This window comes from Pseudomonas sp. FW215-R2 (genome assembly GCF_058789255.1).
Genome location: NZ_JBYTBO010000001.1, coordinates 1 through 57,671 on the forward strand (window position 1 = coordinate 1; position 57,671 = coordinate 57,671).

A 57,671-nucleotide genomic window follows, 5' to 3' on the forward strand; every position below is an offset into this window, starting at 1 on the left:
GCCGCATCCAGCAGCTTCGCCAGATTGGCCACGATCCGCCCGCCCGTCGCAGCAAACGGATGCCCCGCCGCCAGCGAACTACCCTTGACGTTCAAACGGCTGCGATCAATCGACCCCAACGGCGCATCAAGCCCCAGCCGGGATTTGCAGTACTCCGGATCCTCCCAGGCCTTCAGTGTGCATAACACTTGCGCGGCAAATGCTTCGTGGATTTCGTAGTAGTCGAAATCCTGCAAGGTCAGACCATTGCGCGCCAGCAAACGCGGCACCGCATACACCGGGGCCATCAGCAATCCTTCGGCACCATTGACGAAGTCCACCGCCGCCGCTTCGCCGTCCCGCAGGTACGCAAGGATCGGCAGACCACGTTCTTTCGCCCACTCCTCACTGCCCAGCAACACCACCGATGCGCCATCGGTCAGTGGCGTGGAGTTGCCGGCGGTCAGCGTGCCCTTGGCGCTTTTCTCGAAGGCCGGTTTCAGGGTCGCGAGCTTTTCCAGGGTCAGGTCCGGGCGCAGGTTGTTGTCGCGGGTCAGGCCGAGGAACGGCGTCATCAGGTCGTTGTGCCAGCCTTCGCTGTAGGACGCGGCAAGTTTGTGGTGGCTTTCGAGTGCCAGTTGATCCTGCTCTTCGCGAGGAATGCTCCAGGTCTGCGCCATCAATTCGCAGTGTTGGCCCATCGACAGGCCGGTGCGCGGTTCGCCGTTGCGCGGGAATTCGGGGATCAGGTGTTTCGGACGCAATTGCAGGAAGGTCTTGAGCTTGTCGCCAGTGGTCTTGGCGCGATTGGCTTGCAGGAGAATCTTGCGCAGGCCTTCACTGACGCTGATCGGCGCGTCAGACGTGGTGTCGACGCCGCCGGCAATGCCGCAATCGATCTGGCCAAGGGCAATCTTGTTCGCCACCAGCAACGCGGCTTCCAGGCCGGTGCCGCAGGCCTGCTGAATGTCATAGGCAGGCGTTGCCGGCGACAGGCGCGAGCCGAGCACGCATTCGCGGGTCAGGTTCATATCCCGTGACAGTTTCAGCACCGCCCCCGCGACCACTTCGCCCATGCGCTGGCCGTGCAGGTTGTAGCGTTCGATCAGGCCTTCAAGGGCGGCGGTGAGCATCACCTGATTGCTCGCGGTGGCATACGGCCCGTTGGAACGGGCGAATGGGATGCGGTTGCCACCAATGATCGCGACGCGGCGCAGCTGACTCATGAAAAACTCCTTGTGAAATATCCAGTCTGAAAATCGGGCACTGAAAATCCCGCCGGGCCCCAAAAACACCGGGGGCAAACTACTCTGCTGTTCTAGCGTAGGCCTTATTGCGTGGATCGAACGATTGATTGCCCTTCGCAGTCCACACTTTGAACCCCATCTTCTGGAGAGCGTTCCATGTCTGACCGCTATATCGACTTCGCCAACTCGTCCATCGGCCACCGTCTGGTCGGGGCCCTGGGCCTGCCGTCGCCGGTGCGGCTGGAACGCTGGCAGGCCGGGCGCCTGCGGCCGGTGGAGGGTGCGCTGCTGATCGGCGGCGGGCCGCTGGCCGAACGGGTCAGCGCCTTCGCCAACCGGCTGACGGATGCCATTTATCGCTACGGCGATCAGCCAGCGGCCGCCACCCAATGGATTCCCGGCCATGGCCCGAAACTCAAGGCGGTGGTGTTCGACGCCAGTGAATTGCAGCACACCGACCAGCTCAAGCAACTGCGCGAGTTCTTCCAGCCATTGATGAAGAACCTCGACAGCAGCGCGCATCTGGTGATCCTCGGCCGCGCCCCGGAAACCCTGCGCGAACCGTTCGCCGCCAGTGCTCAGCGGGCACTTGAAGGTTTCTCCCGCTCGCTGGCCAAGGAGCTGCGCAGCGGCGGCACCCTGCAATTGATCTACGTGGGCGAAGGTGCCGAGGATCAGCTCGAAGGGCCGCTGCGGTTTTTCCTCTCGCCGAAAAGCGCATTTGTCTCCGGGCAGGTGATTCGTCTGAATCCTTGTGCCACGCCGGTGACCGACTGGACGCGCCCGCTGGCCGGGCGCAAGGCGCTGGTCACCGGCGCGGCGCGGGGTATCGGCGCCTCCATCGCCGAGACGTTGGCCCGTGATGGCGCCGAGGTGATTCTGCTCGACGTGCCGCCGGCCAAGACCGATCTGGAAGCCCTGGCCGCGCGCCTCGGCGGGCGCGCCATCACGCTCGACATCTGCGCCGAGGACGCCGCCGCGCAGCTGATCGAACAGTTGCCGGACGGCCTCGACATTCTGGTGCACAACGCCGGCATCACCCGCGACAAGACCCTGGCCAACATGACGCCCGAGTTCTGGGACGCGGTGCTGGCGGTCAATCTCAATGCCCCGCAAGTGCTGACCAAGGCGCTGCTCGACAGCGGCACCCTGCGCGATAACGCGCGGGTGATTCTGCTCGCCTCGATCAGCGGCATCGCCGGCAACCGCGGGCAAACCAATTACGCGGCGAGCAAGGCCGGGCTGATCGGACTGGCCCAGGCCTGGGCACCGACGCTGCTGGAGCGTGGCATCAGCATCAACGCCGTGGCGCCGGGTTTCATCGAAACCCAGATGACCGCGCACATTCCCTTTGGCCTGCGCGAAGCCGGACGACGCATGAGTTCGCTGGGTCAGGGCGGCCTGCCACAAGACGTCGCCGAAGCCGTGGCCTGGCTGGCGCAACCGGGCACCGGTGCCTTCACCGGACAGGCATTGCGGGTCTGTGGACAAAGTGTTCTGGGGGCTTAGGCATGAGCATCGAATGGCACACGCTGCACCGCGAACCGAGTCTGCCGGGTTTGTATGTCCGGGCCGCGACCCGGCGCAAAATCACCGGCACCCGTTTGCCCGACAGCGGTCTGCGCTGCGGGGTCGACATCGACGGCAAACGTCTGGCGGCTTATCGCAAGGTCTGCGGTTTTGCCGATGACGGTCTGCTGCCGCCAACTTATCCACATGTCCTGGCGTTTGCGTTGCAGATGCAGTTGCTCACGGCCAAAGACTTTCCATTCCCGCTGTTGGGGCTGATTCACCTGAGCAATCGCATCCGCATTCTGCGGCCGATGGGTGGAATCAGCCACGTGCAGGTCAGCGTTCGGGTGCATAACCTGCAACCGCATCCCAAAGGCGCAACGTTCGATCTGCTGACCACCCTCGACGATCAGCTCGGCCCATTATGGGAAGCCGAAAGCCAGATGCTCTGTCGAGGCGTGAAGCTTGAGGGTGAAGCGCTCGAACAGGTGTGGGAGCCCACGCTGCCACTGATGCAGGTGGCGCAATGGAAAGCCCCGGCGGACATCGGCCGGCAGTACGCCAAGGTCTCCGGCGACTACAATCCGATCCACCTGAGCGCCGCCAGTGCCAGACTGTTCGGTTTCCCCACCGCCATTGCCCATGGTCTGTGGAACAAGGCCCGCACGCTGGCCGCGCTGGCGGATCACCTGCCCAGGGCCAACCTGGAGATCGCCGTGCATTTTCGTAAACCGGTGCGCCTGCCGAGCGAGGTATCGCTGTTCGCCAGCGCGGCGGGTTCCAGCGGGGAGTTGCGTCTGATCGGTGCCGGGGACCTGGAGCACATGGTCGGTCACTGGCAACCGATTGCCTGAATCAATAGGCCGCGCCAATCGTTACCGCGCCCCTCGCGGAGTTCGATCACAACAGCGAAACATGATCAATTGTGTGTATATAACTTAAGTTTCTGCCGCCGTTATCCAACCCCCGGCCAAACATCAAGCCTTGATTCTCAAGGCTTTTTTTTGCGCGTTTATATCCTCGGCATTAGTCGTTAAGCAGCAAATCACACGCTTATATAAAGGCGTTAATACCAACTTGAGAATGGTGTGGATCCAACCTTGCGACTGATATGAGCACAACGGACGAAGGCATTGCCGGCAACAGAACCGGCTAGCCGTCGAAGACAACGAACGTTGAGACAGGTGCAAGGAATACCCATCATGAAAACTCAAGTTTGGTGCAAATCAGCAACAGCGCTGGCATTGATCCTCTCCCTCGGTCTGGCCGGTTGCAGCAGTGGCGGTGGCGGTCACCACAGCAGTTCCGGCAGTTCTTCGCCGGACAGTTCCACCGCAGGCACTGGCGGGACATCCGGCAGCGGCGGAACAACAGGAACCGACGGCACCACAGTAACCGGCGGGACAGGTGGTTCGGATCCGAGCAATCCGACGAATCCGACCAATCCAACCGACCCTACCAACCCCACTAACCCAAGCACGCCTCAGCCTCTGATCACCTCAACCCTGGTGCAGGATGTCGGCGGCACCGTTGCCGGTGTCGGCAATGGCGTCGGTCAGGTCGGCGACTCGCTCAGTGGCGTGCCGGTGGTGGGTGGTGTGGTGCAAAGCGCGGCCAGAACCGCCGGCAATGTGGTATCCACACTGGGCGACGGCATCGGCAACGGGATTGGCAAACTGGCAACCACCGATAACGGCCTGGGCGTCACCGCGTCGGCTGTTGGCGGTGTAGTGCAGGATGTCGGCAACGGCGTGTCCGACCTGAGCGGCAAACTGGCGACCGCCACCGGCAGCGTGCCTGTGGTCGGCGGCGTGGTCACCAAAGTGGCGCCGCTGCTCAACGGGGTTGGCGAAAAAGTCACCATGCTCGGTGACACCCTCAGCACCGCCACCACCACCGGCCCGCTCGGCTCGGTGACCAAAGAGGTCGGCAGCAAACTGGTGCCGGTGATCGCCATGGTTGAAAGCACCACGGACAAACTCGGCGGCACCACCGGCCTGGGTGATCCACTGAACGGTGTGCTGCAGAAAGTCGGCAGCGCTGTCGACGGCGTGGGCGACAACGTCACGGGCGCCGGCAATGGCAATGCCCTGACCAACACCGTCGGCGGCGCCCTGAGCAATGTCGGTTCGGCGGTCGGCAAGACCGGCGGGCTGGCGGATAACGGCACCGGTTCCGGAACAGGTGTCGGCGGTGGCCTTGGCAACAATGGTCTGCTGCAAACCGTTGGTGGCGCGGTCGTGAATGTCGGCGCCGGGCTCGGTGCCGGCAACGGCTCACTCGGCTCACCGGGCAATGTCCTGGCCTCGGCCGGCAATACCGTGGCCTCGCTCAATACAGCACTCGGTGGCTCGGGTTCACCGATCACCACGCCCACCACACCCCTGGCAACACTGGGCAACAACATAGGCACCGGCCTTGCACCGGTCACCGCCGCCGTCACCAACCTGACTCAGAACGTCGGCAGCGCTACCGGTCTGGGCGCTCCGCTTGCCGGCCTCACCGGTCAGGCAGGTGGTGCAGTCAGTAACCTTGGCGGCGCCATCGCCGGCACCAACAGCAACCCGGTCGTGACCGCTGTCGGCAATACCGTCGCCACCGTGGGCAACACCGTCACCGCCGTCGGCGGGCTGGTCAACGGCGGCACCGCCGCTGGCACCGGTGGCGGTCTGGGCGGAGTTCTCGGTGGCCTGACTGGCACCTTGGGCGGCAACAAACGCTGAATTGCACCTGGCCGATTCGACGGCCTAACCTACAGCGCCTACGCTTGGTTGAGGGCGGAAGATTCCCACGAGTCTTCCGCTTTTTTCTTAGGAAAAAACCCGCCAAGTGCTGCGGTTTGAACATGGAGTGTCCTATGCGCGTTATGGCATCCCTGCTGTTCCTCAGTCTCAGTTCCGCTGCCCTCGCCGACACCCTTCCCAGCTTTCTCAACAGCAACGAAACCATCCGCAACCTGCCGGTGCCGAATCTGCCCGCCGACGCCTACCGTCCGAGCGCCGCGCCGCTGCAAGTTCCGGAACCCGGTGCCGCGGCTGCCGAGCCGTTGATGATGGGCACGAAGATCAACCTGAAAACCGTGCAGATCGAGGGCGGCACGATCTACCCGCTCAACGAACTGGCAGAGATCTACAAACCCCTGATCGGCCACGAAACCAGCCTCGCCGATCTGATTGAAGCGACACGCAACATCACCCGTCGCTACCAGAACGACGGCTACCTGCTGTCCTACGCCTTCCTGCCGCAGCAGACTTTCGACGACGGTGCCGCGCGGGTGGTGCTGGTGGAAGGTTATGTGCGGGATGTTCAGGTCCAGGGCGATATCGGCCGGGTCAAGGGACTGATCGACAGACTGACGGCGAAGATCCAGGCGGAACGCCCGCTGACCCGCAAGACCTTCGAGCGCTACACCACGCTGATGACCCGCATCCCCGGCGTCACGATCCAGGCCCAGGTGCCACCGCCCGGCACCACCGACGGCGCAACGACCCTGATCGCCCAGGCCAGCCGAAAACCGTTCACCAGCACCCTGAGTACCACCGAAGACAACCGCAACGGCACCCAGGCCTTGCTCGGCGTCAGCAGCAACTCACAGACCTCGATGGGCGAACAGCTGAGCCTCAGCGGCCTGTTTCCACCGGGCGATGACCACGAGCATTACTATCGTCTGGACTACAGCCAGTTCCTCGATGACGAAGGCACGCAACTGAGTCTGTCCGCCTCGCGTTACCGCGCCGACCCCGGCACCAACGTGCTGCTGAACAACGGTCTGGAACTCAAGCCGCACCGCGAAAACGACCGTTACTCCATCGGTTTCAGCATGCCGCTGATTGCCGCCTCCAATGAATTGCTGACGGCCGGCTCGCGCCTGTACGCGGTCAACGACAAGACCCGCTACAACGTCATCGGCTATCCACTCAGCGCCGAAGAACGCACCGACATCCGCGCCCTCGCCTTCGAAAGCGACTGGCGCAAGGCCGATGCCCGGCAACTGCGGATTCTCAGTGGCGGGGTTTATCAAGGCTTCGACAGCATGGGCGCGCACACCAACAACAGCGCCATCGACCTGCATTTCTTCCGTCTGCGACTGTCGGGGGTACAGAGCGACAAGTTCTTCGACAACTGGCAAGGCGTGCTATCAGGGGCGTTGTACTGGAGCGACGACACCCTGCCCGACAGCGAGCGCGCGGTGTTCGGCGGGCAGAATTTCGGCCGTGGCTACCCCGACGATCAAGCGTCCGGCGACAAGGGCTGGGGGGTGGCTTACGAGATCAACTACAGCTTCAACCGCGACGGCAACTGGGTGCGCATCCTGCAACCCTACGTGGTGCTCGATCGCTCGCGCAGCTGGTTCAACCAGTTGCCGATACAGGCCAACAGCCTGTCCTCCGCCGCGGTGGGCCTGAGGTTCGGCGATGCCAAGTACTACAACATTGCGCTGGAGGCGGCCAAACCGATGTCGGATGAAGCGCTGGATACGTTCAATCGCCGGCCACGTTACAGCATCAGTTTCAGCTATCAGTTGTAAGTCGCTGTCGCAGGCCACTCCGGTGGCCTGCGAAGCACGACTACTGCTTCTCGATCTTCCCGCCCGCATCCGGGTCATAGAAATCGGGGATTTCATATTTGTATTTCTTCAGCCAGCGCTGCATCGCCAGTTCTCGCTCGGTGGCCGTGGCCGCTTGCGGGTCAGGGGACGCGGCCTTGTTGCGGCTTTGCAGCAACAGCCAGCCTTCGGTTTCCTGCTGCTGGGCCGATGCCGGGCCGGCGTCGATGGCGAAGGCACCGAGCGGCAGGCTCAGCAGGCTCAGGCAGCACAAGGTCTTGAAGGTATTCATGGCGCCTCCTGGAGGTTCACTTGATCGTCGCCGGTTGCGGGTCAGCCACCACCGCAACCTGATTGCTCGCGGCGGGTTTGGCCGGCACCGGAGCCTTGAGTTTTTCCGCGCGCTCCTGGGCATCGGTGAACTGTTCCGGGGTCAGGTGCGCGCGGCTGACGACTTCGGCGGCTTGTTGCCAGTTGTTCTGGTAGATCAACAGGGTGACCAGATTCAGCGTCGCCAGTTGATTGTTCTGCTTCAACTCGATGGCCGTCAGAAACTCGAACCGGGCGTCCTGGAGTCGCAGCTGATTGAGGTACACCACGCCCAGATCGTTGCGGATATTTTCGTTGGTGGGCGCCAGTCGCACCGCCCGTTGCAAGTGGGCCTGCGCCTGACCGTTGTCGCCACGGGCGGCATACAGCTGGCCCAGGCCATGTTCGGCGTCGGCGCTCAGGCAAGTACCGAGCAGGCCGCGATACAACGGCTCGGCTTCACTGCGTCCCAGCAGGCGGTAGACCCTGGCCTTGCGCAGCCGCACCTCGACAAGGTTGTCGGGCAGGCTTTGCAGGTTGGCCAGGCTGGCGTGCAGCTTGCCGTCGTTGGCCAGGTCATCGACCAGGTTCAGCGACAGCTCCTGCTCGGAGCTCAGCTTGCTGCAACTGGCCGGCGCCAGCATCGTCGTCCACGGCGCCTGACCGTCCGTTGCGCAACCGCCGAGCAACAGCAAACTTGCCACGACCATCAGTGCTTTCATCAAATGCTCTCCATCGCCAGTGTCAGGACGCAAACGCCCGGGTGATTGCGGTAAATCCGGGGCCCGCCAGTACGATCAGCAAGGCCGGAAACAGGAACAACATCATGACCACCGACATCTTCGCCGACATCTTCGAGATGTATTCCTGCAAGCGCGTCAGGCGGCGGTCATCCAGCAGTTGCTTGAGCGCCAGCAGCGATTTCATTGCCCCGCCGCCCTGCTGAATCAGCTGTTGCAGGATCACGCTGGTGTCGGTGAACTCATCCACTGCCAGCATCGCCGCAGCCTTGTTCAGTTCCTGGCCGAGTTCCAGACCCGAGTCGACACGCGCCAGAATCAGGCGCAGTTCGCTGGTCAGTTCCGGCAGCAGCTTTTGCCCCTCGATGCTGAGCACGCGCAAGGCCTGCTCGACGGCCATGCCGGACTCGAACAGGATCCGCAGCAGAGGAATGAACGTCGACACTTCCACCGAAATGATTTTCTGCCGACGGCCAGCGGCATACGCCAGCAGACGTTTGGGCAGCAGATAGCCGGCGCCGGTAGCGATCATCGGCACCAGCCAGCCGTTGGGGGCCTGGGGGAAAAACACTTCCTGCAAGAACAGCCCCAGGCCCAGCGTCAGTAACGGCGTGCCGATCTGGCAGGCGGCAAACAGCGAGCGTTCACTGGCCCGACGCCAGCCGAGGCGGCTGAGCAGGGTCTGGGTTTCACTGTCGATGCTGACCGAGCGCTGGCCGAAGCGGCTGTTGCCCAGCGCCCGCAACCAGTTGCCGAAACGGTTCCCGCGCACCAGATGCCCCTGCAGACGCTGGTTGACCTGACGCACCCGGCGGCGCTCGGTCAACAGGTGGTTGCCGACCAGCAACAGGGCGCCGAGCAACAGCATGAGACTGGCCAGCATCACCATGTCAGACACTCCTCAACATGCGCCACAGCGCCAGGCAACCGAGCACCTGCAGCACCACCGCGATAATCAGCATCGTCTGGCCCCCGGAGTCGTTCCACATGCCGAGCATGTAGCCGGGATTGGTCAGCATGAAATAGCTCACCAGGATCAAGGGCAGCGATCCGAGCACCCACGCAGTCATGCGGGTTTCGCCGGTCATGGCACGCAACTGACGTGCCCCCTGGTCGCGCTCGCGAATCAGTTTGATCAGGTTCTCCAGCAATTCGCTGGCGTTGCCGCCGTAGCGATGATTGACCTTCAGGCCCAGGGCGAACATGCGCAGTTCATCCTGCTCGTAGAGTTCGGCGAAATCGCTCACCGCGTCCGGCAGGTTGACCCCCAGCTGCACGTTGCGCTGCACCCGGCCCATCGCCGACTTCAACGGATCGTCACTGGTTTCGATGCCGCCCATCACCGCGTCGCTCAGGGTCCGGCCGGACTTGAGGCTGCGCACGGTGTGGTCCAGCAACTGCGGCAATTGTTCGATCATGCGGTTGAGCCGGCGCCGGTACAGCCAGGCGATGTACAACCGCAGAATCAGGGGCGGCGCCAGCATCAGGATCAACAGGCCGATCCATTCGGCCATCAGGTAACCCAGCATCATGGCCAGGACCCACAACGCCAGCCATAACCCGAAGTGCTCGCTCGGCCGGCCGAGACCCGCCCGCAGAAACATCCGCTCCAGTCCGCTCCACGAGGTTTTTTCTGCCGCTGTTTGCGGTTGCCCGGCGGCCAGACGTGTCAGCACCCGTTCGTTGGCAGTCTTGCGCACGCCATGCAGGAACAGGCGAATCGACAGCCCCAGCATCAGCAGGCAAATGACGATCAGGATCACCGGTCCGATCATGACGAAGGCTCCATGCGCTCAGCCCAGACTCGACTCGTGCCGCAACTTGTCGCCGGCCGGGTTGACCGCTTCACGCAGGAAGCCGAAACCGGTGCGTCGATCAAGACGGAACAGCGTGTTGGTGACATAAACGTCTTCGCGCACGCCGACCACTTCCACCACTTCGCTGACACAGCGGCGACCATCGGGCATGCGGGTCAGCTGGATGATCACGTCGAGCGCCGCGCAGATCATCTGGCGCAGGGTGCGTTCGGCCACAGTGCGCCCGGTCAGACCGACCAGAGTTTCCAGACGCAGCAACGCATCCTGGGCATTGTTGGCGTGCACCGTGCTCATCGAGCCGTCGTGGCCGGTGTTCATTGCGGTGAGCACGTCGAGCACTTCGACACCACGGATCTCGCCGAGAATGATCCGGTCCGGGCGCATCCGCAGGGCGTTGCGGATCAGGTCGCTGGCCTTGACCTCGCCATGACCCTCGGCGTTCGGCGGCCGGGTTTCCAGACGCACCACGTGCGGGTGGCCGAGCTGCAATTCGGCGACGTCTTCGATGGTCACCAGCCGTTCGTGGGGGTTGATCAATTGGCTGAGGATGTTCAGCAATGTGGTCTTGCCGGTGCCGGTGCCGCCGCTGATCAGGATGTTGCAGCGCTTGCCCACGGCGTCCTGGAAACAATCGAAAATCGCCAGATCGATGGTCTGCATGGCGATCAGGTCGCTGCTCTTGAGCATGTCCTTGCGGAATTTGCGAATCGACAGACACGGGCCATCAAGGGCGATCGGCGGAATGATCGCATTGACCCGGCTGCCGTCGGGCAGGCGTGCATCGACCATCGGCGAAGACTCGTCCAGCCGTCGCCCGAGCGGCGCCAGAATGCGCTGCATGACCCGTTCGACGTGATGCGCATCGATAAAGCGCAGATCACTTTGATGCAGTACCCCGTCGCGCTCGACGAATACCCGGTGCGGGCCGTTGACCAGGATTTCGGTCACGGCGGGATCACGCAGCAACACTTCCAGCGGACCGAATCCGGTCAGCTCATCGACGATTTCTTCCGCCAGCCGCTCCATCTCGTAACGTGAAATCGCCAGGTGCAAACGGGCAATGTATTCGGCGACCTTGTCGGTGACGAATTGCGCCAGCAACTGCCGCGAACCTTCCAGCAGGTTTTTCCCGGACTCCTCGATGGCATCGATGATGTAGCGATGCAGGACCAGTTTCAGGCCTTCGTGATCTCCGTTGCCCGACTGGCCTCGCGCGGGGGCGCCGAAGAGTTTTTCCGGACTCATGAGGTGCCTCGCAACCGGTCGAACCAGGTGGACTTGGGTTTGGTCAGGCCTTCTGAACGATTGACCATGTTTTCGGAGCGTTTGGCCAGGCGTTCGCCAAGCGCCCGCAGGCTCTGGGTGAGTTTTTCCCGGGGGGCCAGTTCAAACAGGCTGACGCCCTGGTTCTTGGCGTTCATGCGCAGCTCCGGACTCAAGGCCAGCACCGCGATCACTTCCAGATTGAAGGTCTTGCCCAGGGTGTCCGCATCCGGCGCGACGTTACTCAAATAACGGTCGACCAACAGCCGTCCGTGATCGAGCTTCATGCCTTTTTCCCGCCACAGATTGAACACCGCCAGGTTGCGCCGGCAATCAAGCACATTCTGGTCGGTGTACCACAGCAACTTGTCGCAGTGGCTGACAAAGGTACGCAAGGCTTCGCTGTCGGGCTGGCCGGTGAGGTTCACGACGATGTGCTGGAAGTGCTGGCGCAAGGCGCTGAGCAACATGTACAGCTCGGCGGCGCTGGTGCTTTCCAGTGGCTCGTCATTGTCGGCGTACGCCAGGATCCGCAGCCCCGCTTCAGCGCTGGTGAAGGCACTGTCGATCAGCGTGGCGTCGAGCCTTCGCAGGTGGCGCAAGGCATCACCGAAGTGGAACGAACTCTCCAGTCCTAGCAGTGCAAGGCTGTCGCCACGGGGCAGGCCGAGATCCAGCAACAGCGTCTGCTGTCCGCTTTTTTGCACCACCAGCGCCATATGGTTGGCCAGTAACGCGCCGTCGGAACTGCTCTGCACGCCGTACAAAACGGTCAGGCCACCCAACTGGGCATTGTTGGCCACCGGTGGCAGGCGCTTGCTCAAGCGTCGTACCAACCCGGCCACTTCGCTGGAGCGCGAACCATAGGCGACAAAGTCTCGCGCTCCGGCGCGCATGGCGTTGAGCACCAGCTGGTTGTCCATGCCGTCGCCGAGGGCAACGATTGCCAGCATCGGCTTGGCCTCCAGAGCGCCTTCGATCAGCGCGCTTTGGGCCACCACGTGTTCGCGATCGAGGCCGACGAACACCAGGCTGGCGAAGGTGACATCCACCAGTGCGAGCAATTCATCGAGGCTGCCGGCACCGGCGCTGACCACTTGGCCCAAGGGCGCGAGGGCGCTTTGCAGCCACTCCAGATCGGTGCTGTTGCGGGTGATGGCGAGAAAGGTCTGACTCAGGTTCTGGCTCATTGGGACAACCCGCTGCGCTTGTCGAAGTTGCCGTTTTCCAGGAAGAACATGCGGTAGAAATTCGGGTCGTAGTTGCGCAGTTTTTCGCCCGGCAACGACGGCAGTTGCGCGTCTGCCGACAACGGCCGCACCAGATGCGGGGTGACGATCATCAGCAGTTCACGCTCTTCGCGCTTGATCTGCGAGCTTTTGAAAAATGCTCCGAGCACCGGGATATCGCCCAGCCCCGGAAACTTGTCGACCTGGGAACTGTTGGTGGTGCTGATCAGACCGCTGATGACAAAACTCTCGCCATCGGCCAGGGAAATACTGGTGTCGGTGCGGCGGATGGTCAGGGCCGGCACCGTGGTGCCGGCGATCTGCACGGAGTTGCTGAAGTCCAGTTCGCTGACTTCCGGCGCGACTTTCAGGGCGATGCGGTCGTGGCTGATGATCGTGGGCGTCAGCGTCAGGCGGATGCCGAATTCCTTGTATTCGATGGACACGCTGTCGCTGCCGGAACTGGGCACTGGAATCGGAATCTGCCCGCCTGCGAGGAAACTTGCGCTCTGCCCGTTCAGCGCTACCAGGCTTGGCCGCGCCAGGGTGTAGGCGAAACCGCTGCCCTCAAGGGCGTTGATGATCGCCATGGTATTGCCGCCGATCCACGAGAAGTTGAACAGCGAGTTGTCCACCGGCAGTCGCGGCTGCGGCACGCCATCGATGGGCGGCAATGTCCCGGGGGAGCCGAACAGGAAATTGCCGCGGGTACCGATCAACTTGGCCGAGGCCTGTTTGAGTTTGGTGCGGCTGACTTCGACAAAACGAATGTCGGTCTGCACTTGCGAGGGCAACAGCGCATCATCCGAAGGCAATGCACCGGTGCTGGTCAGGGCCGAGGTGGCGGCGCCCTTGACGAACACCATGCTCTGACGCGGTTCGCCGGAGCAGCCCGTCCAGACCATCAGGCTGGTGGCGCCCGGCGCCATGCCGGTAAGCAGGAACGAGGAACTGCCGTTGGCATGCACGTCGGCGATTTTCGGATCGCCGATGGCCAGGCGCGTGATCGCCACCGGTGATTGCATGTCCTGTTGCCAACCTTCGTTGATTTCGATCACGGGCGGCAGGCGCCCGAGGGCCGAGCAGTTACTGCTGGCCGCATGAGCCGCGTTAATCGACAGTCCCATCAGCAGCAAGGCCCGGAGCACGGGATTGAAGGTCGGCCAGGAACGACTCTGCATGCACTTGGATCCTTGCTCAGTCATGGATTTTGTTGGTTGATCTGATTGCCGCGAATCACTTCCACCGCAGGCCGTATCGCACCCGCGTGGTCGCCGCTCGGTGGCGCTTTCGGCGCAGTCCCCAGCGCCAGCTGAGTGAACTGGAAGAGTTGGCTGTTGGCGGCAACCAGTTTGTCCGGTGCCTGGCTTTCGCCGGCCCAATACTTGGCCAAGCGCTGTTCTTCGCTGCTGCGCACCGCCAGGCGCAATGTCCCGACCTGGGTGGCGAGCATCATTCGACTCAGCAGTTGTTCGGGCACCGCCAGCACCACGGTGCGCGCGGCGATCCGGCGCAGATCCTGTTTGATCTTGTCGTCGGTACTCAGCGCCGGGGAGGACGGTTGACCGTCATTGGTCAGGCCATACTGCTCGCCGACACCGAGCACGCGCATGGCCGGCACCACAATCTGCGCCGACTGCTGCGGGTTGCTGGCGTCCTGGCGCAGGAACAGCAGCACATCGACGTAATCCCCGGGAACCAGTTGCCCGGCCGCGCCGATGACTTCATCGACCGACACCGCCAGCGCGCGCTCATCGCGGTGGATCATGCGCGCCAGCGTTCCGCCGGCCTCGAAGCTTTCATCGTTGAGCCAGGTCCCGGCACTCAGGTGGCGCCACGGCGTACGGCCCACGACCTGTTCGATGGTGCCGAGGCTGCCGGCAGGCGCACTGCGCAGTTTTTCAACGGCCAGGTCGGCGGCGGTGAGGGGGGTGAACGGCGGGACGTCATGCACCAGGACCACCACTGGCTGGCGGGTCTGGTCTTCGGCGGCAGCGACGGTTTTTTCGACGGTGACCACCGCCGGCACGGGTGCCTCGGCAACCGGAGCAGGTTGCCGGCTGAGCACCAGGCCCCAATACCCGACAACAATGGCCCCCAGTAAAAGCACGGCGGCAAGGCCCATGGTGACACGACTGTTCATGACGGCTCTCCCTATCCTGCTGCACTACCAGCCCGCACTTCCTACCAAGGGAACATCGCAATCAGGCAGCTATGAACATCCAACTATTTCGCTATTTCCAAGCTAGCTGAAACAAGCCAAAACGCCATTACTGGCGGGCAAATAACCTACGAAAGTATGGGTGTTGGCCAAATAGCAGTCGAAATACCGGAAATGACGAAGCGACTAATCCTTTGTGATTAGTTCGTTCTTACAGTTGTTGGGAGGGAGTTTGTTGACAATGCTCAAATGGCACGGTGGAACCTTGCCGCTGTCGCGTGACATCAGCGCCAAAGGCGCGAAGGAGTAGACGTATGTTTCGTATGAGTCTCGACTATCTGGCGGCCAGGGTGCGGCTGTTCCTCAAGAGCGATGAAGGAGCATCGGCTATCGAGTACGCGATTGTGGTAGCCATGGTGGCGGTGGTGGTCGTGGTGTTCGTCTCCCCGATGGGCACCAAGGTCTACAACATCTTCAGCACGATAATGACCTCGCTGAATGGTACGGTTCCGACCAAACCCACCATCCCCTGACCGAGTCCTTCTCTCCATCCATGCCTGCCGGCTGCCGAGAAAAAAGCGCGCAGGCATTGCCCGCCCATTGTCTTTCCGGTGCCCGGCAGCCCCTGGCATGTAAGGAGAACTCTCATGCTCTTTGAATACTTGATGATGCGTGCCCGGTTGCTTCTGACGAGTACCGAAGCCGCGTCGGCTATCGAATACGCGATTGTGGTGGCAATGGTCGCGGTGGTGGTCGTGGTGTTCGTGACGCCGGTTGGTGGCAAGGTGTTCGCGATCTTCAACAACATCCTCGTGGCCCTGGGCGGTTCGTCACAGACTGCGCCGACGCAGTTGCCCTGACTCGATGGTTGGTAAATCTCACACTACACTCGGACCCACCTTCAGTTTCTCAGGGATTGCCCAATGACTGCTTCCTCACTGCCCCGCCAACAGTTGCTTCTGGTTGACGACGAAGAGGACGCGTTGCTGGAGCTGGCGGAGTTGCTGGAGGGTGAGGGCTTCGTCTGTCATACCGCGACCTCGGTGAAACTCGCCCTGCATCACCTGACCCGCCATCCCGATATCGCCCTGGTAATCACCGATCTGCGCATGCCGGAGGAAAGCGGCATGTCGTTGATCAAGCGCTTGCGCGAACACACCTCGCGCCAGCATCTGCCGGTGATCGTGACATCGGGACATGCAGACATGGAGGATGTGAGCGACATGCTGCGGTTGCAGGTGCTGGACCTGTTCCGCAAGCCGATCTATCACGTGCGTTTGCTGGAAACCCTCGACAACCTGTTTCCAAAACCGAAGGTGAATGCCGGGTAGAGCGATTACCCGGCAGTCTGTCTCAGTGTGCGGTCACTCGCTGACGCAAACCGGAGTTACCCGGCGACAACGCCAACGCCAACTGCGTGCGGTTATGCATGTGGGTCAGGCGCAACACCTGCGAAACGTAAAGCTTCACGGTGTTCTCGGTAATGCCCAACTCGCACGCGATCTGATAATTGGTCTGGCCCTTGCCCACCAGGCGCGCCACATCCAGTTGCCGTGGCGACAGCTGATTGAAGATCGCCGGGATCTCCAGTGCATCGGCCTCGCTCGGCACCTCGTTACTGACGGGCGCAGGGCCGCGACGAACCTTGTCCAGATCTTGGTACAGATCATCGATGGACGACGACAGGTCCTGAAGCTTCTGATTCAAGTGCCCCAGTTGCAGGGTTTTCTGCCGTTCCTGCAGCACCACCTCCTGACGCTGCAGACCCTCCAGCAACTCGTCCAGATTGACCGGTTTCTGGTAGTAGTCGGCAATCCCGGCGCGCAACGCCTTGATCACGTCCTGCTTGTCGGCGCGGCCGGTGAGCATGATCGCTTCGAACGCCCGGTGTTTGCCGGCCAGCCGTTGCAGTTCCTGCACCAGCTGAATGCCGTCCATGTCCGGCATGTGCAGGTCGCACAGCACCAGGCCGATCGCGGTGTCGTCAGTAAAACGCTCGATCGCCTCTTTACTGGACTCGCACGGAACACAGCGGTAGCCGCTGCTCTCGAGAAATTCACAGAGTTCTTCGACGATCAGAGGCTGATCATCGACAACGAGGACTTTTACCGCAGATGTAAGCTTGTTCACGTGCCACTCCATGCCCAGGCCAAAACTGACCATTCCTGTACTGTCAGCCGTTGGCCGTATAACCAGTACCTTTGAAAGTAGACGCACTTTCCGACTATGTACATAAGACTAGTGGCGTTTAGCGACTAATGGATCCAGGGTAGTGCAAGTAAAAACCCGATCAGCACGAACGGCGCAAATGGCAGCTTTTTTGACATCGATGGCGCCATATATCGAAGACGATGCCTAAGCCCTTGACTCATATGCAGCCAGACTCTTGGCGCCAGCAGAATCCAGATCAGGCTCGCCGCGCCGGCACCGATAAAAATCCCGAGCAGCGACGTGCCGTCCGTCGCAAGGCCAAGAGCTGTCATTAATTTCACATCGCCGGCGCCCATTCGACCCATGAAATACCCGGGCAACGTGAACGCCAGTGCCACCAGACAAGCCCAACCGCCCTGCCCCGCTTCGGCGCCCATCCAGGTGGTGCCGAAATACACCAGATAAACCAGCGCAAGGGTGCCGACACCCAGGGTCAGGGCATTGGCAATCCGTCGTTGCCGGGCATCCTGTGCCGCGCAGACCGCCAGCCAGATCAGTAGGACAAGACTTTGCATCCGGTAAAAACCGTCCGTTTTTGCTGAATGATTCTATGCTGATACTACGCAGTGACTGTCAGGGTAGACGCACGGATGAAAACCGGCTCTCGGAAGGCGCAAAAAGGTGCGGTGGCGATCGAGTTCGCCCTGGTATTCGTGATCTTTTTTGCGGTGTTTTACGGCCTCGTCAGCTACAGCCTGCCGTTTGTGTTGATGCAGACGTTCAACCAGGTCACGGCCGAAGCGATACGCCGCGCCGTAGCGGTCGATCCTACGATCCCCAACTATTCGACCGTGCTGGTCAGTACCGCCAATGCTGCGTTGACCCAGCAATTGTCGGTGCTGCCGTCGTCACTGAATGTGGTGGTCGGCACTGATACGTCAGCGGTCTATGACCCGACACTTGGCACCCTCACCGTCAGCGTCAATTACCCGGTCAGCAAACTGAATCAGGTCATCCCGTTTCTGGTGTTGCCGGGCGTCGGCACTGTGCCCAGCCTGCCCACCAACCTGACCGCCATCTCGAGCCTGAAATTTTGACCCCGGGTGACAACCTGCTCGGCCGCCTGATGAAGCGGGGCATGCTCGCCAACGATTTGCCGGACGTGCTCGGTTCGCCTTTGACGGGCCTGCATATCCACCTCGACAGCGAAGGCGGCGTGTTGCAAATGGCCGGCCCGCTGCGCCTGCTGCTGGCGCAACAGACGCCTCGTGACAAACCGTTGCCACTGCACGACTACCTGCTGCCTCACAGCACGCTGGCCATCGAGGGCCGGCCGCTGGACTGGCAAGGGCAACTGCTGGATCTGGATTTCCCAGGCCTGAGCGACCAGACCTTGCACCTTCGGGGCTGGGTCCAGCCGCTGGGCAGTGGCTGGCTGCTGCAACTGATGGACATTGCCGACCTGTTGCTCGAGCGCCAGCAATCACGTCAGCGCGAAGCGTGCCATCTGATCGCCGAGCAGATCAGCAAACAGTTGCGCAGCTGCAGCCTGGGACGATTGCCGATGCTTGTCAGCGAACAATTGCAAGTGATCGCCCAGCGCTGGCAGATCCCGTGCCTGGCACTCGCGCTGCTCGATGAACAGGAACAGGGCTGGCTGATCCACCAGCAATTCCACGCCCATGACGCACCGGCGCTGTGGCATGACGGCCAGCGTCTGGGCACGCCGCTCGATAGCCTCAATGGCACCGGCCCGCAGCGCCTGGGTGCGCATTACGGCCAGTATGAACACTCACGGGTCCAGGGCCTGTTCGGCAATGCCGAAGGTTTCGCCGTGCCTTACAGCGATGACCGAGGCGTGATGGCGTGGTTGCTCTGCGGCTTTTATGCGGTGGACAAGACCGCGCCGTATCTGACCGATCGCGACTGGCTGATGCTGGCCGGTGCACTGGCAGGGCCGCTGCTCGGGCGCCTGCGTGAACAGCAGCATCAGCTGCAACTGGAGCGATTGGAATCCTTGCAGACATTGCTCGGCACCGGCTGGTGGGAAATCGGCAATGGCGACCAGATTCATCTGGCTCCGACGCTGGCCGCCCTCCTGCAACAGGACAGGCTGACACTGACGCTGGAAAACTGGCTGATGCTGATCCATCCCGCTGACCGCGAAGAAGTCCGCAGCCGCCTGCAAGCCCTGCAACTGCACGGGGAAATCCTCGACCTGTGCGTGCGTTTGCATCATCCCGACGCCGGTCAGATGCCGGCGTGGTATCGCCTTCAGGGGCAAGTCACCGGCACCGGCGATCACCGCCGGCTGGTGGGTTTCATGCTCGACATCAGCGACATCAAGAACCAGCAGCAACTGGCCGCTGCAGCCCATGCGCGGCTGGACAACCTGATCGCCAGTTCGCCGGCGGTCATTTACGTCCAGCACTACGTCGAAGGGGCCTTGCTGCCAGCGTTCTTCAGCGCCAGTCTGCAACCGTTAATGGGCTGGAGCCTGGAAGACTGCGACGCCAGCGCGCTGGCAGAGCGGATTCATCCGGATGACCGGGCCCTGTATTTCGAACGGACCCGACAACTGCTGCGCGAAGGCTCGGTACGCGCCCGTTATCGGTTGCGCGACAGTCGCGGCGATTATCACTGGCTGCTCGACGAAGCCCGGCTGTTGCGCAATGACCTCGGCCTGCCGGTGGAGGCCGTCGGTTTGTGGCTGGACGTCACCGAAGCGACGCTGGCCGCCGAACAGGTCAGACAGAGTGAAGAACGCTACCGGATTCTGGTGGAAGACTCGCCGGCGATGATCTGCCGCTATCGCCCGGACCTCATTCTGACGTTCGGCAACCGGCCGCTGGCGACGTACTTGGAATGCGCCCCGGAAGCTCTGGCGGGCGTCGATCTGGGCAGCTGGATGTCCGACGTTCAGCGCGCCGCCTTCGTTGAGCGCCTGGCGTTGCTGACCCCGCAATCACCCGTCAGCACCGCGGAAATCAACCTGCAATTGCCGGGGCGCGAACATGCGTGGTGGGTGTGGTCGGATCGCGGGGTGTTCGATGAGCACGGAAAACTGATCGAAGTGCAGGCGGTGGGCCGCGACAACACCGAAGTACGCCGCTCCCAACAACAACTCACGCAAAGCGCGAAAATGGCCACCCTCGGCGAAATGGCCACAGGTCTCGCCCACGAAATCAATCAGCCGCTGAACGTCATGCGCATGGCCATCGTCAACGTGCAGAAGCGCCTGAGCAACGGCGATGTGCAGATCGATTACCTGACCGACAAACTCAACCGCATCGACGCGCAGGTCCAGCGCGCCGCGAAGGTTGTGGACCACATGCGGGTGTTCGGCCGCCGTTCCGAGATCGAGCAGCAACTGTTCAACCCGGCCAGCGCCATCGAAGGCACGCTGTCGCTGCTGGCCGAAGGCATGCGTGGCAAAGGCGTGGATTTGCGCATCAGTGAAACCGCGTTTGAGGTTCAGGTACGCGGTTATGTCGATCAGCTTGAGCAGGTATTGATCAACCTGATGGTCAACGCTCGGGATGCGCTGTTGGGCAAGCGTGAGTCCGACTCAGGGTTCAAACCCTGGATCTCGATCTATGCCGAACGTGACGAGTCGAAGATACGACTGTGGGTCGAGGACAACGGCGGCGGTATCGACCCGCGACTGCTGGAGCGGATTTTCGAACCGTTCTTCACCACCAAACCGGTGGGTGTCGGCACCGGTCTGGGGTTGTCGGTGAGTTACGGGATCATCGACAACATGGGCGGCCACCTCAGTGTGCGCAACTCGGTGGACGGCGCACGGTTCTGCATCGAACTGCCGATCGCCCCCGACGACTAGATCACCAGATACGCCTTGCCGGTCTGGCCGCAGGTCATGTTGGCGCCGACGTCGACATCCATCAGATTGATCCCCAGCCCGCTGAGCAAATTGTTGAGCAGCGGGTCGAGCAGCGGACTCACGAGGTTGGTAATGAGCGGCTGCAGGATCGCCGTGACGCTGCTGATGAGACCCGCCACGCCAGCGACAACGGCGCCAAGGGGATTGCTGCCGACCGGTTGGTAGACGATCAGATTGATCCCGGCGAGGGTGCTCGCCAGGCTGTTGACGATGTTGCTGGAGGGCGCAGCGGAAATCACGCTCGGCGGCAGTTTCAGGTTTGGCGGCGTGGGGAACGGCGTGCCGCTGGAAAACACCAGATCCTGAGTATTCTGCACCACGCTGGTGTTGACCATGATCGCAATGCCGCCGGCGGCGTATTGAACGTGGGTACTCGGATCGCAGCCACCAATGCCCAAAATCGTATGGCAGGTCACAATGCCCAGGTCCACCAGAGGCAACGGGGTGACCGTGGGTTCGGCAGAGGAGGAAAACGCGTTGGTCGGGTCGATCTTGCCCAGTTTGAGGTCGGCAACCGAAGTGATGGTGTGGGCCGTCAGGCTTTTGGTGCCCGTGTTGTCGGTCGGGCAACTGTAATCGGTGACGTAGCTGATGGCGCCGCCGGCATCCAGACTGATGTCGATTGTCGGTGACTGCAACAACAACGGGTCCATTCGTTGGCAACTGAGGCAAAGGAGTGAGTTAGCCAACGAGACCAGATTAAGGGTCAACAGCTGATTGACGGTCGTGCTCAGAGTGCCGACTAAACCCAATACCGCGTTGCTCAGCCCGGTCACCCCGGCCAACACCGGCAGATTCACTGAGAGCATCGTGCGAATCTGCGCGGTACGCACATAAATCCGGTTCGGTCCCAAGGGGTTGGCCTTCGCCAGCGCCGGATCACCAATCGCCGAGAACTGCGGCGGCTCGATGACCTTGACCCTAACCGTGACATTCGCCAGCCCCAGCACACTGATCGGCAAGGTCGCGGCCACCGCACTTTTGCTGTTGGCCAACTGAATCACCCCCTGAACCAGTTGCAGCAATTGCAGATTGGCGTCGAGTCCGGCCGCCGTGGTGCCGGTCTGCAGTTGCAGGATGTCACCGAGCTTTACCGGCGCGGCATTGGTTGCCGCCACTTGCAGCTGGCCCAACGCAGTGATCACGTCGGCTGTCGCGCCATTGAGTTGCACCACCGAGACAGCGGCCTGAATCAGTTGCGTCACCGTGGCCTGGGTATTGAGCAACTGGGTGTAGTTGCCAGCAGCCACGTTGAGGTTGATCGCCAGTTGATTCAGGTAGCTGAGCAGGTTGATGTCGGTGTTGAGCAAGCCGTTCCAGCCCAGGGCCGTCAGGTTGACGTTGCCACCGAGCAACCCGGAAAACAGCGGGTTGAGGATGTTCGACTGGGCGGTGTTGATGCTGGCCAGGTTACTGCGGATATTCAGTTGGGCGACGGTCGGCTTTGGCAGGGCGGCCACCGCCGAGGCGTAGAGCACAGTGTTGAGACTGACCGGCGTGCTACTGAACAGCGCCTGCACGCCCCCGGCAAAACTGGTGGTCACGGTGTGGTTGACCGCGACCTTGACCGCCGCCGATTGCGTGGCATCCACTGTAAACGTACGCAGGCCGCTGGCGGCGGTCACCAGGGTGCCGCAATCGACCACGATGACGTTGTTGGCATCGGCGGTAAAACCGTTGCGGGTCGCACTTTGCCCGGCGTAGCTGGCGGCGGTGAGTCCCGGCAGGCAATTGCCGCCACGGCTGACGGCTTCCAGGGCGGCGGTATCCACCAGTCGCTGCAGTTTGCGCTGCTCCATGTACAACCGGCCGGTATCCACCACCAGCAGCATCAGTATCAGCGCCAGGCTGAGGGTAGCAGCCGCCATCAAGCCGATGGCCCCCCGCTGCCGGGCCGGGCCGCCACACTGTGAATGACGCGACATGGCGCACTCCTTTGCCGGCGCACAGCCGGGCGCAACCTCCATGGGTGGGTGTCAGTGTAGACGTGGCACAACGAGACTGCTGGCAACGCGCCATGCAAAAAAAACGGGAGCCCATGGCTCCCGTTTTTTGCACTGGCTTAGCGCGGTGGATAGTTCGACAGGATTCGCGTCACCGTCTCGCGAATGGCGTTGCTGCGATCCGCCGGGTTCGGCGTGCGACTGAGCATCTGTTCATCGCTGCCGCGCCACACCAGTTTGCCGTCCTTGCCGTCGAGCAGATCAACCTGAATGGTCGCCACCTTGTAGGTGATGTTGCGGGTTTCGTTGTACATCGGTGCGCCCCAGTAACCGTTCCACGGGCCACCCCAACCGCCGCCGTAGTTGGTGGTCACCTGTTGCTGGCGATCCTCGACGATCAGGTAGGTCTGCACATTCAAGTCACCTTTGCTGCCCGCAGCGGCCGGACGCAGGCCGCGCTGGTCGAGTTGATCGGCGACAGACTGGCGGATGCGCTGTTCGGTCAGGTCGCTCTTGATCCGTGGGTCGTCGGGACGGTATTGCAGGGCGGGTTCTTTCCAGCTCCAGCTGCGGTAGGCGGCAAAGTCGCGGCTGGCGTCGAAGTCATGATTGACCTGGTTCGCGGCGCACGCACTGAGCAGCGCGGCCACGGCCAGTAAAGCGAGACGGCGGAACATGGTTTTTCTCCGGTGGAAGACATGAACCTGGGGAGCTTCTCATTGGCAGGAAGCTAACTGGGAGGATACGCCGACATTGCCTTTTCGACAGCCTCCCGGATCGCATCGGCCCGGTCACTCTGGTTGCCCTGGGTGCCGGTTTCGGCGCTGGCACTCCACACCGGCTGACCGCTGCCGGCATCGAACAGATCGACTCGAACCACCACGACCTGCTCCTGATAGGTGCGTACGATCGGCACTGTGTTGTACATCCCGTAGCCTCGGCCGTAACGGTCATAACCACCGTATCCGCCGTACCCGTAATCGTCCTGGACCTGGCGCAAGCGGGTTTCCAGACTCAGGTTGGCACTGACAAACAGGTCGGCCGGGCGATTGTCATGCAACGGGCGCAAGCCACGTTGGTCCAGCGCATTGCTCACCGCCTCGGCCACTTGCGCCGAGTCCGCCCAAGCGCTGCCTGGAGGCAAGCGCCCATTGAGCCACGCCCAACTGCGATAGCGCCCGTAATCCCTTGGCGGTGCCGGGTAGGCGCTGCGATCGAAGGTGGTCGCGGCTTGCGGTGGTGCCGGCGGCAATGGCCGCGACTGCGCCACATAGGGATTGCTGCCCTGACACGCGGCCAACCCCAGACAGATCAGCAGTAACCCTGAATGACCTTTCATTTCACGCTCCGATCAGATCGGCCGGCAGATCCAGTGCAAGTAACGCCCAAGCCCGGCGAAGCTTGGGTGACGACGGTGGGCGAGCTCCATCTCGAGCAAATCGATCAACTCGGCGCGGGCCTGGAATTCCACCGGCATGTAATCGTGGAAAACCCGCACCCCGCTCTGAGTTTCGACCTGCCACAACCCTTCGAGTTGCGCGGCCAGCTCCCGTGGATCGAGCGGCTGCTGCGGGGTCAGGCTCTGCTTCTCGCCGGCCATGTCGTTCTTGCGCATTTTCTTGAAATGGCCTTTGAGCAGGTTGCGATAAACCAGCGCATCACGGTTGTAGAACGCCAGCGACAGCCAGCCGCCGGGCTTGGTCAGTTGATGCAGCACCGGCAGGATCGCGTGGGGTTCGGCCAGCCATTCGAGCACGGCGTGGCAGATCACCACGTCATAGGGTTCGGTGAGTTGACCGAGCAGCTCCTGCCACGGCGCCTGAATGAACGTTGCGGTCTGCCCGGCCTCGGCGAAACGCTGACGCGCGCCTTCGAGCATCGGCTCGGCCGGCTCGGTGAAGGTCACGTCGTGCCCACGCTCGGCCAGCCACAGCGACATGTGGCCAAGACCACCGCCGATGTCCAGCACCCGCAACGGGCGATCCGGCAGGGCTTCGGCAAGATCCGCCTGCAACACCGCGAGGCGGATCGCGCCTTTGGCACCGCCGTAGATTTTCTCGGCGAAACGGGTCGCCAACTGATCGAAATGACGGTCGCTCATCAGCTGAACCGCCGTTCGCTGTCGGCGAGCTTGCTGCGCACCACTTCATTCATGTCCAGCCCCAGTTCGCTGCACAGCAGCAACAGATAGAGGACGATATCACCGACTTCCTGGCCGGCATGGGCCAGTTTGTCCGCGGGCAATTCGCGCGACTGGTCTTCGGTCAGCCACTGGAAGATTTCCACCAGCTCGGACATCTCCACGCTGGCAGCCATGGCCAGGTTTTTCGGGCTGTGAAATTGCCGCCAGTCATTGCGGTCGCGAATGGCGTGCAGGCGTTCGGTCAGTTCAACAAGGTTCATCGTTTTCTCCTGAAGGCGTATAGCTTCGGGGGGATGCTGCGCGAAGGCAAGGGGCAGCCACCACCCGGCAAACCCTCTATGCTTGCAGGGAACTCGGCCGCCCCCGGCGCGGCCCAAGGCTCAGCTCTTTCATCAGGATGCAAACATGCAGGTAGAAAGCTTTTTCGAATGGCTGGGCCAGGCGCTCGGCTCGATCATCCACTTCATCGTCGACGGCCTGAGCGGCCTGTTCAACATCTTGGGCAATGCCGGCGGCAACTTCGTCGACGGGCTGGCGAAGGCCCTGGGCATGGACACTTCGATCATCAGCATCATCGCGCTGATCGTCGGCCTGATGCTGCTGTGGTCGGCGATCCGCGCATTCATGAATGCGTCGATCATTGCGGGAATCATCTGGTTGCTGCTGGGGTTGTGGCTGCTGAGCTGGATCATTCACTGACCCCACCCGCTACAATGCCGCTCCCCAAGGAGCCCGCATGTCCAACCTGATCGCCGACTGGCGCGACCGCCCGACCCATCGCCGGGTCTGGGCCCTCGCCGCCCCCATGATCCTTTCCAACATTTCCGTGCCGCTGGTGGCGCTGGTCGACAGCACCGTCATCGGTCACCTGCCTCACGCCCATCAGTTGGGCGCGGTGGCAGTCGGGGCCAGCCTGTACACCTTTCTGGCCTGGGCCATGGGTTTCCTGCGCATGGGCACCACCGGGTTCGCCGCGCAGGCTGCCGGGCGCAGCGATGGTGCGGCGTTGCGGCAGATCCTGCTGCAAGGTCTGTTGCTGGCGATGGGGCTGGCGTTGCTGCTGGGTGCCGTGGGCGTGCCGCTGAGCGGCGTCGCCCTGCACTTCATGCAACCGTCGCCAGAGCTCAATCAACTGACCCGCGACTTCTTCCACACCCGCCTGTTCGGCCTGCCGGCAGCGCTGGCCAGTTATGCGCTGGTCGGCTGGTTCCTCGGCACCCAGAACGCCCGGGCGCCGCTGGCGATTCTGCTGACGACCAACCTGATCAACATCGTGCTGAACCTGTGGTTCGTCATCGGTCTGGACTGGGGCGTGGTCGGTTCGGCCCGGGCTTCGGTGATCGCCGAATGGAGCGGTGCGCTGCTTGGCCTGGCGCTGACCCGCAAGGCTCTGCGCGCCTATCCGGGGCACATCGTCTGGGCGGCATTGAGGTTGTGGCAGAGCTGGCGACCGCTGCTGGGGGTCAACCGCGACATCTTCATCCGCAGCCTGGCGCTGCAATCGGTGTTTTTCCTGATCACCGTGCAAGGCGCACGGCTGGGTGACGCTACGGTCGCGGCCAACGCGCTGCTGCTCAACGGCCTGCTGTTGACCGCCCATGCCCTGGACGGTCTGGCCCACGCGGTCGAAGCCTTGTGCGGGCATGCCATCGGCGCCCGCGATCGCCTCGCCCTGCGCCGTTCGCTGGTGGTGGCCGGCGGCTGGTCACTGCTCGCGAGCCTGGGCTTTGCCGCGCTGTTCCTGTTTGCCGGGCACCTGTTCATCGAGATGCAGACCGATATCCAGAGCGTGCGCGACACCGCGTTCATCTATCTGCCTTACCTTGCCGTCCTGCCGTTGATTGCGGTCTGGAGCTACTTGCTCGACGGTCTGTTCATCGGCGCCACCCGCGCCCGGGAAATGCGCAACGGCATGCTGCTGACGGTCGCTCTGCTGGTGCCGTTCGCCTGGGCGTTGAACGGGCTGGGCAATCACGGGCTGTGGATTTCATTCCTGCTGTTCATGGTGCTGCGCAGCCTGACCCTCGGCACATTGGCGTGGCGACTGCGGCGCAACGACGGCTGGTTTGTCGGCACCGTTCACTGAGGCGATGAAGGGGAGCACCTCACTCCGGATCGCTCTGCCAGCGTCGACGCAGATGGTCGAGCCGCTCTTGCTGGGTCAATCCTTGTGGCGGTTGCACCAGTTCTGCCCGGGGATGCTGCAAGCGTAGCCACAACCAGTCGTCCAGCACGGCCCGCTCGCTGAAACCCAAAGTCAGGCCCTGTTCAACGTGGGAGGACAACGTGCGGTAATCGGTTCCCGTCGATTGGCTCCAGCGCCAGATATGTTGCTCCAGCAGGCAGCGATGCAGGCGCTCACGTTGATGATGGGTAAGCCCCTGTTCAATCTTCAGTGGCTCGATGGCCAGTCCCGGATTTCGCAGTTGTTGCCAGCCCAGGCTGCCGCTCGCCCGGTCGGCCCAGGTGCCGCCGAACCAGCGCAGCCAACTGATCGGCCCGAGCCAGCGGCTCAACTGGCGGGCATCGCAGGCGTCGAAAAAGTAACTGGCGGTCTGCCGGTCGTAGTAACTGAGCAGCGCACGATGATTCAGGCCGACAGAAACCGTCAGCATCCGTTGCAAATGTTCACGCAGTGATTCGCTCGAGGCATCACTGCCCAGCAGCAGCCCGCACCAGGTCTGCGGGTCTGTGTGACACAACGCCGACAACACCGGGCAATCGCGCAGATCGACCAACAACGGCCCCTGCTCGCACACGGGCTGAAACTCCGTGCCGTCAAACAGCTTCAGGCTCGGTACGCCGGAGAACGCCTGACGCAATACGCTCAACGCCTGCGGTGCATGCCCGACATCCAGCAACAGCCATTGCGCACGCTGCCCCGGCGCCTTGCCACTCATCGTCCATCGCCAGGGCTGAACCCGGCGACCAGTCGGCAGCTGCACACCGACTCCCGGCAGTGGTGATAACTGCCGCCTCCCGGCATCAGACACAGCAGCAGCAAGGGCTCGCCCGTCTTCAGCCATGGCGCCAGGCCTTCACTCGCCAGGGTGTCGGGCAGTGGCGGCGGCTCGTCATCCTCATGGCACTCAGTGGTTGCCGCCGGCTGCAGAACACCACTGATCACCGGTTGCTCGGGATCGCCTTCGAGAAAGCTCACCACCACCTCGACGCCTTCACGCAATGACGTCAGCGTCGTATCCGCCAACGCGGGTGCCAAGGGCAGCCAGCAGTGGCTGGGTTTTGCCCCTTCGCCCTGATAGAGCCAGTCGAACTGCACCGCGACCGGCCGCGAGCGATCAGGTTGTGGCTCGTCGACCGCCACCACCCAGGCCCGTTGCAGGCTGCCCATGCGCAATGCCGAACGTTCGACGACCGGTTCACACGCCTGCAAGTGCTCGGCGGCACAGAGGCGGTTGCTGTAGGAGGGTTCGAGCGTCTGGTCGGCGCGGTGCTCGATACGGGTCAACAGCCAGTGGGTGTCGCACTCTGCAAACGGCCGCGGGGACAAACTCAGCCACCGACCGCAACGCAGGGTTGGTACATCGGAATGTCCCTGCGCCGTTCGGGCCCGCAAGGCGTAATCACCGGGCTCTCGGACCCGCTCCCGCATCAGCCAGCGGCGCACCGCCGGCGCACGCCCCTGCGCCGCGAAACTCACCCTCCCCGTTTGCGGCAGCAACGCCGGATCGTCACCGAACACCAGGCAATGGTTCTCGCGCCCATGTTCGAAGTGATAGTGGATCCGCGACTGCGCGCACAGGCGCTGCACCAGTTGCAGGTCCGATTCGCCGTATTGAGTGCAAAACCTGCGTGACGGGTGGTCCGCCTGCAATTCGAACCGGCGCTGGTGGCCGCTGATGCCATGCTCCCTGAGCACCTGATCGAGGATCTGCGGCACCGACCGGCCACTGAAGATTCGCTGGCTATGGCGCAGGCCCAGACAACTCAGCTTCGGGTTCAGTCGCGCCCGGCACAATCTGGCGCCATGGCCATGCTCGTGCTGGACAAGACCCTGCAACTGTCCGTGCACGCCGTTGCCCGAAGGCCCGAAACACAGGCGCGCCGAGCGGTACAGCAGGCCGGCAAGGTCGAGATGAGGATCGTCGATCAACAGATCGATTTCGAACGAAAAAGGCTCGCTGATCGCCTCGCAACCGGTAAAGGCCAGGACTTCGAGCGGGGCGGACAGACCCGCGACATCGAGACGAAACGACGACTCGTCGGCTGGATCGAACATGGGCGATTCTCTACAGGAGGGGCGGCCGGGGATTCTCGCCGAGAGCCATGGCCGAGTAGAGAGCCCAAGTACAAATTAGGAAATGGCCTACGCGAAAAGCAGACAACATCACTTTTCTTGTGAGGATGAAGGCCAATTCGCTAGCAGAAAAAGAGAAGTCTCATCAGGTCATCCGAAACTTCCGCTGCGTGCGGAACAATTTCAGACAACCTGATGGATTCGGAACCTGACGTCAGGAAGACAGGTAGGAGGAGCGGGTCAGACCCAGGCGCAGCGCATCGAGGAACTGGGTACGTTCGGTAGCGCTGATACGGGCACTGGCGCACTTGTCGCGGTAGTGGGTCATCAGCTCTTCCGGCGACAGGTGCACATAGCGCAGCATGTCTTCGATGGTGTCATGAGTTTCGATCCCGGCGTGGTACACGCTGCCGTCGGCGTTCTGGTAGATGTTCACCGAGTCGGTGTCACCGAACAGGTTGTGCATGTCGCCGAGAATTTCCTGATAGGCGCCCACCAGGAAGATACCCAGCAGGTAATCCTCACCGTCATTCAGCCCGTGCACCGGCAGACTGGTCTCGATGCTCTGCTCGTCGACGTATTGCTTGATCTTGCCGTCGGAGTCGCAGGTCAGGTCTTGCAGGACAGCACGACGCAGCGGCTCTTCGTCGAGACGATGCAACGGCAGAATCGGCAACACCTGGCCGATGGCCCAGGTATCCGGCAGGCTCTGGAACACCGAGAAGTTGCAGATGTACTTGTCGGCCAGCTTGTCGTTGAGTTCGTCCAGCACCTGACGGTGCGAACGCTGACGCGCTTTCAACGAGTTGTGCAGGCGACGGCACACGGCGAAATAGCACTGTTCGGCCAGGGCTTTCTCGGCCAGGGTCAGTTTGCCGTCGGCGTACTGGGCAGCCACGTCGCTCATGTAGTGAGTGGCGCGCCAGTAGGTTTCGGTGACCATTTCGATGTCGGTCGGGCCGAGCAGATCAACCAGCCATTGCACGGTTTCCGGCAGCGACTCCTTGTTCTCGATCTGCGGCACGTCGTCGTTGTGCTTCTCGACGTCGGTGACTTGCACCACCAGCATGGCGTGGTGTGCGGTCAGCGAGCGGCCACTTTCAGAGAAAATGTTCGGATGCGGCAGGCTCTGCGCATCGCAGAATTCCTTGAGCATGCCGACCACGACACCGGCGTAGTCGTCCATGTCGTAGTTGATCGAACTGGCATTGCGCGAGTGGGTACCGTCGTAGTCGACACCCAGACCGCCACCGACGTCGATGTGATCGACCGGCAGACCCAGGTTGCGCAATTCGCCGTAATAACGGATCGCTTCCTTGAAGCCGTGCTGGTAGTCGGCCAGGTTGGCGATCTGCGAACCCATGTGGAAATGCAGCAGGCGGATGCCCTGGTCCAGGCCGGCGGCGCGGAAGCGCTCGACCACGGACAGCAGTTGCGCGGCCGACAGACCGAACTTGGATTTCTCGCCACCGGTGTCCGCCCACTTCGACGAAGCCAGCGACGACAGGCGAACACGCAGGCCGACCTGTGGCTTGACCTTCAGCGAAGCCGCTTCTTCGATCACCAGACCGACTTCGGATTCTTTCTCGATCACGATGAACACGTTGTGGCCGAGCTTCTGGCCCATCAGCGCCAGACGGATGAACTCGCGGTCCTTGTAACCGTTGCAGACGATGGTGCCGCCCTTCGGTGCCAGCGCCAGCACGGCCAGCAGCTCAGGCTTGGAGCCGGCTTCCAGACCGATGGAGACGTTCTGGGTCGCGATGATGTTTTCGATCACCGCTTCCTGCTGGTTGACCTTGATCGGGTACAGCGCGGTGTACTTGCTCTGGTACTCCAGACGCTCGATGTTGGCATCGAACGCACCGGTCAGCTGACGGACGCGGTCTTGCAGAATGTCGGGGAAACGCACCAGCAGCGGCAAGGACAGACCGCTCTTGCGCAGCTGGTCGACTTGTTCGAACAGGTCGATCGGTGAACTGCTCGGGCCGTTCGGACGAACTTCGACGCGACCGGCGTCATTGATCGCGAAATACCCGGCCCCCCAATGGCGAATCCCGTAAACACTGCGGCTGTCCGCAACTGTCCATTGGCTGCCATCGTCTTTGCGTGTGCGTCGTACGGACATCGAAGTCCCCTATAAAGAAGTCATAGTGCGTCGCCTGATTGCAGGCCGGCGCAGTCTAAAGAATGAAAATGACGGTTCGTCAGCGGGGCGGTAGACCGCGCTGACAGCGTTGAGTTTAGAAACCGGTCATGAACAGGCTCTGTGAAAACCATGGAGGCGACGCCGGGACTGATGACAATCAGAGCCGGATCAAGCCGCTGGTGGTTTTCACAGAGGCTGCTAGCCGCCGGACTTCTTCGCCTTGAAACCGTGCTTGATCAACTCGGCCAAGAGTAGCTCGACATGATCGCCCTGGATTTCGATGATCCCGTCTTTCAACGCACCGCCGGTGCCGCAACGTTTCTTCAACGTTGTCGCCAGCTCCTTGAGTGCGTCTTCGGCCAGGGGCACGCCGGTGATGGTGGTCACCGTCTTGCCGCCACGGCCCTTGCTCTCGCGGCGCACGCGGGCAATGCCGTCGCCGGCCGGGATCACGGTTTGTCTGCAGATACAGGCGTCCACCGGCTTACTGCATTCCGGGCAATGACGACCTGCGTCGGTGGAAAATACCAGGCCGCCCAGGGCGGCGAAGGATGCGGCTTTTTTGGCCACCGGCAATCCTCTTGGGAGGACAAAGACTGATCGCAGCCTTGGGCAAGGCTATCGACCGCGAAGCCCCACTCAGGCAGGGGCAGCGCTACTGTGCCGGTTGCTCCTGTAAAGCAGGCCGGCACAGCTTGAAAAGGTCGCGCAGTGTAACGGCAAAAACGCCGATTGCTAAGTGCCAATCGGCGCCATTTTATGAGTTCTTTGCGACGTTGCTTTGTTGAGCCTTCAGATAGCGCTTCAAGGCTGCCAGAGAGTCCGGGCAATAAGGCTTTTGCTCGATTTCCAGCATGACCTGGGCGACCGGAATGAAGCGCGCTTCGAGCACTTCTTCCGGTTGCAGGATCAGCGGCCCGTCCCACACTGCCGAGAACGCCGAGCACCACAGGCGATTGCCGGTGTCCTCGAAGTAGAAATGGTCGTGGGCCGTCAGCTCGACACCGCTCACCCCCAACTCTTCTTCCAGCTCTCGGGCCGCCGACTCGGCGTAGGACTCGTTCGCCTGCACCATGCCGCCTGCCGCCACATCCCAGTAGCCGGGATAAATGGCTTTGCTCAGGGTCCGCCGATGGACACAGAGTTCACCGGCGGAGTTGAACAGCATGATGTAGGTGCCACGCCCGATCAGCCCGCGCTCGCGCAAGTCGGAGCGCACCAGGGCGCCGAGCAGGTTGTCCTGCTCGTCGACCCAGGCGATCTGTTCGGCATCCGAGGCCGCGCGGTGGGCCGCCTCTCTGGCGTTGTCGCTCATGACTCAGCCCTGATTGAGCAGTTGACGAAGATCGATCACGGCGGCGTTGGCCCGGGAAATGTAGTTGGCCATCACCAGCGAGTGGTTGGCCAGCACCCCGAAGCCGCTGCCGTTGAGGATCATCGGGCTCCACACCGGCTCCTGCGAAGCCTCCAGTTCACGAATGATCTGGCGCACGCTGACCGTGGCGTTCTTCTTCGCCAGCACGTCGGCGAAATCGACTTCGATGGCACGCAGCATGTGCGACAGCGCCCAGGCCTGACCGCGGGCTTCATAGAACACGTTGTCGATCTGCATCCACGGGGTCTCGACGATTTCCTCGTCGACCTGTGGCACTTCACCCACCGCCGGCACTTCGGTTTTCAGCGCGGTGTTGAGCTTGACCCGGCCGACACTGGCCGACAGGCGTTGCGACAGCGAACCGAGACGAGTCCCGACATCACCCAGCCAGTTGTTCAGGTTGTCGGCGCGAGCGTAGAACAGCGCGTTCTTTTGCGTCGGGTCAGACAGGCGCGCCTGATAACGGCTCAGGGAGTTGATGCCTTCCTGGTATTCCGACTCGCTGGACGGCAGGATCCAGCTCTTGTTGTCGAAGTTGAAGCGCGGTTCGGCCTTGGCCAGATCGGCGTCTTCAGCCGATTGCGACTGCGAGCGGGCGAAGTCCTTGCGCAAGGCACGGGTCAGGTCACGCACCTGCACCAGTACGCCATATTCCCAGCTCGGCATGTTGTCCATCCACAGGCCCGGCGGGAAACGGTCATTGGAAATGTAGCCGCCCGGCTTGTTCAGCAGCGTGCCGGCGACGGTCTTCAGGGTTTCGACGGTGGTATAGCCAACCACCATCTGCTTGCCTTCTTTCTCGGCGGCAAGCTGTGCGTTCTGCGCCACCGGAAACAGGGCCGGCTCTTCACTCCAGTACCAGCCCAGACCGATGGTCACCAACAGGTAAATACCGACCAGCGTGGCCAGCGCGCGGCTGAACAACAGGCCGCCAACATAGCTGCGCGCGGCCGACTTCGGCTCGGCGGCACGTTCGGGCGCGCTGCCCGCGCGATTCTTCCAGTCCAGCATGGCGATATCCTTTCAATCTTGGGTTCAACGGTTCGACAGCAACCATACAACAACGTGCCTCTGGCCCGCACCCGTCAATAATGACAGGGGGTGACTCTTTGGGCTTGCCGTCGTGCGCTAAGGGATTCCCTGATACCCGTCGCCCTGAGAAAACCTTGTCGATAACGATGGAAAAATTCGTGAACCCTCAGGTTTTCGTTTCGCGCTTTCGGCAGAACCTGTTTCTCGATACGCCACGAAGTGCCCTGTTCACGGGGACTTTCCCGATGATCCGGTTCGGATTGAAACCCGCCGGTCGGAAACTGAATGGTGACGCACCGCAGATTATTGACGTACGACACTCATGTAACCGGAAAGAGGTGCTAGCATAGAGCCACCAGTCGATCTCAGCATGCACCCTAACTAGTAGTCAGGATATGACCGAGCCAGAAGACCCCAGCCGTGAGCGCCTCAAGCACCACTTTGCCCAGCGGGTAATTCATCAGGCACGTCAGATTCTTGAGATATGGCAGCGCCTGCAACGCAGTGAGTGGTCCACTGCCGACCTCGCCGAACTGAGCGAGGCCAACCTGCGCCTGCTGCGTTTTGCCGAGCGCTTCGAACAGCCCGAGCACACTCAACTCGCCCACCACATCAGCCAGTCGCTGGAAGCGGTGGACGCCAATCGCGGGCGCCTGAGCAGCGGCCTGATCACCGACCTCAACCGTTTGATGCAGCGTTTGTCGCGCACCGGCCTGCGCCATGGTGATCAGCTCGACCAGACCTTTCTGCCGCCCCTGCGCAAACCGATCTACGTGATGCTTCAGGATCACGACCGCGCCGAGCGGCTGGCCAAGCAACTTGAATTTTTTGGTCTGAGCGCCCAGGCACTGGACAGCGTGTCGGCGTTTCGCTCCTCGATGGTCGAGCGCCTGCCGGCCGCCATCGTCATGGACGTGGATTTCAGCGGCGCCGGCGTCGGCCTGAAACTCGCCGCCGAAGCCCAGCAAGGTCTGGAAGAACCGTTGCCGCTGCTGTTCTTCAGCTTGCATGAAACCGACACCCCGACCCGCCTCGCCGCCGTGCGCGCCGGTGGTCAGGAGTTTCTCACCGGCACCCTCGAAGCCTCGAGCCTGCTGGAAAAAATCGAAGTCCTGACCTGCGTCGCCCAGTACGAACCTTATAAAGTGCTGATAATCGACGACTCCCGCGCCCAGGCGATGCACACCGAGCGGCTGCTCAACAGCGCCGGGATCGTCACCCGCACGCTGATCGAGCCGATTCAGGCCATGGCCGAGCTGGCGGACTTCCAGCCGGACCTGATCATCCTCGACATGTACATGCCAGCCTGCACCGGCACCGAACTGGCCAAGGTCATCCGCCACAACGATCGCTACGTCAGCGTGCCGATCATTTACTTGTCGGCCGAAGACGACCTGGACAAGCAGCTCGACGCCATGAGCGAGGGTGGCGACGACTTCCTGACCAAACCGATCAAGCCGCGTCACCTGATCACCACGGTGCGCAACCGCGCGGCACGGGCACGCAATCTCAAGGCGCGAATGGTCCGCGACAGCCTCACGGGCCTGTACAACCACACGCACATTCTTCAGTTACTGGAAGACTGCTCGTTCCGCGCCCGCCGCGAAAACAAGCCGCTGAGTTTTGCGATGCTCGACATCGACCACTTCAAACGGGTCAACGACAGCCACGGCCACCCCATGGGCGACCGGGTGATCAAGAGTCTGGCGCTGTTCCTCAAGCAGCGTCTGCGCAAGACCGATTTCATCGGCCGTTACGGCGGCGAAGAATTCGCCATTGTCATGCCCGACACCGATATAGACGCCGCGCACAAAGTGCTCGACGAAATTCGCCAGCGCTTCGCCGAAATCCATTACCCGGCCCAACCCCACGATCTGTGGTGCACGTTCAGCGCCGGGGTGGTGGAGATGCACGACGATTCCGACAGCCTGATGATGGCGAGCCAGGCCGACGAGGCGCTGTACCGCGCCAAGGGTGAAGGCCGCAATCGGGTGCAGACCGCGCGGGACTCAAAGCAAAGTGCCACTTTTTCACCGGATTCCACTGATTCGGTCATAACCCTGTAACAGAACCGCAATAAATTCAGGCGCTTACCATTTCTGCCGTTGGTAGCCGTCATGCGCCTGAAGTTGCTCACCAATCTCAACACGCTGTTGCTGGTCGCCGTCTGCGTGGCCCTCGGCGCCACGCTGTGGTGGTCGCAGAAAGCCCTCGAACGCCCTTATCTGCTGATGGAGCGCTACCTCGGGCTGTCCCAGCAATTTCAGAATGAAGTCGCGCGCAACGTCGAGGACTACCTCGGTAGCGGCGACGCCTTGCGCCTGAGCAGCGCCAGCCAGGCCATCGACAGCCTGCAGAAAGAGCTCGGCGAACTGCCGCCAGCGTTGGCCGACACCCTGCGCCCGAGCCTGTCTAGCCTCGACGAATTCAGCAAGACCGACCTGCTCGCCGCCGGCAAACTGGCCGGGGATCCACAGGCGTTGCTGTTGCAGGCCGAGCGCGAACTGAGCGCCAGCCTCGATCAACTCAGCACCTATGCCGGCGGCAACTCGACTTACCTGACGCCGCTGCTCGCGGCCTCTCAACACCTGGGCAAGTTGTCGCTGGCCCGGGACAAACTGGTCAGCAGCGGGCGCAGTGAACTGGCCGCCGACGTCGAACGCGAAGTCACCAACATCCGCACCCAGGCCCAGGCGATCGATGCCCTGCCCTTGCTTGGCGTGGTCACCCGCAGTGAATCCGGCAGCGACGATTTCGCCTCGATGATGGGCATTGAAAGCACTGAAAAAGCGGTCGCCGAAGATGCCGGCGTCGGCCTCAAACGCGAACTCAACAGTTTGCTCGGCCGTTACCCTGCAGAACTGGCCCGCACTCGCGACCAGATCCAGAAACGCACCGAGCTCAGCACCGCCACCCACCAGAAAATCGCCGCCGTTCAACAAGCCATCTCCGGCCTGGAGCCAGTGGTGCGCGCCCAGCATGGCCAGATCCAGAGCGAAGTCCGCCTGATGCAAGGCGTGATGATCGGCCTGATCCTGTTGATCGCCCTGCTGATCGACACCCTGCAACGACGCCTGGCCCGTACCCTGACCAACCTCGCCCCTGCTCTGTCGACCTGGGCCGAGGGTGATTTCAGCCAAGACATTCATCTGGGCAAGACCAACCGCGAACTGCACGACATCGAAGCCTCGCTCAACCGCCTGCGTGCCTATCTGGTGGATCTGGTCGGGACGATTCGCGGCAATGCCGAACAAGTGGCGGGCAGCAGTCGCACCCTCGCCGATCTGAGCAATGACCTGCACAGCGGTGCCGAACATCAGGCCGGCGATACAGCACTGATCCGCGACTCCCTGAGCGAACTGGAAGCGACCATCCAGCAAGTGGCCGGTGATGCACGTCAGGCCGCAGACGCCAGCCGTCACGCAGGACAGGCTGTCGAGCATGGGCAAAAAGTCATTGGCCTGAGCCTCACCGGATTGCATGCGCTGGTAGAGGAAGTGCAAGGCAATGCGCAGATGATCGAGCATCTGGCCGAAGAGTCGGCCACCATCGGCGGCGTGCTGACGGTGATTCGCTCGATTGCCGACCAGACCAACCTGCTGGCGCTGAACGCAGCGATCGAAGCCGCCCGCGCCGGGGAAATGGGCCGCGGTTTTGCCGTGGTGGCCGAGGAAGTCCGCTCACTGGCACAGCGCACCGCCGGCGCCACCGCAGAAATCCAAACCTTGATCGCCGGTCTGCAAACTGCGGCCCGACAATCGGTCGAAGGCATGCGCGCTCAGGTTGAACACGCCGAAGCCACAGCCAATCAGGCGCAATCGGCGGACGGCGCGCTGGACAAGATCGTCGGCGCGATCCAGACCATTTCCGACACGGCAGTCCGTATCGCCGATGTCACCGCGCAGCAAAGTGGCGCGGTCAGCGAAATCCGCGATCACAGCGAACGGATTCACCAATTGGGTGGGGATAACTTGCTGCGCATCGGCGAAGGACGCGAACAGGGCGAGAATCTGCTGGTATTGGGTGGGCAACTGCATACAGCGGTTCAGGCTTTCCGCGTCTGATCGCAACTCTGCGGGGTTTGGCGGCGCGAATGACCGGATCTGATCACTCAGTCACATATTTCGCGCAAACATCGGAGATCGTGCTGGCTATTGCAGAGAACTGGACAGTCACAAAGTCTTTGCGGCATAGTCGCCGGGTTCTGACGAAGGCTCACCCATAACAAGGAACACGCAGATGGCAACGCTACTGGTGCTGCACGGCCCCAACCTGAACCTGCTCGGCACCCGCGAACCCGGGACCTACGGGTCGACGACCCTGGCGCAGATCAATCAGGACCTGGAACGCCGCGCCCGAGAAGCCGGCCATCACCTGCTGTACCTGCAAAGCAACGCCGAGTACGAATTGATCGACCGCATCCACGCCGCACGCGGCGAAGGTGTGGACTTCATTCTGATCAACCCAGCAGCTTTTACACACACAAGTGTCGCATTACGTGACGCGCTGCTGGCGGTGAGCATCCCATTCATCGAAGTGCATTTGTCCAACGTGCACAAACGCGAACCTTTCCGCCATCACTCTTACTTCTCCGACGTAGCGGTGGGAGTGATCTGCGGCCTTGGCGCCAGCGGTTATCGACTGGCCCTGGAGGCTGCACTAGAGCAGCTTGAACAACAAGCTATACGCCCCTGACCGACCCTTGGGAGTTGATGATTCATGGATATCCGTAAAGTTAAGAAACTGATCGAATTGCTGGAAGAGTCCGGCATCGACGAGCTCGAGATCAAGGAAGGCGAAGAGTCCGTACGCATCAGCCGCCACAGCAAGACCCCGGCGCAGCAGTACTACGCACCGGCTCCGATGCAGGCTCCGGCCGCTGCACCTGTTGCCGCTGCCGCTCCAGTCGCTGCCGCCGCTCCGGCTGCCGCTGCTGCTCCAGCGCTGAACGGCACCGTTGCCCGTTCGCCGATGGTCGGCACCTTCTATCGCAAATCTTCGCCAACCTCGCCGTCCTTCGTTGAAGTCGGCCAGACCGTGAAGAAAGGCGACACCCTGTGCATCGTTGAAGCCATGAAGATGATGAACCACATCGAAGCTGAAACCAGCGGTGTGATCGAGTCCATCCTCGTCGAAGACGGCCAGCCGGTTGAGTACGACCAACCGCTGTTCACCATCGTTTGAACTGCGGAGAGCCTTTGATGACTGCGAAGTTGGAAAAAGTTCTGATCGCTAACCGCGGTGAGATCGCCCTGCGGATTCTGCGTGCCTGCAAAGAGATGGGCATCAAGACCGTCGCCGTTTACTCCAAGGCCGACAAAGAGCTGATGCACCTGGGTCTGGCAGACGAATCCGTCTGCATCGGCCCGGCTTCTGCCGCGCACTCTTACCTGCACATCCCGGCAATCATCGCGGCCGCTGAAGTGACTGGCGCTACCGCCATTCACCCAGGCTACGGTTTCCTCGCGGAAAACGCCGACTTTGCCGAGCAGGTCGAGAACTCCGGTTTCGCTTTCATCGGCCCGAAAGCCGACACCATTCGCCTGATGGGCGACAAGGTATCGGCCAAGCACGCGATGATCGAAGCGGGCGTTCCAACCGTTCCAGGCTCCGACGGCCCACTGCCGGAAGACGAAGAAACGGCACTGCGCATCGGTCGTGAAGTCGGCTACCCGGTGATCATCAAAGCCGCTGGCGGCGGTGGTGGTCGCGGCATGCGCGTGGTGCACAAGGAAGAAGACCTGATCGCCTTCGCCAAGCTGACCCGCACCGAAGCTGGCGCGGCGTTCGGCAACCCGATGGTCTATCTGGAAAAATTCCTGACCAACCCGCGTCACGTCGAAGTGCAAGTTCTGTCCGACGGCCAGGGTAACGCCATCCACCTGGGCGACCGTGACTGCTCGCTGCAGCGCCGTCACCAGAAGGTCCTCGAAGAAGCGCCGGCACCGGGCATCGACGAGCAGGCCCGCAAGGAAGTCCTCGCTCGCTGCGTCAAGGCGTGCGTCGACATCGGCTACCGTGGCGCCGGCACCTTCGAGTTCCTGTACGAGAACGGTCGTTTCTACTTCATCGAAATGAACACCCGTGTTCAGGTGGAGCACCCGGTTTCGGAAATGGTCACCGGTATCGACATCGTCAAGGAGATGCTCAGCATCGCCGCTGGCAACAAGCTGTCGTTCACTCAGGATGACGTGGTCATCCGCGGTCACTCGCTGGAATGCCGGATCAACGCTGAAGACCCGAAAACCTTCATGCCGAGCCCGGGCACGGTCAAGCATTTCCACGCACCAGGCGGCAACGGCGTTCGCGTCGATTCGCACCTTTACAGCGGTTATGCAGTTCCGCCGAACTACGACTCGCTGATCGGCAAGCTGATCACTTACGGCGCCACCCGCGACGAAGCCATGGCACGCATGCGCAATGCCCTGGACGAAATCGTGGTTGACGGGATCAAGACCAACATCCCGCTGCACCGTGACCTGACCCGCGACGAAGGCTTCTGCAAAGGGGGCGTGAACATTCACTACCTCGAGCACAAGCTGGCTGGCGAGAAGCACTAAGCTTCAGCCCGCATATGACAAAGCCGCCTTCGGGCGGCTTTGTTGTTTCCGAAGGTTTCATCTGCTCACACATTACCCGCTCCCACAAAACCGTCGCGCTCGCGTAAACTTGCGCGCTTCTCGCAGGCCGCTAGGCTGCAATCAATCTTTTTCACAGGTGCCCGCCATGCCTTGGCTGCAAGTCCGTCTCGCCATCAGCCCAGAACAAGCCGAAACCTACGAAGACGCTTTCCTTGAAGTGGGCGCCGTTTCGGTGACCTTCATGGACGCCGAAGATCAGCCGATCTTCGAACCGGAACTCAATACCACCCCGCTGTGGGCGCACACCCACCTGCTGGCCCTGTTCGAGGGCGGCACCGAAGCGGCGCCGGTACTGGCCCATCTCGAACTGCTGACCGGCAGCCCGCTGCCCGAGCATCACAGCGAAGTGATCGAAGACCAGGACTGGGAACGCAGCTGGATGGACGGTTTCCAGCCGATGCAATTCGGCCAGCGCCTGTGGATCGTGCCGAGCTGGCACGCCGCGCCGCAACCTGACGCAGTCAACCTGTTGCTGGATCCGGGCCTGGCGTTCGGCACCGGCACCCACCCGACCACGGCCCTGTGCCTGGAATGGCTGGACGGTCAGGACCTGAAAGACTGCAACGTGCTGGACTTCGGTTGCGGCTCGGGGATTCTGGCCATCGCCGCCCTGCTGCTCGGTGCCAAGGAAGCCGTCGGTACCGACATCGACGTGCAGGCGCTGGAAGCGTCCCGCGACAACGCCGGTCGCAACGGCATTGCCGACGAGCTGTTCCCGCTGTATCTGCCGGAGGATCTGCCGCAGGTCAAAGCTGACGTGCTGGTGGCCAATATTCTGGCCGGCCCGCTGGTTTCCCTGGCGCCGCAACTGTCCGGCCTGGTCAAGTCCGGCGGGCGTCTCGCACTGTCCGGGATCCTCGCCGAACAAGGTGAAGAAGTCGCCGCCGCCTACGCGCAGGACTTCGATCTCGACCCGATCGCCAATCGCGATGGCTGGGTGCGCATCACCGGCCGTCGGCGCTAGAATGACCGCCTGCTCAATCCGGATCGCCGCATGACCGACAGCTTCGTCACCCAGTGCCCGCATTGCCAAACCAGTTTCCGCGTCAGCCACACTCAATTGAGCGTGGCCCGCGGGGTGGTTCGTTGCGGCTCCTGCCTGCAAGTGTTCAACGCAGCCAAGCAGTTGCTCGAACAACGCGCAGGCAAGGAAGCAGTCACGCCGGTAGCGCCAGCCATCGTCGAACCGGCACCGGTCACCGAAGCACCGGTCGTCGCCAGACCACCCGAGCCAATCGAACCGCCTGAGCCGCGCACCATCAGCCAGAAGCAGTGGAGCGCCGCCGAGCTGGATCTGGACAGCCTGGACCTGGATCAGGAACTGGCCCGCCTCGAGCAGCGGGAAATCCAGCCGACCACCGAATTCGGCCGCCCGCGCGAAGAGTCTCTCAGCGCTCGACGCGACAGCCATGAGCCGGAAGACGAGCCGTGGTCGGACAGCCTGTTCAGCGAACCGGCGGACGAGCGGATCAGCGAACCCGAGCATGAAACCGAAGTCGTCGATCCGGAACCGGTAAAACCGGAACGCACCGAACCTTCGTTGTCGCTGGAACCGGTGGACCTCGATGACGAGCCGCCCATCCCGCAACTGCGCCTGCACGACCCGATCGATCATTCCGCGCGCCACGAACGCCTGTCGGCCAGTGACGAGACGGACGACGATCTGACACCGGTCGAGCCGCCGCGTAAAAAGCGCGAACGCAGCGAGCCCGGCGTACGTGCCGAAGTGCTGCAGGACCTGACCGACGATCCGCTGCAACTGGACTGGCAGAAGCGCCGTTCGCCCTGGGGCCGACGCCTGCTCTGGCTGTTGTTGATCCTGCTGGCCGCCAGCGCCCTCGCCGGTCAGTACATCGCCTATCATTTCGATGAGCTGGCTCGCCAGGATCAATACCGCCCGTGGTTCCAGCAACTGTGCCCGCAGATCGGCTGCACGGTGCCGTCCAAGGTCGATATCGCCAAGATCAAGAGCAGCAACCTGGTAGTGCGCAGCCACCCGGAATTCAGCGGAGCGCTGGTGGTGGACGCGATCATTTATAACCGCGCACCCTTCTCGCAACCGTTCCCGCTGCTGGAGTTGCGCTTCGCCGACCTCAACGGCCACCTGATCGCCAGCCGTCGCTTCAAACCCGGCGAATACCTCAACGGCGACCTCGAAGGCATGGCGGAGATGCCGCCGCAGACGCCGATCCACATCGCCCTCGACATCCTCGACCCGGGGCCGAAAGCGGTGAACTACAGCCTGAGTTTCCACTCGCCCGAGTGAAACGCTTCACCGCTCCGGGTTTGACGGCAGTTTTCTGACTGGGCATCGACCGACCAAACCGGCGGTAATAACAGAATAACTGTTCAGATTTTGTTCAATTCAGCCTTTATCCAGTCATCGAGAGCGGGTATCATGCCAACCCTTTTTCGAACTCTCATGATCCGGCCCCACTTCAGGGAAGTCCTATGTCGGCGGTACGCATCGGCCCATATACATTGCAGAACGGCTTGATCCTCGCCCCCATGGCGGGTGTCACCGACCAGCCCTTTCGTCAGTTGTGCAAGCGATTGGGCGCAGGGCTTGTAGTCTCGGAAATGGTCACCAGTGACATGAGCCTGTGGAATACCCGCAAGTCGCGCATGCGCATGATCCACGAAGGCGATCCCGAGCCACGCTCGGTACAGATTGCCGGTGGCGACGCGCAGATGCTGGCGGATGCGGCCCGGGCCAACGTCGAACTGGGTGCACAGATTATCGACATCAACATGGGTTGCCCGGCAAAAAAGGTCTGCAACAAGGCTGCCGGCTCCGCGTTGTTGAAGGATGAAGCACTGGTTACCGAGATCCTGCATGCCGTGGTGGCTGCGGTTGATGTGCCGGTGACCCTGAAGATCCGCACCGGATGGGATCGCGACAACAAGAACGGCCTGACCGTGGCGAAGATCGCCGAGCAGGCCGGGATCACGGCGCTGGCGGTGCATGGCCGCACCCGCGCCGACCTGTACACCGGCGAAGCCGAGTACGACACCATTGCCGCGATCAAGCAGGCGGTGTCGATTCCGGTCTTTGCCAACGGCGACATCGTATCGCCGGAAAAGGCCCGCTACGTGCTCGACGCGACCGGTGCCGATGGCCTGTTGATCGGCCGGGCCGCCCAGGGGCGGCCATGGATTTTTCGTGAGATCGAACACTTCCTGCGTACCGGCGAAAAACTGCCGGCGCCGGAGCTGATCGAGGTGGAACGCATTCTGCTTGAGCATCTGGCCGCCCTCCACGCCTTTTATGGGGACGTGATGGGTGTACGCATTGCCCGAAAGCATGTGGGCTGGTATCTCGCAACCTTGCCGGGCGCCAAGGAGTTTCGCGCCCGTTTCAATCGTTTGGATGGTACGGAAACACAATGCGCCAACGTTCGGGAGTTCTTCGCCGAACGTTACAAGAGCCTGACAGGGGACGGAGAAGGGGTGGCCGCATGACGATGATGACCGAGACTTTAGTGAGTGGAACAACACCCGTGAGCGACAACGTGAATTTGAAACAGCACCTCAATACACCGAGCGAAGAAGGCCAGACCCTTCGCGGGAGTGTCGAGAAGGCGCTGCACAATTATTTCGCCCACCTTGAGGGCGCAGCCGTCACGGACGTGTACAACCTGGTGCTCTCCGAAGTCGAGGCTCCCCTGCTCGAAAGCGTGATGAACTACGTCAAGGGCAACCAGACCAAAGCCAGCGAGCTGCTCGGACTCAACCGCGGCACGCTGCGCAAGAAACTCAAGCAGTACGATCTGCTGTAAGCATTCAATCAAACCAGAAAGGCGCCCGCGTAAAACCGGTCGCCTTTTTTGCTGACTTCCCTTGCTTTTGATGGAAATTGAGATGACCGACCAGACTACCCGCCTGCCGATCCGCCGCGCCTTGATCAGTGTTTCCGACAAGACCGGGATCCTCGAATTCGCCAGGGAGCTGGAAGCCCTGGGCGTGGAAATCCTTTCCACCGGCGGGACCTTCAAACTGCTGCAGGACAACGGCGTGGCCGCAGTGGAAGTCGCGGATTACACCGGTTTCGCAGAGATGATGGACGGGCGGGTGAAAACCCTGCACCCGAAAATCCACGGCGGGATCCTCGGTCGTCGCGGTATCGATGACGCGATCATGAACGAGCACGGCATCAAGCCGATCGATCTGGTAGCCGTCAACCTGTACCCGTTCGAAGCCACCATCAGCAAACCAGGCTGCGACCTGCCGACCGCCATCGAAAACATCGACATCGGCGGCCCGACCATGGTCCGTTCGGCCGCGAAAAACCATAAAGACGTGGCCATCGTGGTGAATGCCAGCGATTACGCCAACGTCCTGGAAAACCTCAAGGCCGGCGGCCTGACCTATGCTCAGCGTTTCGACCTGATGCTCAAGGCGTTCGAGCACACCGCCGCCTACGACGGCATGATCGCCAACTACATGGGCACCGTGAACCAGGCTGCCGAGACCCTGAGCACCGAAGGTCGCAGCGAATTCCCGCGCACCTTCAACAGCCAGTTCATCAAGGCTCAGGAAATGCGCTACGGCGAGAACCCGCACCAGAGCGCGGCGTTCTACGTGGAAGCCAAGCCGGCCGAAGTCGGCATCGCTACCGCCACCCAGCTGCAAGGCAAAGAGCTGTCGTACAACAACGTGGCCGACACTGACGCCGCGCTGGAATGCGTGAAGAGCTTCGTCAAACCAGCCTGCGTGATCGTCAAGCACGCCAACCCGTGCGGCGTGGCCGTGAGCCCGGACGCCGAAGGCGGCATCCGTCAGGCCTACGAACTGGCCTACGCCACCGACACCGAGTCGGCGTTCGGTGGCATCATCGCCTTCAACCGTGAACTGGATGCCGAGACCGCCAAGGCGATCGTCGAGCGTCAGTTCGTTGAAGTGATCATCGCCCCGAGCGTCAGCGAAGAAGCCCGCGCCATCGTTGCTGCCAAGGCCAATGTGCGCCTGCTGGCCTGCGGCGACTGGTCGGCTGACCGCGCTGCTGCCTGGGACTACAAGCGCGTCAACGGCGGCCTGCTGGTTCAGAGCCGCGACATCGGCATGATCGGCGCCGACGACCTGAAAGTGGTGACCAAGCGCGCCCCGACCGAACAGGAAATCCACGACCTGATCTTCGCCTGGAAAGTGGCCAAGTACGTTAAATCCAACGCCATCGTCTACGCCAAGAACCGTCAGACCATCGGTGTCGGCGCCGGCCAGATGAGCCGCGTGAACTCGGCACGTATTGCCGCGATCAAGGCTGAACACGCCGGTCTGCAAGTCGCCGGTTCGGTGATGGCATCCGATGCGTTCTTCCCGTTCCGCGACGGTCTGGACAATGCGGCCAAGGTGGGTATCACTGCAGTGATCCAGCCAGGCGGTTCGATGCGCGATGCTGAAGTGATTGCTGCTGCTGACGAAGCCGGTATCGCCATGGTCTTCACAGGCATGCGCCACTTCCGTCACTAATCAGACAACGGCCGCACTGAAGCCGGCATCTGCTGCGTTGGAGCCGACCTCGATGATGCTCATTGCCAAAAGGCAACTCCGCTCACCGAGGTCGACTCCGCCTTGCATCTACCGGCTTCATTGCGACCTCCTGGAGCGTGAAGCGCTTCAGGTTCCAAAACAGAATTAGCGTCATCCGAGGTTTTTGAAATGAATGTTTTGATCATTGGCAGCGGTGGCCGCGAACACGCCCTGGCCTGGAAAGTGGCTCAGGATCCGCGTGTGCAGAAGGTTTTCGTGGCACCGGGCAACGCCGGCACCGCGATTGAAGCCAAGTGCGAAAACGTCGCCATCGACGTGCTGGCCCTCGAGCAACTGGCAGATTTTGCCGAGAAGAACGTTTCCCTGACCATCGTCGGTCCGGAAGTGCCGCTGGTTGCCGGCGTCGTCGATCTGTTCCGCTCCCGTGGTCTGGACTGCTTCGGCCCGACCGCCGGTGCTGCGCAGCTGGAAGGCTCGAAAGCCTTCACCAAGGATTTCCTGGCACGCCACAAGATCCCGACCGCCGACTACCAGAACTTCACCGAGATCGAGCCTGCCCTGGCTTACCTGCGTGAAAAAGGCGCGCCGATCGTGATCAAGGCCGACGGCCTGGCCGCCGGTAAAGGCGTGATCGTCGCCATGACCCTGGCCGAAGCCGAAGACGCCGTGCGCGACATGCTCGCCGGCAACGCCTTCGGCGACGCTGGTTCGCGCGTCGTGATCGAAGAGTTCCTCGACGGCGAAGAAGCCAGCTTCATCGTCATGGTCGACGGCAAGAACGTCCTGCCGATGGCCACCAGCCAGGACCACAAACGCGTCGGCGACGGCGACAGCGGCCCGAACACCGGCGGCATGGGTGCCTACTCCCCTGCCCCGGTGGTCACCGCCGACGTGCACCAGCGCGTGATGGATCTGGTGATCTGGCCGACCGTGCGCGGCATGGCCGAAGAAGGCAACGTCTACACCGGTTTCCTGTACGCCGGTCTGATGATCGACAAGGCCGGCAATCCGAAGGTCATCGAGTTCAACTGCCGTTTCGGCGATCCGGAAACCCAACCGGTGATGCTGCGTCTGCAGTCGAGCCTGGTGTTGCTGGTCGAAGCGGCACTGGCCCAGGCCCTGGATAAAGTCGAAGCGCAGTGGGATCCACGTCCGAGCGTCGGCATCGTGCTGGCCGCTGGCGGTTACCCGGGCGACTACGCCAAGGGCGCGACGATCAACGGTCTGGACGCGGCAGCGAACCTGGAAGGCAAGGTCTTCCACGCCGGCACCGCGCTCAAGGACGGTAACGTCGTGACGGCCGGTGGTCGGGTGCTGTGCGCCACTGCCATGGGCGCCAGCGTGGGTGCTGCCCAGGAGCAGGCCTACAAACTGGCCAAGGCCATCGACTGGGAAGGCTGCTTCTACCGCACCGACATTGGCTACCGCGCCATTGCCCGTGAACGCGGCGAAACCCGGTAATAAGCTACGCTGTGTTTCCGGCAAGGGCCCTTGGTCCTTGCCGGACTGTTCCGACGCTGCGCATCGTTATATTCTGGCATCAACCTACGAAGGGATTTCGCCGTGCGCTGGCTCAGGATTGCCATAGGCTTCACCGTCACACTGTTGACCTTGCTCTGCATGCTCCCGGCCCAGGCCGCGCAAGGCAGTGGCTGGTCGGTATTGCTCGACGATCAGGGCAACCTCCAGCTGAGCGACATCCGCTCCGCCCGCTACACCAATCAATTCAGCCCTATCGAGCTTGACCGCCTCACCGCGGCCGAACCCGATGGCGCGTTATGGCTGCGCTTCAGACTGGCGCCCGGCAAGCACGAACAAGTGCTGCGCATCTTCGCTCCCGACCTGTCACACCTCAATCTGTACGTGCTCGATGGCGACAGGCTGATCGAGCAACGGGAAACCGGCACCGTTCAGGCCCAGGCCGAGCGCCCCCTGCCGAGCAGCGACTTTCTGCTGCCGCTGCCGCAAAGCGACAAGTCCCTCGACATCTACCTGCGAATGGTCTCCGACCACCAGTTACGCCCGTACATCACCCTGCAATCGGCGGTGATGGGCGCGGCTAATCATAACCAGACGCTGATCTACGGCTTGCTGTTCGGCTGCCTGGCGATGCTGATCCTGCACAACCTGATCCGCTACGCCTACACCCGCTCGCGCAGCAGCCTGTGGCTGGCAGTCTGTGAAGCGCTGCTGAGCCTGAGCCTGTTGCTGCTGCTCAACCTGGCTGGCCCATGGCTGCCGAACTGGCACGCGATCCAGACTCCCGGCGCCTATCTGGCCCTGCTGCTGACCGCGCCGGCCGGCCTGATGTTCGCCTACCGCTTCTTCGCCCCGCTCGGCCCGCACCCGCTGAACAAGCTGCTGCTGGGCGACATCCTGTTCATCGTGATCTGCAGCCTGCTGCTGTTGTTCGTCAACACCCTGCCGCTGAACATCATCACTTACGCACTGGTGGCCCTGGCCGGTCTGAGCATGTTGCTGGTGGCGTTCTATCACTGGCAGAAAGGCTACCGCCCTGCCCGCTTGTTCGTCGCCGCGATGGTGGTGTTCAACATCGGCACGCTGATCATCCTTCCGGCCTTGCTGGGGCTGACCCTGGTGGCGCCGCAAGGTCTGATCATGACCCTGATGGGTTTCATCTGCATCAGTGGCCTGTTGATGAGCATCGCCCTCGGCGAGCGCCAGCGCAGCATCACCGAAAGCCGCTTCAGCATCAGCCGCGACCTCGCCGCGAGCAACGCCGAGATCAATGCCAAGGCCGAATTCCTCGCCAAGATCAGCCACGAGATCCGCACGCCGATGAACGGCGTACTGGGCATGACCGAACTGCTGCTCGGCACGCCGCTGTCGGTCAAGCAACGCGACTACGTGCAGACCATCCACAGCGCCGGCAACGAACTGCTGACCCTGATCAACGAGATCCTCGACATCTCCCGCCTCGAATCCGGACAGATCGAGCTGGACGACGTGCAGTTCGACCTCAACGCCCTGATCGACGATTGCCTGAGCATCTACCGCGCCAAGGCCGAACAGCAGAACGTCGAACTGATCAGCTTCATCCAGCCGCAGGTGCCACGGGTCATCAGCGGCGACCCGACGCGTCTGCGCCAGACGCTGCTGAGCCTGCTGGAAAACGCCCTGAAGAAAACCGAAGAAGGCGAAGTGCTGGTGGTGGTTGCCCTCGATGAGCGCAGCACCAAACCGCGCCTGCGCATTGCCGTGCAGGACAGCGGTCAGCCGATGGACCAGGAAGAGCGTGATGCGTTGATGCACGCCGAGCTGCACAGCAAGCACTTCCTGTCGGCCAACCGGCTGGGCGGCAATCTCGGGCTGGTGATCGCACGGCAATTGATCCGTTTGATGCAGGGCGAGTTCGGCATCAAGAGCGGCGCCAGCCAGGGCAGTACGCTGTGGCTGACCCTGCCGCTGGACCCCGATCGTCTGGAGCATCCGACCTCCGATCTCGACAGTCCGCTGCAAGGCGCGCGGGTACTGGTGGTCGACGACAACGACACCTGCCGCAAAGTGCTGGTGCAACAGTGCAGCGCCTGGGGCCTGAACGTCAGCGCGGTACCGTCGGGCAAGGAAGCGCTGGCCCTGTTGCGTACCAAGGCGCATTTGCGTGATTACTTCGACGTGGTCTTGCTGGACCAGAACATGCCCGGCATGACCGGCATGCAACTGGCGGCCAAGATCAAGGAAGACCCGAGCCTGAACCACGACATCCTGCTGATCATGCTCACCGGCATCAGCAATGCGCCGAGCAAGATCATCGCGCGCAATTCGGGGATCAAGCGCATCCTGGCCAAACCGGTGGCCGGCTACACGCTCAAGACCACGCTGGCCGACGAACTGAACCAGCGCAATCGTGGCCAGGCCGTGTTCCAGCCACAACCGACTGGCCCGGCCACGGCCGTCAAGGTCCCGAGCGATTTCCGCATCCTCGTCGCCGAAGACAACACGATTTCCACCAAAGTGATCCGCGGCATGCTCGGCAAACTCAATCTGCAACCGGACACCGCCAGTAATGGCGAAGAAGCCTTGCAGGCCATGAAAGCCCAGCGCTACGACCTGGTGCTGATGGACTGCGAAATGCCGATCCTCGATGGTTTCTCCGCCACCCAGCAACTGCGAGCCTGGGAAGTCGGCAATCAGCGCATCCGAACGCCGATCGTCGCACTGACCGCGCACATCCTCGCCGAACACAAGGAGCGAGCGCGTCAGGCCGGCATGGACGGGCACATGGCCAAACCGGTGGAGCTTTCGCAATTGCGTGAACTGATCGAGCACTGGGTGGCCCAGCGTGATCAGCAAAACCGCACGACGGCCCGTACGCCCTGATCTCGGCGAGTCCTCACTCCTCGAACGGAACATGGCGTGATGACGCCAGATCCGCCTGATAGACTCCGTTCAACTTTCGTCGGCGCGAGTTTCAATCATGCTCCATGTGTTGTTCAGCGTTTACCTGAAGATGCTGGTGCTCTATAGCCCGTTCTTCGTGTTGTCCTGCTTCATCAGCCTGACCCGGGGTTATTCGCGCAAGGAACAACGGCGCCTGGCCTGGAAAGTTGCGATCGCCACCCTGGTTTCGAGCGTGTTGCTGTACCTGTTCGGGCGGGTGATCTTCGACGTGTTCGGCATCACCGTGGATGCCTTCCGCATCGGTGCCGGCAGCGTGCTGTTCATCTCGGCGCTGGGCATGGCGCAGGGCAAGTCGGCCGTGCAGACCGACAACGTGCAGCAGGATGTGACAATTGTTCCGCTGACCATTCCACTGACCGTCGGCCCCGGCACCATCGGTGCATTGCTGGTGATGGGCGTCAGCCAGCCGCACTGGGATGACAAGCTGATCGCGATCATGAGCATCGCGCTCGCCAGTTTCACGGTGGGAGTGGTGCTTTACCTGTCGAACCGCATCGAGCGGATTCTCGGTGACCAGGGCCTGCAGATCGTCAGCCGCCTGATGGGGTTGTTCGTGTGCGCGCTGGCGGCGCAGATCATCTTTACCGGGGTCAAAGGCTACCTTGTGCCTTGAACCCTGAAACGAAAAGACCGCCGACGGTAACGTCGGCGGTCTTTTTTCGTCAGTGCCCGTAAGCCCTCAACCGGCAGACTCGACGGTTTTCTTCGCGCCAGCCTGATCGATCAAGGCTTTCAACGTCACGCTTGCGGTTTCATCCTTGCGCGCCTTCAGCCAACGCACCAGGGTCGACACCTGACATGGACGCAGCCCCTTGACCTCAAGCATGGCATCACCACGTAGCGCCGGATCAGGCGCATCCGCATTGCGCACCAGCACACAGTGCTCACTGTCAGGATCAATCACCACCAGATGCTCCTCGACCATCCCCACTTCGAGCTTGTGCGGATCGGTCATGGTCAGGATCAAGCGGCCCATGAACTGCGGAAAACCCACCAGCGGATAACGGCAATCCACCACCAGCGAATCGAGCTTGCGCATGAGCGCCTCGGACAGGTGCCATTTCATCGAACCGCGCCCCACCCGCAAAACCAGTGTGCGCACATCGTCCGGCACCAGCGGCAGCAGATCGTAGGCATCCACCCGCCCTTCAAGCACCAGTACCTCACCCGTGCGCTGGACATAATCCAGCGGTTTGATCTGACGCAAACTCGGGTAGCCCTGAACGACCCGTTCCTGCGGCTTATGCAGCAGGACATCGGTATTTCGCCGGGTTCCGAGCAGCTCGAAATCCTTGGGCAAATCGGCAGCGGGGATCTGGATCAGCCGTGCGCTGTCGGCGATGTACCACTGAACACTGGCGTCCTGCGCAGCGATCGAAATGAACGGACGATGCGCCTCGTTCGCCAGCAAGGCCTGCAAGTTGCCGATCAGATTGTCGCCATGGGCCGCCAGCCAATCATGCTGTACGCCGGTGATCAGCGGGGGTGCCTGATGTTCCAGTTGCAGCACCACCCCCTCCCGCGTCGTGCCCACAAGACCGGCACCGTCGATCCGCACATCGGCAAAACGCCAGGCAGTCCACTGTCGTTCGGGTTTGGGCAGCAATGCGGCCTGTAACAATTGCGTGCCTTTTCCGAAGGCCTGGTCGAGTTGCTCTTTATCGATAAAGGTCTGGCGCCAGACCTCGCCGCTTTCGGGTTCGAACAGCCATGCCGATTGATTGTCCGGCGTCATGCCGAGCAGTTGGAGCTGCGTCTGTTGCGCCTCACACAGCAGCAGGCGGCCTCCCACGTACCAGGCGTGCAAGCGTGCATCGCCAGCGGCATTGGCAATGCCGACAATCAGGAACTGTTCAACGGTGTATTGCCGGGCCACCGCTTCGAGCGCCAGCCACCATTGCCCTCGTCCCTTGAGCCATGGTTCGGCCAGACCCGCAAAACGCACTTCGCCGTCGGTACCGATCTCGAACGACAACCCGTCCTCGGTCCGCGCCTGATAACCCTTGTGCTCAGCAGTCACCTGTTTCAGGCCCCCAGGTTGCACCCAGCGGTGCGACCATTGGCCCTGCCCTTCCTCCACTGTGCGCTGCACCCGGCACAGGTTCTGAAGCTGGCGGTCGTAGATGACAAACACGTCGACGTCATCAGCCAGCGTCAGCAGCATCAACTCGTTCAGGTTCTGGACCGAGTCGGGCCAGCCGCGTGCATGACGACGACGCGGTACCGGCCGCACGATCAGATTGTCACGGGTACGAATCCAGGCCATGTCCCGGGCGTTCTCTTCGATCGTCCAGCAGATCGAAACGTAAGGCGCGAACTGCCAGTCGACCGTGGCATACCCCTTGTCATCGTAGACCGGTTTGGGCACCACCCACTCGCCCAGTATCGGAGCCCAGCCGGCCAGGGGAGTGCTGTCATCGAGCAGCGACTCGAAGGTCGGTTCAAGTCCGCGGGTAACCGAACTCAGCCACAGCAAGCCTTCGTGAATCAGGTAATTGAGGCGCTCAAGCGTGCCGTCTTCATGGGCATAGTCCTGCACCACATGCACGACGCCCTGACCATCGGCTTCGACGCTGCGGATCGTGCTGACGCCAGTGCGACGGAACATCAAACGATAGCGATGACTGAGCAGTCCCGTGCCAGCATCAACCTGGCAGATCTCGTAACCGAGCGGATCGTGGAAAAACGCCGAACCGCCGACCACCATCGATAACAGGCCCTCATCGTCGAACACCTCGTCGTTGCGGATGTAGAGAATCCGGTCCTGCGCGGCGTCGTACCAGCCATTGGTGTAACGCGGTGCCTTGATGTTTTCGAACGGAATCAGATAGTCGTGGATCGGCGTGTAGCGCAGCGCCAATCGATGGGCTCGCGCCAGGTCTTGCAGATGATCCTGCAGGATCTGGCCGTCCAGCCCTTTGGGCGCCTGTTCTTCCAGAAGATCCAGCTCAAGCCGTTTGTCGCCGGCAATCCGGAAGAGCCGGCCATTTTCGATCAGCAGGGAAATTTCCGGCGCTATGTCAGCCGTCACCTTGAATTCGCAGCCTTTGATACTGAATTGCCCGTTGCTGCCGAACACGATGTCCGTCTCGACGGCCCACGGCGCGACAATGATCCAGCGGTCCTTTTGTTTGCCTACTGACGTCAGTCCGACGTTGACGCCGGGGTTGAGCACGAGTGTGCATGTGCCTCCACCGCCCTGAATCCGATAGCTGATCTGCTCGTGCCATGGCTTGGGGATGACCGGCACCACCAGTTTGCGTGCCTGCGCATCGAGCGTGACGTTGATCTCGGTCGGCCGATAATCGGGGTACATCCGATAGAGGATGTAGTGGCTGGGAAACGAGTAGAACGAAAACAGGAACAGCCACTGACCGTCTGCTTTTTTCTTCTCCAGACGCCGGGCGATGTCGAAGCCCTTGTCGTGGCGCTGCGATGCAAACGGCAGGATCTGGTACTCGTAGCGGTAGCAGGTGATCGGCGTACACGGCAGGACAATGGCTTGCTCGGCCGGTGGCGAGAACTTCATCTCGGCGGGGTAGCCCAGCTCCTTGCTCAGGTTGATGGCGCGTGAATAGTCGACCTCGAATTCCGGTACACCGAAATGATCGCGCAGCGGATACAGACGAGTGCTGTCGAGCAACAGTTTACCGGCGCCCAGATCCAGACCGTTGATGATCAGCGCCGGTCGCGGTAACCAGGCACCCTGCTCGCCGCTGTAGCGATACCCGGCACCGTGATGCGCCTGCTCCAGTTCCGCGAAAAACAGCCCGACCGCTTTCGCTTCTTCTGCGATGGTTGCGAAGTTTTGCGCCAGTGCAGCCACGCCGACTGCCAGGCCACCCAGAATCACCCCGGCGCCACCCAGCACTGCAGCCGCCGTACCCGCGCCGGCGAGCGCCGCACCAAGTCCCGCCCCCGTCAGGGCCAGACTGCTGGCGTCGAATGTCAGTTGAGTGGCATAGGTCGCGATTTCGACATCGTTACGGGCATTCGCCAACTGATAGATATCGAAGCCGACATTGGCCAGCCCCAGCACGGCACCGACGCCCTCGTTGGCCACATGCCCGGCTACAGCACCGATGGCTCTGCCGGTCAATGGCTCAAGTGCTTCGCCGACCACCTTCGCACTGGTACGGGCAATCAGTTTTTCATCGCGCAACGCGGCTTGCACCAGACCGATCAGCCCTGCCACATCGACCACATTGCCATGCACCAGTTGTGCGTAGTTGACGTAGGCATGCCACTGCACCGCAGTGGTCAATGTGCGCTCGTCGCCTTCACGCCCGCGCAACGCATTCATCAGTGCCTGCACCGCAAACCCGGCATTGAGCATGTGCACCGCTGCCGCCTCGGTCGGATCCACCACCGCGCCGGTCGCACGTTTGCGCCCCAGGGTCGAGAACAGGTCAGTCAGGTAACTCCTGATTCGCAACAGGCGATCATCCCGGCTGGTGACCATGGCCACCGACTCGCCACTCTGCGGATCGATCATGTTCACCCGATAGCCGCCCTCGGGTATCACCTCCAGCGAATCGAACAACGGCACCAATGGAGTGACCGAATCATGGCCCTCCTGCAAGCGCGAAGTTGCCTCAGCGATCTGCTCCGCCCACCAGTGATTGTCTGAACTCAGCAGCGCACTGCCCAGTCGCGAATTCGCCATCAGCGACTGGCCGTGAGCACTGTTAACCCTCTGGCGAATGGGCCTGAACGGTTTGTCCGGCAGTGGTTCATCCTTGAGCAACTGAGCCACCTTGAAGCCGCTCGACAGCTCCAGACCGGCAACCTGCTCCCCCTGAACATCGATCAGATCGAACTGCGGCCTGCCAGCCTTGCCATACACGGCGTAGTGTTGAGCCATGTCCGTGTCCTTGAAAAATTGCTTCAGGGCCATTTTGAAGGTCGCGGGACTGTCGAATTCGAACAGGCCGAAGTTCGGATCATAGAAGTGATAAGCGTCTGCCGCCCCGTTTACAGTTCGGGCCACCAGCATCGAGTGGTTGTCCGAGTTGAGCATCAGGGTTCGGGTGCTAACAGACTCCTCGAGGGTCGAGACCACCGTGTCCAGATCGACCCGCCCCAGCGCCGTGCCGACCTCTGCGGCGTTCATGCCACGCATTTCCTCCAGTGCCCCCAGAAACGCCGTCGAGTCCGATTGCCCCGGTTCAAGTACCGTCAGGAAAAACCGCTCGCGCAATTGTCGGGTCGCTACCTCGCCCTGCGTGAGGGCGGCACTCATCGCCAGCACCAGCGGAAAGCAACGGCCGCCAGCCGTGTCACCTGGTCCATGCATCAAAAGATCTTGAGGCACCAGTTTGGCGGTTCCGGCCTCGAACTGGTTCAGCACTTGCTCCACCCGTTCCTGTACCTTTTCACGGTGTTCCTGAGTGGCGAGTCGCTGGACCTGCGCCACCTGACGCCCCCAGTCAAACAGCGTCACGGCGTTGGCCAGCGCGTTTTTCTTCAGGCTCAGTGCGCTGACCGAGTTCGCCGGCAAGCCATCCTCGACACTTGCCATCCCTGCCAGAAACGCGGGCGCCCGACGCTGATAGAGATGCTGCTCGATCACTGCGTAACGCCCGGACGTCCCCCGCTCGCTGACGCTGTTGATCAGATTCTCCAGTGCACTGTTCAGGGTGGAGAAGCTCTGACTATCCAGTGACTCGACGCCCACCAACACTCCAAGCGTCAAACGCTGCAACGGGTTGAGCTGCGCAAGTTGCCAGGAGCCGGCGCCCAGACCGATCAATAGTTCATCCAGCGCGAGATTCTGGGCGATCGGACTTTTCGGGAATGCCGGTGGCCGCAGGCGAGTGTCCTGATTGCGGATGGCCTGACGATCATCGAAGCTCAGCGGCAACCTTTCAGCGAACACAACCTTGCCATCGTGGCCGCTCATCATCGCCTGGGTAAACGGTTCGCCGAGGCGCTCGGCCATGCGCTGCAACAACTCGGTATTCAGGACATGACGTCCTTCGATGAGCGGCCAGCCGAGTTCGAATTCGACGGCCGAGTGTTTTAGCAGTTCGTCGATGTTGCCGGCGTAGCGGGTTTTGTATTGGCCGTCGTGCCAACGTTGTTTTTCATCTTTTACCCATTGAACTAAATTCTCTGCGTTTTCCTTCCATGAGTGGTCCTGCTCCTCCTCGCTAGAGCGATTAACTGTCCCCAGAGGAGCGATACTCAGCTCTGGACTCAGGGTGCCGTCGTCCCGAGGTGTGAAATGAGCCCGTTCATAGTCCTGCATGCCCCGGCGCATAGCCCCTGGACCGGTCAGAAAAATCGTTACCTCCTTTTCTGGACGAATACCGTCTCTGTGGTAACCGGCGATAGCATCCGCCAGCGTATACATTTCGATTTCCCGAACAAAAGACAGCGCATTCAAAGGCCCGAGTCGGCGCTCGATTTCGACAACCGCCAGCTTTTGCATGGCACCGTGGTCATCTGGCGCGACACCTTTGGCCCTACCCACCCTGGCGACTGAGTCCATCACTGCAAAGTTGAAGCGCAGGCTCTCCTGCACCGACTGCACCATAGGTGCGCCCGGATGAGCCATCAGGTAAGCGTTGGTCACTGAACCCATTTCAGCCAAGGCACGCAGCATGTAGGAGCGTGCCAGCAGGTCGCTCGGCGCCTGGAAGACTTGACTCAACACCGGCGCGCTTTTGGCAAAAGACTCCAGCGCGGCACGATGTTCCTGGGGGATGTAGTGGTCATAACTCTTGTAACGACTGCGCAATGCCTGACGTCCGGGCATCCAGTGTGGATTGTGATCCAACAGCAGTTGAGTGATGCCAAGCTCGGCATACGGACCGAACTTGCTGATATCCAAACCGCCCAACTCCTTCAATAAGGGAGGAAGATTATCGACATCTGAGTACATTCCGCCTTCTGGCACTAATACTTCTAGCCGCACAACATCGGAACCCGCGGCAAGATTGCCGCGCATGCGCATTTCCTGATCGTAAATGGCTTGTAACTGCATGGGTTGCGAAGTGCCGGCCAAATCGCGCAACTGCAAGTCGCCACCGGCCACCGCCTGCAGGCTCTGCAGATTGCGCTCTTTAAGCAGTTTCAGATCTGTGTCCTGCTGACCATACGCTTTGGCCAACAACTGCATTCTGGCATCGTCAGCTGATACACCGCTTGCTACAGCTTCATTGATATGAGCAAACATTTGCTGTTTCAGAACAATGGCTCTCGTTACATAGGCTTCTCCGAGTTCACCTTCCGAATCGCTGTCAACTCCACCATTCTGCATCGCGTGCGCTTTGGCGGCTTCAACAACAAGGCGAGTGGTCTGATGGACAAGCATTGCATCACTGTCATACCAGAGATTGATTTTATACCCCTGCCCGGC

General features: G+C 61.7%; 47 protein-coding genes (1 of these 47 running past the window's edge). 24 read left to right on the plus strand and 23 right to left on the minus strand.

What is annotated here, in order from left to right; genetic code table 11:
- A partial coding sequence (locus AC3WRD_RS00005; RefSeq protein ID WP_102650847.1) for an acetyl-CoA C-acetyltransferase occupies positions 1-1,205 on the minus strand: 1,205 nt, incomplete at its 3' end.
- A gap of 177 nt (positions 1,206-1,382) precedes the next feature.
- Here AC3WRD_RS00005 and AC3WRD_RS00010 point away from each other — a divergent pair.
- The 4 genes from AC3WRD_RS00010 (at position 1,383) to AC3WRD_RS00025 (ending at position 7,266) form a co-directional block, all read left to right on the plus strand.
- Positions 1,383-2,735, plus strand: a complete 1,353-nt coding sequence (locus tag AC3WRD_RS00010; RefSeq protein WP_096819707.1) for a 3-oxoacyl-ACP reductase — start codon at positions 1,383-1,385, stop codon at positions 2,733-2,735.
- A 2-nt stretch (positions 2,736-2,737) separates the two neighbouring features.
- On the plus strand, positions 2,738-3,592 hold the full coding sequence (locus tag AC3WRD_RS00015) for a MaoC family dehydratase (protein ID WP_102620063.1): 855 nt from the start codon (positions 2,738-2,740) through the stop codon (positions 3,590-3,592).
- Positions 3,593-3,940: 348 nt separating this feature from the next.
- On the plus strand, positions 3,941-5,461 hold the full coding sequence (locus AC3WRD_RS00020; RefSeq protein ID WP_102620064.1) for a collagen-like triple helix repeat-containing protein: 1,521 nt from the start codon (positions 3,941-3,943) through the stop codon (positions 5,459-5,461).
- Positions 5,462-5,595: 134 nt separating this feature from the next.
- Positions 5,596-7,266 carry a ShlB/FhaC/HecB family hemolysin secretion/activation protein gene (locus tag AC3WRD_RS00025; RefSeq protein WP_102620065.1) on the plus strand — a complete coding sequence of 557 codons (1,671 nt, stop codon included), beginning with the start codon at positions 5,596-5,598 and terminating at the stop codon, positions 7,264-7,266.
- A 40-nt stretch (positions 7,267-7,306) separates the two neighbouring features.
- On the opposite strand, the gene AC3WRD_RS00030 is transcribed toward AC3WRD_RS00025, so the two are convergent.
- From AC3WRD_RS00030 to cpaB, 8 genes are read right to left on the minus strand one after another with little or no spacing between them, the layout of a single operon-like run.
- Positions 7,307-7,576 carry a DUF3613 domain-containing protein gene (locus AC3WRD_RS00030; protein ID WP_102620066.1) on the minus strand — a complete coding sequence of 90 codons (270 nt, stop codon included), beginning with the start codon at positions 7,574-7,576 and terminating at the stop codon, positions 7,307-7,309.
- 16 nt (positions 7,577-7,592) lie between these two features.
- A complete protein-coding gene (locus AC3WRD_RS00035) occupies positions 7,593-8,315 on the minus strand; it encodes a tetratricopeptide repeat protein (protein WP_096819721.1) in 723 nt (240 codons plus the stop codon).
- A gap of 22 nt (positions 8,316-8,337) precedes the next feature.
- A complete protein-coding gene (locus AC3WRD_RS00040; protein ID WP_102620067.1) occupies positions 8,338-9,222 on the minus strand; it encodes a type II secretion system F family protein in 885 nt (294 codons plus the stop codon).
- A gap of 1 nt (position 9,223) precedes the next feature.
- On the minus strand, positions 9,224-10,108 hold the full coding sequence (locus AC3WRD_RS00045) for a type II secretion system F family protein (RefSeq protein WP_102620068.1): 885 nt from the start codon (positions 10,106-10,108) through the stop codon (positions 9,224-9,226).
- 18 nt (positions 10,109-10,126) lie between these two features.
- Positions 10,127-11,395 (minus strand): TadA family conjugal transfer-associated ATPase, encoded by a 1,269-nt coding sequence (locus tag AC3WRD_RS00050; RefSeq protein ID WP_096819718.1) that lies wholly within the window; start codon positions 11,393-11,395, stop codon positions 10,127-10,129.
- Positions 11,392-12,603 carry a CpaE/TadZ family protein gene (locus tag AC3WRD_RS00055; protein ID WP_102620069.1) on the minus strand — a complete coding sequence of 404 codons (1,212 nt, stop codon included), beginning with the start codon at positions 12,601-12,603 and terminating at the stop codon, positions 11,392-11,394. The genes AC3WRD_RS00050 and AC3WRD_RS00055 overlap by 4 nt, the downstream gene beginning before the upstream one ends.
- Entirely contained in the window at positions 12,600-13,823 is a 1,224-nt protein-coding gene (locus AC3WRD_RS00060) for a type II and III secretion system protein family protein (protein WP_096819716.1), read from the minus strand. The genes AC3WRD_RS00055 and AC3WRD_RS00060 overlap by 4 nt, the downstream gene beginning before the upstream one ends.
- A 20-nt stretch (positions 13,824-13,843) precedes the next feature.
- A complete protein-coding gene (gene cpaB / locus AC3WRD_RS00065) occupies positions 13,844-14,785 on the minus strand; it encodes a Flp pilus assembly protein CpaB (protein WP_102620070.1) in 942 nt (313 codons plus the stop codon).
- A gap of 341 nt (positions 14,786-15,126) precedes the next feature.
- Here cpaB and AC3WRD_RS00070 point away from each other — a divergent pair, with 341 nt between their 5' ends.
- From AC3WRD_RS00070 to AC3WRD_RS00080, 3 genes are all read left to right on the plus strand, one after another.
- Positions 15,127-15,336, plus strand: a complete 210-nt coding sequence (locus tag AC3WRD_RS00070; protein ID WP_255261910.1) for a Flp family type IVb pilin — start codon at positions 15,127-15,129, stop codon at positions 15,334-15,336.
- Between the two features lie 114 nt (positions 15,337-15,450).
- Complete coding sequence (locus AC3WRD_RS00075) at positions 15,451-15,663, plus strand: Flp family type IVb pilin (protein WP_096819713.1); 213 nt, start codon at positions 15,451-15,453, stop codon at positions 15,661-15,663.
- 63 nt (positions 15,664-15,726) lie between these two features.
- Positions 15,727-16,134 carry a response regulator gene (locus tag AC3WRD_RS00080; RefSeq protein ID WP_102620071.1) on the plus strand — a complete coding sequence of 136 codons (408 nt, stop codon included), beginning with the start codon at positions 15,727-15,729 and terminating at the stop codon, positions 16,132-16,134.
- A 22-nt stretch (positions 16,135-16,156) separates the two neighbouring features.
- On the opposite strand, the gene AC3WRD_RS00085 is transcribed toward AC3WRD_RS00080, so the two are convergent.
- Positions 16,157-16,933, minus strand: a complete 777-nt coding sequence (locus AC3WRD_RS00085) for a response regulator transcription factor (RefSeq protein ID WP_102620221.1) — start codon at positions 16,931-16,933, stop codon at positions 16,157-16,159.
- Between the two features lie 125 nt (positions 16,934-17,058).
- Positions 17,059-17,529: an A24 family peptidase gene (locus AC3WRD_RS00090; protein ID WP_096819723.1), complete on the minus strand. Its 471-nt coding sequence runs from the start codon at positions 17,527-17,529 to the stop codon at positions 17,059-17,061.
- 75 nt (positions 17,530-17,604) lie between these two features.
- On the opposite strand from AC3WRD_RS00090, the gene AC3WRD_RS00095 reads away from it, so the two are divergent.
- Both AC3WRD_RS00095 and AC3WRD_RS00100 read left to right on the plus strand, forming a co-directional pair.
- Positions 17,605-18,051, plus strand: coding sequence for a TadE/TadG family type IV pilus assembly protein (locus tag AC3WRD_RS00095; protein WP_096819724.1), 447 nt, complete (start codon positions 17,605-17,607; stop codon positions 18,049-18,051).
- The gene (locus AC3WRD_RS00100) at positions 18,048-20,795 is read left to right on the plus strand and encodes a PAS domain-containing sensor histidine kinase (RefSeq protein WP_102620072.1); all 2,748 of its coding nucleotides are present in this window, start codon (positions 18,048-18,050) and stop codon (positions 20,793-20,795) included. The genes AC3WRD_RS00095 and AC3WRD_RS00100 overlap by 4 nt, the downstream gene beginning before the upstream one ends.
- Here AC3WRD_RS00100 and AC3WRD_RS00105 read toward each other — a convergent pair.
- The 5 genes from AC3WRD_RS00105 to AC3WRD_RS00125 form a co-directional block, all read right to left on the minus strand.
- On the minus strand, positions 20,792-22,780 hold the full coding sequence (locus AC3WRD_RS00105; protein ID WP_102620073.1) for a pilus assembly protein TadG-related protein: 1,989 nt from the start codon (positions 22,778-22,780) through the stop codon (positions 20,792-20,794). The genes AC3WRD_RS00100 and AC3WRD_RS00105 overlap by 4 nt on opposite strands.
- 137 nt (positions 22,781-22,917) lie before the next feature.
- Positions 22,918-23,475, minus strand: a complete 558-nt coding sequence (locus AC3WRD_RS00110; RefSeq protein WP_096819727.1) for a DUF4136 domain-containing protein — start codon at positions 23,473-23,475, stop codon at positions 22,918-22,920.
- Positions 23,476-23,528: 53 nt separating this feature from the next.
- Positions 23,529-24,137 carry a DUF4136 domain-containing protein gene (locus tag AC3WRD_RS00115; RefSeq protein ID WP_102620074.1) on the minus strand — a complete coding sequence of 203 codons (609 nt, stop codon included), beginning with the start codon at positions 24,135-24,137 and terminating at the stop codon, positions 23,529-23,531.
- A 12-nt stretch (positions 24,138-24,149) separates the two neighbouring features.
- Positions 24,150-24,899, minus strand: a complete 750-nt coding sequence (locus AC3WRD_RS00120; RefSeq protein ID WP_096819729.1) for a methyltransferase — start codon at positions 24,897-24,899, stop codon at positions 24,150-24,152.
- The gene (locus tag AC3WRD_RS00125; protein ID WP_011332275.1) at positions 24,899-25,201 is read right to left on the minus strand and encodes a MazG-like family protein; all 303 of its coding nucleotides are present in this window, start codon (positions 25,199-25,201) and stop codon (positions 24,899-24,901) included. Before AC3WRD_RS00125 ends, AC3WRD_RS00120 begins: the two co-directional genes overlap by 1 nt.
- A gap of 145 nt (positions 25,202-25,346) precedes the next feature.
- Between AC3WRD_RS00125 and AC3WRD_RS00130 the strand changes: the two genes are divergently transcribed.
- Together AC3WRD_RS00130 and AC3WRD_RS00135 are read left to right on the plus strand one after the other, a co-directional pair.
- The gene (locus AC3WRD_RS00130) at positions 25,347-25,640 is read left to right on the plus strand and encodes a hypothetical protein (protein WP_102620075.1); all 294 of its coding nucleotides are present in this window, start codon (positions 25,347-25,349) and stop codon (positions 25,638-25,640) included.
- A gap of 37 nt (positions 25,641-25,677) precedes the next feature.
- Entirely contained in the window at positions 25,678-27,027 is a 1,350-nt protein-coding gene (locus AC3WRD_RS00135; protein ID WP_102620076.1) for an MATE family efflux transporter, read from the plus strand.
- 19 nt (positions 27,028-27,046) lie between these two features.
- On the opposite strand, the gene AC3WRD_RS00140 is transcribed toward AC3WRD_RS00135, so the two are convergent.
- The 6 genes from AC3WRD_RS00140 to AC3WRD_RS00165 all read right to left on the minus strand — a co-directional run bounded on the left by AC3WRD_RS00140 (position 27,047) and on the right by AC3WRD_RS00165 (position 33,734).
- A complete protein-coding gene (locus tag AC3WRD_RS00140; RefSeq protein WP_102620077.1) occupies positions 27,047-27,841 on the minus strand; it encodes a DUF4123 domain-containing protein in 795 nt (264 codons plus the stop codon).
- Complete coding sequence (locus AC3WRD_RS00145) at positions 27,838-29,181, minus strand: type VI secretion system Vgr family protein (RefSeq protein WP_102620078.1); 1,344 nt, start codon at positions 29,179-29,181, stop codon at positions 27,838-27,840. The genes AC3WRD_RS00140 and AC3WRD_RS00145 overlap by 4 nt, the downstream gene beginning before the upstream one ends.
- A 232-nt stretch (positions 29,182-29,413) precedes the next feature.
- A complete protein-coding gene (speA, locus tag AC3WRD_RS00150) occupies positions 29,414-31,327 on the minus strand; it encodes an arginine decarboxylase (RefSeq protein ID WP_096819733.1) in 1,914 nt (637 codons plus the stop codon).
- Positions 31,328-31,546: 219 nt separating this feature from the next.
- On the minus strand, positions 31,547-31,918 hold the full coding sequence (locus AC3WRD_RS00155; RefSeq protein ID WP_096819734.1) for a translation initiation factor Sui1: 372 nt from the start codon (positions 31,916-31,918) through the stop codon (positions 31,547-31,549).
- 187 nt (positions 31,919-32,105) lie between these two features.
- Complete coding sequence (locus AC3WRD_RS00160; RefSeq protein WP_102620079.1) at positions 32,106-32,663, minus strand: NUDIX hydrolase; 558 nt, start codon at positions 32,661-32,663, stop codon at positions 32,106-32,108.
- Positions 32,664-32,666: 3 nt separating this feature from the next.
- Complete coding sequence (locus AC3WRD_RS00165; protein ID WP_096819736.1) at positions 32,667-33,734, minus strand: DUF2333 family protein; 1,068 nt, start codon at positions 33,732-33,734, stop codon at positions 32,667-32,669.
- 416 nt (positions 33,735-34,150) lie between these two features.
- On the opposite strand from AC3WRD_RS00165, the gene gcbA reads away from it, so the two are divergent.
- From gcbA to AC3WRD_RS00230, 13 genes are all read left to right on the plus strand, one after another.
- Entirely contained in the window at positions 34,151-35,821 is a 1,671-nt protein-coding gene (gene gcbA / locus AC3WRD_RS00170) for a diguanylate cyclase GcbA (RefSeq protein WP_102620080.1), read from the plus strand.
- 954 nt (positions 35,822-36,775) lie between these two features.
- Positions 36,776-37,819: a methyl-accepting chemotaxis protein gene (locus AC3WRD_RS00175; RefSeq protein WP_492574049.1), complete on the plus strand. Its 1,044-nt coding sequence runs from the start codon at positions 36,776-36,778 to the stop codon at positions 37,817-37,819.
- Positions 37,820-37,994: 175 nt separating this feature from the next.
- On the plus strand, positions 37,995-38,450 hold the full coding sequence (aroQ, locus tag AC3WRD_RS00180; RefSeq protein ID WP_096819739.1) for a type II 3-dehydroquinate dehydratase: 456 nt from the start codon (positions 37,995-37,997) through the stop codon (positions 38,448-38,450).
- A gap of 24 nt (positions 38,451-38,474) precedes the next feature.
- Complete coding sequence (accB, locus tag AC3WRD_RS00185) at positions 38,475-38,939, plus strand: acetyl-CoA carboxylase biotin carboxyl carrier protein (protein ID WP_096819740.1); 465 nt, start codon at positions 38,475-38,477, stop codon at positions 38,937-38,939.
- Between the two features lie 17 nt (positions 38,940-38,956).
- Positions 38,957-40,315, plus strand: coding sequence for an acetyl-CoA carboxylase biotin carboxylase subunit (gene accC / locus AC3WRD_RS00190; protein ID WP_096819741.1), 1,359 nt, complete (start codon positions 38,957-38,959; stop codon positions 40,313-40,315).
- A 166-nt stretch (positions 40,316-40,481) separates the two neighbouring features.
- On the plus strand, positions 40,482-41,360 hold the full coding sequence (gene prmA / locus AC3WRD_RS00195) for a 50S ribosomal protein L11 methyltransferase (RefSeq protein ID WP_085732735.1): 879 nt from the start codon (positions 40,482-40,484) through the stop codon (positions 41,358-41,360).
- Between the two features lie 30 nt (positions 41,361-41,390).
- Complete coding sequence (locus tag AC3WRD_RS00200) at positions 41,391-42,662, plus strand: DUF3426 domain-containing protein (RefSeq protein ID WP_102620082.1); 1,272 nt, start codon at positions 41,391-41,393, stop codon at positions 42,660-42,662.
- Between the two features lie 185 nt (positions 42,663-42,847).
- Complete coding sequence (dusB, locus tag AC3WRD_RS00205) at positions 42,848-43,858, plus strand: tRNA dihydrouridine synthase DusB (RefSeq protein ID WP_085732733.1); 1,011 nt, start codon at positions 42,848-42,850, stop codon at positions 43,856-43,858.
- Positions 43,855-44,175 (plus strand): DNA-binding transcriptional regulator Fis, encoded by a 321-nt coding sequence (gene fis, locus AC3WRD_RS00210; RefSeq protein ID WP_003186237.1) that lies wholly within the window; start codon positions 43,855-43,857, stop codon positions 44,173-44,175. Before dusB ends, fis begins: the two co-directional genes overlap by 4 nt.
- Positions 44,176-44,257: 82 nt before the next feature.
- On the plus strand, positions 44,258-45,865 hold the full coding sequence (purH, locus tag AC3WRD_RS00215; RefSeq protein ID WP_102620083.1) for a bifunctional phosphoribosylaminoimidazolecarboxamide formyltransferase/IMP cyclohydrolase: 1,608 nt from the start codon (positions 44,258-44,260) through the stop codon (positions 45,863-45,865).
- A 189-nt stretch (positions 45,866-46,054) separates the two neighbouring features.
- Entirely contained in the window at positions 46,055-47,347 is a 1,293-nt protein-coding gene (purD, locus tag AC3WRD_RS00220) for a phosphoribosylamine--glycine ligase (RefSeq protein ID WP_102620084.1), read from the plus strand.
- 102 nt (positions 47,348-47,449) lie between these two features.
- Positions 47,450-50,227 (plus strand): hybrid sensor histidine kinase/response regulator, encoded by a 2,778-nt coding sequence (locus AC3WRD_RS00225; protein ID WP_102620085.1) that lies wholly within the window; start codon positions 47,450-47,452, stop codon positions 50,225-50,227.
- Between the two features lie 97 nt (positions 50,228-50,324).
- Positions 50,325-50,921, plus strand: coding sequence for a MarC family protein (locus AC3WRD_RS00230; protein ID WP_096819748.1), 597 nt, complete (start codon positions 50,325-50,327; stop codon positions 50,919-50,921).
- 66 nt (positions 50,922-50,987) lie between these two features.
- Here AC3WRD_RS00230 and AC3WRD_RS00235 read toward each other — a convergent pair whose 3' ends face one another.
- Positions 50,988-57,671: the 3' portion of a TcdA/TcdB pore-forming domain-containing protein gene (locus AC3WRD_RS00235; RefSeq protein ID WP_102620086.1), read on the minus strand. It continues 456 nt past the right edge of the window; only the last 6,684 of its 7,140 coding nucleotides appear in the window; its start codon lies beyond the right edge, outside the window — the gene reads right to left on this strand; it ends in the stop codon at positions 50,988-50,990.

Bases quoted from the DNA above. Each gene is read 5' to 3' on its own strand.
- AC3WRD_RS00045 (WP_102620068.1), bottom strand. From the start codon at position 10,108: ATGATCGGACCGGTGATCCTGATCGTCATTTGCCTGCTGATGCTGGGG.
- AC3WRD_RS00025 (WP_102620065.1), top strand. From the start codon at position 5,596: ATGCGCGTTATGGCATCCCTGCTGTTCCTCAGTCTCAGTTCCGCTGCC.
- AC3WRD_RS00175 (WP_492574049.1), top strand. From the start codon at position 36,776: ATGATCGGCCTGATCCTGTTGATCGCCCTGCTGATCGACACCCTGCAA.
- AC3WRD_RS00020 (WP_102620064.1), top strand. From the start codon at position 3,941: ATGAAAACTCAAGTTTGGTGCAAATCAGCAACAGCGCTGGCATTGATC.
- AC3WRD_RS00050 (WP_096819718.1), bottom strand. From the start codon at position 11,395: ATGAGTCCGGAAAAACTCTTCGGCGCCCCCGCGCGAGGCCAGTCGGGC.
- AC3WRD_RS00135 (WP_102620076.1), top strand. From the start codon at position 25,678: ATGTCCAACCTGATCGCCGACTGGCGCGACCGCCCGACCCATCGCCGG.
- AC3WRD_RS00140 (WP_102620077.1), bottom strand. From the start codon at position 27,841: ATGAGTGGCAAGGCGCCGGGGCAGCGTGCGCAATGGCTGTTGCTGGAT.
- AC3WRD_RS00145 (WP_102620078.1), bottom strand. From the start codon at position 29,181: ATGTTCGATCCAGCCGACGAGTCGTCGTTTCGTCTCGATGTCGCGGGT.
- AC3WRD_RS00075 (WP_096819713.1), top strand. From the start codon at position 15,451: ATGCTCTTTGAATACTTGATGATGCGTGCCCGGTTGCTTCTGACGAGT.
- dusB (WP_085732733.1), top strand. From the start codon at position 42,848: ATGTCGGCGGTACGCATCGGCCCATATACATTGCAGAACGGCTTGATC.
- AC3WRD_RS00230 (WP_096819748.1), top strand. From the start codon at position 50,325: ATGCTCCATGTGTTGTTCAGCGTTTACCTGAAGATGCTGGTGCTCTAT.
- AC3WRD_RS00060 (WP_096819716.1), bottom strand. From the start codon at position 13,823: ATGCAGAGTCGTTCCTGGCCGACCTTCAATCCCGTGCTCCGGGCCTTG.
- purD (WP_102620084.1), top strand. From the start codon at position 46,055: ATGAATGTTTTGATCATTGGCAGCGGTGGCCGCGAACACGCCCTGGCC.
- cpaB (WP_102620070.1), bottom strand. From the start codon at position 14,785: ATGAACAGTCGTGTCACCATGGGCCTTGCCGCCGTGCTTTTACTGGGG.
- aroQ (WP_096819739.1), top strand. From the start codon at position 37,995: ATGGCAACGCTACTGGTGCTGCACGGCCCCAACCTGAACCTGCTCGGC.
- AC3WRD_RS00080 (WP_102620071.1), top strand. From the start codon at position 15,727: ATGACTGCTTCCTCACTGCCCCGCCAACAGTTGCTTCTGGTTGACGAC.
- accB (WP_096819740.1), top strand. From the start codon at position 38,475: ATGGATATCCGTAAAGTTAAGAAACTGATCGAATTGCTGGAAGAGTCC.
- AC3WRD_RS00130 (WP_102620075.1), top strand. From the start codon at position 25,347: ATGCAGGTAGAAAGCTTTTTCGAATGGCTGGGCCAGGCGCTCGGCTCG.
- AC3WRD_RS00125 (WP_011332275.1), bottom strand. From the start codon at position 25,201: ATGAACCTTGTTGAACTGACCGAACGCCTGCACGCCATTCGCGACCGC.
- AC3WRD_RS00200 (WP_102620082.1), top strand. From the start codon at position 41,391: ATGACCGACAGCTTCGTCACCCAGTGCCCGCATTGCCAAACCAGTTTC.
- AC3WRD_RS00035 (WP_096819721.1), bottom strand. From the start codon at position 8,315: ATGAAAGCACTGATGGTCGTGGCAAGTTTGCTGTTGCTCGGCGGTTGC.
- AC3WRD_RS00110 (WP_096819727.1), bottom strand. From the start codon at position 23,475: ATGTTCCGCCGTCTCGCTTTACTGGCCGTGGCCGCGCTGCTCAGTGCG.
- AC3WRD_RS00010 (WP_096819707.1), top strand. From the start codon at position 1,383: ATGTCTGACCGCTATATCGACTTCGCCAACTCGTCCATCGGCCACCGT.
- AC3WRD_RS00070 (WP_255261910.1), top strand. From the start codon at position 15,127: ATGAGTCTCGACTATCTGGCGGCCAGGGTGCGGCTGTTCCTCAAGAGC.
- AC3WRD_RS00160 (WP_102620079.1), bottom strand. From the start codon at position 32,663: ATGAGCGACAACGCCAGAGAGGCGGCCCACCGCGCGGCCTCGGATGCC.
- AC3WRD_RS00105 (WP_102620073.1), bottom strand. From the start codon at position 22,780: ATGTCGCGTCATTCACAGTGTGGCGGCCCGGCCCGGCAGCGGGGGGCC.
- AC3WRD_RS00115 (WP_102620074.1), bottom strand. From the start codon at position 24,137: ATGAAAGGTCATTCAGGGTTACTGCTGATCTGTCTGGGGTTGGCCGCG.
- purH (WP_102620083.1), top strand. From the start codon at position 44,258: ATGACCGACCAGACTACCCGCCTGCCGATCCGCCGCGCCTTGATCAGT.
- accC (WP_096819741.1), top strand. From the start codon at position 38,957: ATGACTGCGAAGTTGGAAAAAGTTCTGATCGCTAACCGCGGTGAGATC.
- AC3WRD_RS00040 (WP_102620067.1), bottom strand. From the start codon at position 9,222: ATGGTGATGCTGGCCAGTCTCATGCTGTTGCTCGGCGCCCTGTTGCTG.
- gcbA (WP_102620080.1), top strand. From the start codon at position 34,151: ATGACCGAGCCAGAAGACCCCAGCCGTGAGCGCCTCAAGCACCACTTT.
- speA (WP_096819733.1), bottom strand. From the start codon at position 31,327: ATGTCCGTACGACGCACACGCAAAGACGATGGCAGCCAATGGACAGTT.
- AC3WRD_RS00015 (WP_102620063.1), top strand. From the start codon at position 2,738: ATGAGCATCGAATGGCACACGCTGCACCGCGAACCGAGTCTGCCGGGT.
- AC3WRD_RS00165 (WP_096819736.1), bottom strand. From the start codon at position 33,734: ATGCTGGACTGGAAGAATCGCGCGGGCAGCGCGCCCGAACGTGCCGCC.
- AC3WRD_RS00090 (WP_096819723.1), bottom strand. From the start codon at position 17,529: ATGCAAAGTCTTGTCCTACTGATCTGGCTGGCGGTCTGCGCGGCACAG.
- fis (WP_003186237.1), top strand. From the start codon at position 43,855: ATGACGATGATGACCGAGACTTTAGTGAGTGGAACAACACCCGTGAGC.
- prmA (WP_085732735.1), top strand. From the start codon at position 40,482: ATGCCTTGGCTGCAAGTCCGTCTCGCCATCAGCCCAGAACAAGCCGAA.
- AC3WRD_RS00095 (WP_096819724.1), top strand. From the start codon at position 17,605: ATGAAAACCGGCTCTCGGAAGGCGCAAAAAGGTGCGGTGGCGATCGAG.
- AC3WRD_RS00120 (WP_096819729.1), bottom strand. From the start codon at position 24,899: ATGAGCGACCGTCATTTCGATCAGTTGGCGACCCGTTTCGCCGAGAAA.
- AC3WRD_RS00055 (WP_102620069.1), bottom strand. From the start codon at position 12,603: ATGAGCCAGAACCTGAGTCAGACCTTTCTCGCCATCACCCGCAACAGC.
- AC3WRD_RS00030 (WP_102620066.1), bottom strand. From the start codon at position 7,576: ATGAATACCTTCAAGACCTTGTGCTGCCTGAGCCTGCTGAGCCTGCCG.